Genomic DNA, 52,192 nt, shown 5'->3' with positions numbered 1-52,192 from the left:
CGGCGCGCAAGGCGGAGGAGAGCCTATGCAGCTCCTGCTCACGCATGGTTCCGCGCAGCTGCTCCTCCGCCCTGGCCAGCAGGCTCTGTTCGCAGCCAATGTCCTGCTCACAGGCAAGCAAGGCCTCAAGGCCCACTGCCGCCTGTTCGATCAGATGCTGACGCTGTTCACTGAGACGGCTCTCTTCCTGGGCAGCCAGCTTCAGCCGATCTGCCCCCTGTTCAGCCGACTGCTTATTGGCTTCCATCTCAGCCTTGTTCTGGCGCAATTGCTCCGCCGCAGTATCCAAACGATGCTTCAATTCCAGTGCAGCCTGCAGCTGTCTGCGTTCTTCGGACTTCACTTCATTCGGCTTCAGGCTTTCCTGTAATTCTTCCCGCCGTTTGCGGCCACGCTGCTGTAGTTCTTTTTCCTTCTCCAGCTGTTGTCCGATGACACTCTGTTCAGCCTGTCCTTTGTCCAAAAGCTGCTTAAGACGGGTACTATCCTCTCGTAGCCCATCCCGTTCCCGTTGCAACTCCTTGGCCTGTTCAAGCTGTTCCAAACGAAGCAGCAGCTTGGGTTCTTCCTCAGCCATCTGTACACGGGCCGTTTCGGCCTTCTCGGCTTCCAGTACAGACAGCCGTTCATGTTCTACCGCTTGCTGGTGAGCAATCCCGGCTGCATCCTCACGTAACTTCTGCTGTGCTGCTGCGTCACGCATCGTCTGCAATGAAGGCAGTATCGCGTCTGCCGCCCCGGCCAGTTTCAGCCGTTGTTCCCCAGCTTCGATCTGTGGTGCACGTGCTTTCAGCTTTTCGTGTTCCTCCATACGAGCCTGGCGTTCATGGCTTAACTCACGGACTTTACCGAGTTGCTCGGCTTCCTTCATCGCTTCATCAAGCGTTTTGCGTGACAATTCAGACTGTTTCACAGCAGCTTGAAGAAGAAGCTCCGTTTCTGCCAACGTCTCTTTGCTGGCATTCCCAAGCCCCTGCTGCTCCGCGGCCAATGACTGATGAACCATATCATTGTCCTTCACCCGACGGCTGAGCTTGATGGCAAGCTGATCTCCATACTTCTCCAGATGGAATAAACGTTGCAGCATCTGGCGTCGTTCACTGCCTTTCAGTGACAGAAACTCAGCAAATTTCCCTTGTGGAAGCACAACGGCCCGCGTAAAATCATCCATTTTCAACCCAATGACATCTTCAACGCATCGATTCACGTCTGCCAGTTTATCAGCCAGCACCTGTTCCTCTCCGTTGACGGTCTCAATGAATTTGCTTATTGTGTTGCTTACCGATACCTCATTGTTTCGTTTGAAGCGTCGTTCCACCCGAAATCTTCTTGTGCCTTCCGCCGATACAAGTTCAAATGTAAAAGCTACGGACAACGAATCCTCAGCGTGGTTCATGATTCCCTGGGTACCATTAACAGCACGTTCCACTTTTCCGTACATGGCCAGCGTAATCGCGTCGAGTAAAGAAGATTTCCCACTGCCTGTAGGACCAAAAATACCGAACAGTCCCGTTTCCGTCAATACAGTAAAATCAATCTCCTGAGTCTCCCGATAACTTTGCAGACCTGCGACTTTCAATAAAATCGGCTTCAATTTCCCTCGACCTCCTCACGCACACCCGGCTCGTCCTCATCTACGAGTTCCAGGAACAGTTGAACCAGACTGTCTTCAGGTAATGCCCCACCTGTCTGACGCTGATAAAATTTGCGGAAAAGCTCATGTACCGGAAGCTCGGATCGTTGCTCCAAAAGCCCTGCGGCTGCCATCTCGGGATACACCGGACGGATATGGATGATCCCGTCATGCGACTTACGGAGCTGCTGAATTTCTTTCAGAGACATGGCGTCATCCAGCCATACTTCCATATCAATAAAAGCCTGAGGATCACGCCCTTCATCCAGCCACCGATAAACCTCAGCCAGACCGCCACGCGCCTTCCAGCGTACAAGGGGACGTCCGGAGGTCAACAGCACTTCTTCCACGTTTGCGGCGCCTCCTGGTGCCACATCAACCATGGTGACGGACTTACTCTGCCCCGCTTCGGAGAAACTGTAGGCCAGTGGAGAGCCACTATACCGAATCACACCGTCCCCTTTAACTGCCTGCGCACGATGAAGATGCCCCAGTGCTGTATATTGCGCACCTGTTGACAATGCAGAAGGGTCAACCGTATAGGCCCCCCCTACCTGAATGGGACGTTCCGAATCACTTTCCACTCCGCCCAGAACATAAATATGACTCATCGCCAAATTCACCGTATCCGGACGAAAAGAAGCAGCCAGACGCTGCATTAACATGCCAACCCGGCGACTGTATGCCTGACGAAGCACATTTTCGTCCCCATCCGTTGTCAGCAGTTCATTCAGTCGCGCTTCCGAGGGGTATGGCAATGCAGCAATCTGCGCTGTCTCCCCAGTTCGCTTTGCATGGATAGTGACTGCTTCTGAAGTAGGCATACCTACAAGTGTAATTCCCTGTCTGTTCACAAGTGGGGTTACCGAAGCCACTCGCTCCGGCTGATCATGGTTTCCCGCGATCACCACAAGAGGTCTCCCTTGTTCCGTCAGACGCGCCGCAGCCTCATAAAAAAGCTGTTCCGCCGATGCAGGCGGATTTACAGAATCATACACGTCTCCAGCCATCAATATGGCATCTGCCTGCTGCTCATCCGCGAGTCTAACAAGCTCATCCACAAAATCCTCCTGCTCTCGCAGCCGGCTCCGTCCCTCCAGCGTTTTCCCCAGATGCCAGTCCCCTGTGTGCAAAATACGCATCGTCCGTTCAACCCCTCTCTCAAGCAAAATCCGATGATACAAATTCCATCTGGCCGTTTTAAAATTTCACTTTATAGTTTCACAGCATGTCCGCCATCAAAAAAGTACAGCCACTTCCGGTCGACTTTCCGACCCAGAATATCTTCAATAGCCCGGCCATACAGCTCCAGCTGAAAGCGATAGTTTTCCGTCAGTTTGTCCAGTCCACCGCGATGCTCCAACACCCGGTCTGTCTTGTAATCTAGCAAAACAAGCTCGCCATCCACCTCATACAGGCAGTCAATAATCCCCTGTACTAGCACCGTCTCATTTTCTAGTGATGCCTGCATCTTACCGTCTTCTTCCAAAGTTTGTATCCCTGCATCTGGTGATAGACTATGAAGCCATTCGGCAGGAGAATGATGTGCCGGAAGTCCATAAATAAATGGAATCTCCCGTTTCATCCACTCTGCACGCAACAATTCTGTCCCAGGCTCTGTATTGAAAAATCCAGCCAGTTGATCAGACTCAATAACCTCTGCCTGATGGGGGAGCAAAATCTGGAGCTCAACTAACCGCAAAAGTGTCTGCTCAACGATTTGCGAATCAACGGGTGAACCATCTACAGGAAGATGCTGCATCAACGTATGATACACCGTTCCCCGCTCGGCTCCAGTCAATTGTTTCTCCTCCATGAATTTGGGACGACGTAGATGCAATTTAAAGGACGAGCCTCCATCCTTCACTTCACGGCCCTCATAATCCACAGAAGCCTCAGATTGTTCTTCAACTTCCTCCATCATCTGTAAAGACTGATGGTCTTGCATGGCTAGCAATGTTTTTAGTTCGGTAACCGATGTACTGGCAGCTACTTGCGTTGCTGCTTGATGAGGATACGCCCATGAAAGCCGTTTATCAACTTCACGAAGCAGCTGTACACCCTCTTGCTCACCTATTGTAAATACATCTTCCTCACTGATGTCTCGTAGTGTTGCATCTTGAGTATCCTCGACCATCTCTTCTTCAGTGGAGGAAGGAAACAGCTCCACAGGCTGAACGGCTTTTAGGGCAGCAATTCGATGTTTCCGCACTTCTGTCATGCCCTCTTCTTCACCAAGCGTCTGATCCACAAATATTTCCCGGGATACTTGATCAGCAGAAATGACGGAAATGCCCCAGCGTGATTCATCATCCACAAGACAGGCAGCATATGAATCAGTGCCTCCCGCAAGTTCACGCAGCAAAGCTGCGTCTGGATGTCTCATCAGGGATGGACCGATCCAGTCCAGATAACTCCGTCCGGCTGCAAGCAGATAGTCAGGCAATACCCGTTCCGGACTGTCCTTAATCTGAGACCAGGCCACTGCCTTTTTAACAACATCTTTCACCGTACCGACCAAAATCATTTTCTCTTTTGGACGGGTCAGAGCCACATAGAGCACCCGCATCTCTTCGGCAAGCAGCTCAAACTGGGCACGACGACGAATCGCCAGATTCGCCAAGGTTGGATAGGCAACCCGATTCTCACGGTCTACAAACCTCGGGCCAAACCCCAGCTCCTTATGCATCAGAAACGGCGAGTTCAGATCCTGCTGATTGAACATCTTGGATATACCCCCGACAAAAACAATAGGGAATTCCAAGCCCTTACTCCGGTGAATCGTCATGATGCGTACCGCATTGTCCTGCTCACCAGAACCACTTGCTACGGTGCCAAGATCTCCCCCGTTCTCACGTAGTCTGGATACATAGGTCAGGAAGCGAAACAATCCGCGATTGGCCGTTGCCTCCTCATATTGCCGCGCGCGATCATACAAAGCCTTCAAATTACTTTGACGCTGCATGCCTCCCGGTAGGCCGCCAACCCAGTCCAGATAACCCGTTTCCCGATACATGCGCCAAATGAGTTCACTCAAGCTGCCTTGTCTGGCTTCAAGTCGCCAATGTTCCAACTGACGCATAAAGCGAATTAACTTTTGTTGCAACTCTGTGCTAGTACCGTTGTCCCTATCCGCATCGTCGCTTATACGTCCACCCATACTTGCATCTATACCAGCATCCATAATCTCATCTTTACCTGCATGTACAGAGGTTTCATATATACGTTCGATAACGTCTGCTTCGGCGGATACTGCCGACTCCCGCTGCCCCTGTTCCATTTCTGACCAGACTTCGGGCCATTGCAGCTGGATTGCAGATGAATCCGGATTCGAAGCTTTCTCACCATGCTGCCCGAAAACATTCAACGAACTTGAGAATGCTCCTGTAGCTGATATAACAGCATCATAGAAAGACTGTCGCTTGTCCCCAAGGCGAATCTGAGCCAGTTCCTCTTCATCTAGTCCGACAATCGGCGAACGAAGCACGGAAGCAAGCGGTATATCCTGCCTTGGATTATCCACAATCTGCAGCAAGGACAACATCACTTCCACTTCCGTCGCTTGAAAATACCCTTTGCTTTGCTCCCCTCCGGCAGGAATACCCTGCTGTCTGAATTCCTCAATCATGAGTGGAGCCCACATCAGGGCAGAACGCAGCAAAATAACAATGTCTCCATAACGCGCAGGTCGCATGGATTTGAGGGCTTTATCATAAACGTTGAGGGCTGGTTTATCCGTATCTCCGACCATTTCACGAATACGGCGAGCCATGGCCCGAGCCTCCAGCTGAGCGGTTTCAAGCTCGGCACTCTCCAGCTCAGCAGAAGGTAACGCATCCCCATTCTCATCCGTGCTTTCCGTCAGATCAGGTCCTCCGCCTTGACGATCGATCAATATGAGTTCAGGTGTGTATGCCTCATCTCCAAGCGTTTCTGCCGGGAAAGTAGCCCCATAAGCGAGCTGAGCTCGTTCATCATAGGCAATCTCGGCTACCCCTTCATTCATGAGCTGCTTGAATAACATGTTGACCGAATGGACTACTTCTGCACGACTACGGAAGTTACGTGCAAGATCAATACGTCTTCCTGCATGCAGTGATTCTCTCTCTCCGTCCATTTCCATATCCATATCCGAATTCGCTGCGTATTGACGGTACTTGTTCAGGAACAGACCGGGTTCAGCCAGACGAAAACGGTAAATACTCTGTTTTACATCACCAACCATGAATCGGTTTCCTGGATTTTCTCTGGAAATCAGTCGGACGATATCTTCCTGCACTGTATTGGTATCCTGATATTCATCCAGCAGAACTTCATCGAAACGTGCCCGGTATTCCATTGCTGCATCCGAAGGCATGGACAGCTCAGGGGTTGAATCTTCATGGCGCAAAATATGAAGACAGTAATGCTCCAGGTCACTAAAATCGACCTGACCGCGCTCCTGCTTGGCCTGTCGGTATCGCTCTCCAAATGCACTGACGAGCTTGGATAGCTCCTGCATTAGTGGTGCCGCCTGCTCCAGCTCCTGCCAGAAAGAAAACGCACTTCTTCCAAACAATGACCCTTTCAGGTCCGTCACGGCTTTTTTCGCAGCCTCACGAAGTTCCTTGACCTGTTCTTGTAACCCCGGGTCTGTCTGGTCCTTTTTGCAAGGCTTCAGCTTGCCAAAAGCTGCTGGCTGAAACACTTCAGGCAATCTTTCCCATGGCATGACCTCAACAGCTGACAGAAGCTCTTCGACCATTGCTAAATCTTCTTTTAATGTATCTGCATAAGGTTTCGGACCTTCCGGCTGCATCGATATGCTGATCCCTTGACGCAGCAGACCAGCAGCACCACTTAGGGCAAGAGCTGCATCACGCAAAATACTCTGAACCCATGCAGAATGTCCAAGTGCCTCGACACTTTCCACCTGAAAAGCAGATGCCATCTCTGCAAGCCAATGATCCGGCCAAGAATGACTGCGTGAGAAATCATACAAACGCTGCACAAGTCGATGCATGGCATCATCGTTTCGTTCCCCACTGAACCAATCCACCAATTCGCGGAATGTACTGCCTTCGTCTTCTTCCCCATACTTTTCCTCAAACAACTGCTCCAACAATTCCTGCCGCATAATTTCGGCTTCATTTTCATTCAGAATCCGGAAAGCCGGGTTTAGCGGTATTTGCTGATAATAACGACGAATGACTTCCATACAGAATGAATGCAGTGTCGTAATCGATGCTCGCCCGAGCAATGACAGTTGTTTGCGCAGATGTTCTTCGGCAGGTTGCTCTTCAAGTGCACGTTCCAGTGCTTCCCGAATCCGCTGCTTCATCTCAGCAGCAGCAGCTTTCGTAAATGTCGCAACCAGCAAACGATCTACGCTGAATCCACGGGAAGGGTCTGCAATCTTGCGAATAATCCGTTCAACCAATACAGCCGTCTTCCCGGAACCCGCTGCAGCAGCAACCAGAATGTCTTCTCCACTCTGTGAGATGGCACTCCATTGGTCATCACTCCAGAAGCTTCCCTCCGGTTTTGGCATATTCGTCATGATGTTTCCCCTCCTTTGCCATGAGACAGCATGTCCCAGATTTGCTGTTTGCCCGGTTTGGACAACAGATTATATTCATTACCTTCGATATTTTCATCAAATTGACAGACTGGCTTGTACGGACAGAAGGTGCATGCAACCTCCTGCTGGATACGGTAAGGTTCAATCGCGACATCCCCGTCCGTAATCCGGGTGCCAATCTCACGTATATTGCTGCGAACTGAAGCAAGCAATGTATCCCATTGCTCCGGCGTAGCTACAGCAGCGCTACTATAAAAGCTGCCATCCGCCTTAAGCGCAACTGGAATAATAGCTGAGTAGCCTTTGTCCAGGGTGTTGTCCATTTGAGCGATCGCATCCCGATCCGCGAGCAGCAAGCCTTTCATTTTGAACCGTTTCAGCAGTTCTTGTCCTGCCTGCTCAGAAGTCATGCCGTTCGCGGATTGAAGCAACGGATTATGCACATGGAAATAGAGTGTTCCTCCAGGCATCGCCGATTCTCCAAGCCACTCCTCGGCAGCACTAAGCAGCACCTCCAAGTACGTGAGCATCTGTAATGACAGGCCATAATACACTTCATGGAGTTTGAGGTCGGTCTGGCTCGATTTGTAATCAATAACCCGCAGCAGCAGGCCGTTCTCTCCTTCGGCCACATCCACGCGGTCGATCCGCCCCACAATCTCCATCACACAGCCATTTTCCAATTCAAAACGAAGCGGTGGCAGGGGTTTACCTGGCCCAAAATCAAGCTCCAACCCAATCGGTTCAAAGCTTCCTCGTCTGGACTGTTCACCCAGAATAACCGACGCCCGGCTAACGATATCCTTCAGCTTGCGGAAGATATAACCATACCGTTTCGTGCTAAGCAAAATCTCTCCCTGCAACTGTGGTGCAATCTGCTCCACGGTGTGCTCCGCTTCCTTCCGACATTCATCCGGAGACAGACTGCCCCAACTGCGATTCTGCTCACGCAAACGCATGGCAAGCTGACTCAAGGCAGCATGGAACAATTGTCCTATATCAGGGGCTTGCAAGCGGTACAACTGGCGCTCTTTCAGTCGCAGCCCATGGGATGCAAAATGGGAGAACGCACACGCCACAAAACGCTCCATTCTGGAGACACTGGTCCTTACCTCTGTACCATATAATCTACGGCTGGTAGCCGTACGCAGAGGTAACGCCCGATTGCGATAAAAGACCGATCCAAGCAATTGTTTCAGCTGAGGTCTGCTTGTCTCCCGAGAGACATGCCAGTTATAGATCGCCCACCACATTTCAGAAATATCTTCTCCACGGCGCCATCTGCGCAACTGTCCGATGAGATAAGAGAGGCTCTGACCAGGATGAATAACATAAGACCAGTGCACCTCTTCAGCATTTGTAACCGGCGGCTGGGCAAGTAATGGCTGCTCATGTAGACCGAACATCTTACGTACATGTCGTACAATTTCTGAGGGTAGCAATGTTTTCCCTTCATCATCTGCAACGGGATAACTCAGCCATAACTGATTGCTCGCCGCTGTCAGGGCTGTATATATCAGAAAGCGTTCATCCAACATTTGTCTTGTTGCTCCTGGCCCAAGCCCCAAACCTCTCTCCGTCAACAGCAGCCGTTCCTGCTCAGTTAATACACCATCATCTTGAGGGACAGCAGGCAGTTCACCCTCTACTGCACCCAGAATAAATACGTACTTGATACCCTGAAGACGTGTACGATCCATCGATCCAATCAACACTTGATCAAGCGCTGGAGGAACAAGTCCCAGCTTCAGTTCGGTTAATCCGGTCTCCATTAGCCCGGCAAATAAATCGATATCCAGCCGTTCGGCCCCCATCATATCAACCATCTGATCTAATAGATCAAGGACGGCACCCCACATTTGACGATGCTCTCTCGAACGTTCCGGATCACCCTGAGCCTTGGCTTCTGCAGACATCTGATCCAGCTTCCAAGGAATCTCGGCATCTTCCAGTAATCTGTAAAGCGCCGCACATTGGTCTTTAGCTGTCTTTGCCTTGCTCATTCGTTTCTCAAAAGCACCCAGTGGATCAACAATCACCGTACGGCATTTTTCCATTAAGGACAGCATTTGTTCCCGGCCCCGGCTGCGGACATCCTGATCGTTGTCTTCCAGGGACAGGCTGGGTACATACTTCCATGGCTTTCCATCTGTCCAGCGGTATCCGTGAATTCCGCAAGCTAATATATAATTTTCGAGCTGGTCCATATCTTCACGTGTAATGGAACCGCCCCGTGGAAGCAGCAGATCCGTTTTCACACAGCGAAATACATCCTCATAACGCCAGCGACGGCGAACGATATCGAGTGCTGAACGAATAAATTCCGATAATGGATGATGTAGTTCATTTCTTCTCCGATCCAGAAAGACAGGCACGCCATAATCCCTGAATAGAGGCTCAGCAATGTCGGCATATGTATCCAACTGACGAACGAGCACTGCCATATCTCGATAACGCGCACCTTCATCTTGCGCCAGACGACGCATCTCACGAAGTGCTCCTTCCATCTCAGCCCGGCGGTTCTCAGCGGCGTAAAGTCGGACACCCGCATCACGCCCCTCACTCTTCCAGCGGACTCTACGATCAAAGCCAGCCTCCAAATGCGCCAGTCCAGGACTGCCTTCATATCTTGGCAAAACTTCCGGTTGAAGCACGGTTGTCTCATTAAGAACACCCAGATCCTCAGCCATGCCTTTGAGACGTGCATATGCACTCGCTGTGGGATGGAACAGCTCCAGTTCTCCTGGAAGTGCGCCGTGGTCGTAAGCACGATCCAACGTCAATGCAATTGTGACGGAAGAAGCTTGCAGCATCAGTCTTCCAATGACACTCATTTCCTGCGGGGTAAATCCCTGAAATCCATCGATCCAGATCTGTGCATCTTGCAGCAGCGTGCTCTCCGGCAACCGCTCTGTTAGTTCAGTCAACGTGTCTTCATCATCGATATATAGTTCGGTTAATTCTTTTTCATAATCACGGTATATAAGAAGCAAGTCATGCAGCTTGTCTCCCAGAATCGGTGCAGAAGAGGAAGTATTCCATGCGGAAAGTCCTTCTTCCAGTGAAGTGGGGTCAAGTTCATAACGTTTAAACTCACTGTATAGATCATTCAAGTCTCCGATAAATCCCAGCTGACTGCCTGATGCTCCAAACAGCTTCAATTCATCCTTACGACGCTGGAGCACTTTGTAGAGCAGCATTTTTTTACCTTCAGCTCCAATGGGAATACGTGCAGAACCACCTGCCTCCTGCATTACCCGATGGGCCAATCGGCGAAAACCAAGCACTTCAGCACGCATGGTACCTTTTATAGCACCTGAAGAAACCAGTGACTGTTCGGTTCGAAATGAACTCTGTTCCGGGACCAGCAGAATCAGTGGTTTACCTTGCGGTTCCTTTTGTAGCAGGGATGTGATTTCCCGGGTAATCAGCGTACTCTTGCCGCTGCCTGCCCGGCCAATAACGAAGCGTACGGACATGTTTAATCCTCCAAACCATCACGAACAGATTTTAATTCCCAGTATAACATATCTGACTTGGTTCGGAACATACGTTTGCCACTATCCGGCAATTCCAGAGATCATATGCACGAGCATAGCAAAAAGCCCGCAGCTTATGAAAACTGTGGACTCTTTGCGTAAATGTATGTTCGACTTAAATGGAAATCGCTCGATTAATTCTTTTTGCTGCGCACTTCGAAGATGGCAAATTTCAGGTAATGACCTTCGTCTACGCCCAGAATTTGCGGGTGATCCTTACCGGCTGCTTTCCAGTCGATCAGACGCAGTACTTTGCCTGCATCTTCGGCTGCATCCGCAATGGTTTCCAGGAAGAGATCCGGACGCATGTGATATGAACAGCTTGCCGTTACCAGATACCCGCCCTCATTCACCAGCTTCATTCCTTGCAGATTGATATCCTTATATCCACGGCATGCGCCTTTGACTGCTGATTTCGTTTTGGCAAAGGCTGGCGGATCGAGGATAACCACATCAAATGTTTTACCACTGGCTGCAAGCGCCTTGGACGTATCCACTTTCTGTTCGCCAGCACGTGCACGTACGTTACGCTCATCGAGGCCTTTCACCTGCTCACGCAAGTATTGGAATGCATCCGCAACGACAAATTCAACCCGGTCAGTGAAACCGTTCAGCTCTACGTTGGTACGTGCACTTTCAATCGCATGCTCTGAGATATCAAGACATGTTACTTTTTTGGCTCCATATTTGCAGGCGTTCAATGTGAAGCTGCCTGTGTGGGAGAAACATTCCAGCACAGTAGCCCCATCCCAATAAGGGAACGTCACAACCTTGCCACTTTTATTCACAGGAAGCAACTGCTGCGTACCATCCTGCTCGGTCTGTTGGAGCGTAATGCCACTCTTGTAACCCCAACCCTTCATAAGTGGTTCGATGGCTGCACGATTCTCGCGCTGGTCAAAGAAGTACCCTGTCTTCTGGCCTTCTACGATATCCACCTTAATGAGCAATCCATTCTCCGTTACCGTGACATGACGCGGGCACTCCCCGTACAATGGTCCCTTCGTCTGCTCCAAACCTTCCAGTTCACGAATGGATACATCACTGCGTTCATAGATGCCTTCCGGCTGCATTACTTCAATTAGAGCTTGTACAATTGCTTCGCGGCAACGGTCCATACCCAATGTGAGCAATTGAACTACAAGGATGCTGCCAAAACGGTCAACAATCAGTCCTGGCAGGAAATCAGCTTCCCCATAAACAAGACGGTATGCCTCTCCATCCTGGATAAAACGCTCCCGGTGGCGCAAGCAATCGCGGAAACGCGCTGCAAAAAACGCGGTGTCCATCTGTTCAAACTCCAAAGGTTGATAGGCCACGACTCGAACTGTGATTTGAGATGCAGGATTATAGTATCCCGTCGCAAGATAGCGACCTTGGTGATTCAATACGTTGACCAGATCTCCCGGCTCGGGGTTTCCTTCAACAGAGGCAATTTCATTGTTATATATCCATGGATGTGCATGTTCAAGCCGCTTTTTGCGGCTGCGTTCCAGTGTAACTGATGGCAAGATAGATCCACTTCTTTCATAGTTAGTTGAAAAGATAGGCTTGGTGCAAGAGAGACCGCTGCGGTGATGGATTGGACTTCGATAGCTGTTATCCCCAGATTTTTCTGATTCCCTTTCTTGAAAGGGAAAATCCGGGGATAAAGGCGCACGCTTCGCTTCTTCAGTTCCAATTCCATCCCCTCCGCTGCGTTTGCAGAATCTCCGTATCTTTTGAATAGGGGTGCGGTAATTTTGGTGTCCTCTTCTGGGATGAATCAGACTTTCGATCACTGTTTATCCCCAGATTTTTCTGATTCCCTTCTCGAAAGGGAAAATCCGGGGATAAAGGCGCACGTTTCGCTTCTACAGTTCCAATTCCATCCCCTTCGCTACGTTTGCAGAATCTCCGTATCTTTTGATTGGGGGTGCGGTAAATTTGGGTGACCGTTAAGGAAACTTATAGGTCTTTCAAACGCTGTTGAATCCAGAATTCCGTTAGCCTGTCATGGTTGTCCTTATTTACTCATAGGATGAGAATAAGGATATGCACGGAAGGAATGATGTTAACTCATGTTCAGAGATGTTGTGCTGCCCCTGTTATATGGGCTTCTTATCTTTTTTGGTGGGATGAAGCTGATGGAAACAGCCTTACAGCGGATGGCCGGGCCCATGCTGGCTGGATGGCTGGGCCGAGCTACCTCTTCTCCCTGGAAAGGCATGGCTTTTAGCGCAGGCGCTACTGCCCTGCTGCAAAGCAGTACCGCCGTCACCGTACTCACTATTGGACTGGCGAACGCCAGATTAATTACCTACGGACGCACACTTGGTATTATTCTTGGAACCAACATCGGAACGTGCCTGACCACCGAGCTGGTCGGACTGCAGATCGGACGGGTTTCCCTGCCTCTGCTTGCCTTGTCTCTGACAGGCTGGGCCGTCTTTGTTGTGCTTGGTGAACGAAATCAGTTCGCTCCTGAACGCACGCGTCGGACGATGTCTACCATGCAATACAGCTTTCTCGCGTCCGCTGGATTTGCCCTCGTCATGACAGGCATTCAAGTAATGCAATCCATTGCCGTACCCCTGCGAAGTATGGGCGTATTCCAGTGGTTTCTGGATCGCTCAGCAGACAGCTTGTGGTGGGGCTTTCTGGCAGGTGCCTGCCTGACGGCCCTCATTCATAGCAGCGCAGCTGTCATCAGCATGGCCATTACGCTTGCAGCCACAGGCGTACTGCCTGTAGAGATCGGCATCGCCATTGTGATCGGGTCGAACGTGGGGACCTGCATCACCGCCGTGATTGCTGCCGCTGGCGGAGCATCCGCAGGCAAATTTGTCGCAGCCTCCCATGTCGTATTAAACATTGCGGGGGCGCTGCTATTTATGCCGCTGATCGGCCAGCTGCACGCAGCTTCTGCCTGGCTGTCAGCGGATAACGGGGCACAGATTGCGCATGCCCAGACCCTTTTTAACGTCACCAGTTCACTGCTTGCCTTGCCGTTCTGTTACTTGCCAATTTGGCACAAAAAACCACCGGTCTCCACCCCAGTGGCGAAGTCACCCGTGGCCTGATGCTCAAAACTCTCTCAACAAACAGTAGCGTTACGTCATTCAATAGAAAACAGCTATACGTTAATGCCTAATTTGTTCAGCGCCACTCGTAAAATGTCATCGTTATTATCGTATCCACTATGCTGCTGTCTAGACCAAGCTTCTTCCGGAGTGTACCAATCCACACCTTTGATTTCTTCAATCTGAGGCTGCAGGTCGCCGCTTTCCGCTTCAACGAGATAATAATGGACTTCCTTGTCCACCGGACCAAACTCTGCATGCTGATACGTATAGGAAATGATATCGACGGGTTCTACTATTCGGCCGACCATGCCTGTCTCTTCCAGAATCTCACGCAGTGCGGTCTGTTCCACCGTTTCTCCATCTTCCATTTTGCCCTTGGCGAGAGTCGTTTTGCCGTAGCGATCTACAATCAGTTGAATTTGAAGCTTTCCGTCTTCTCCCGTGCGGTAGACGACTCCGCCTGCCGAAATTTCTTTTCTGTTCATGTTGCTCTCCCCCATTACGGAATTGTCTTCATCTTTTTTTTGGAAAAAGAAGGACCTCATCTCCACGGGTACGCTCCCCAAGGAAATGAAATCCTTGTTTCTGACGCCTCGATTACATCGCTGCGGACTTGAGATTTTCTTCCAACACACGAACCAGCGTAGCCTGGCTTTCATTCACACCCGCTTCGGTCACTTTGACACGGCATACCTTGCCGACCATATCCATCGAACCATCAAAGACCAGCTGAATGTAGTTGTCACTGTAACCGTGCAGTTTACCACTGCCTTCACGGCCCTTGGCTTCACCTTCAGGAATGACATCCAGTACTTGTCCCACAAACTGCTTGGCGTATGCCAGTTGCATTTGCTCGGATAGATCAATCAGTTCATGCACGCGTGCATTTTTGACTTCTTCATCCACCTGATCTTCCATACGTGCTGCCGGTGTTCCGGTACGCTTGGAATATGGGAATACGTGCATTTCGGAAAAACCAATTTTTTTCATCAACTCGTAGCCATTACGGAACATCTCATCCGTCTCACCCGGGAACCCAACAATAACGTCAGTTGTGATCGCTACATCCGGCATCGCTTCCCGAATGCGAAGCATTTTATTGTAAAACTCTTCGGTCGTATATTTACGGCGCATACGTTTCAGTACGGTATCATCGCCCGCTTGCAGCGGAATGTGGAAGTGGCGTACGAGTTTGTCTGAACGTTTGATCACATCCAGCATCCGATCATCAATCTGACTGGCTTCGATCGAACTGATCCGAATACGCTCCAGGCCTTCCACTTTGTCCAAGTCCCATAGGAGATCCGTCAGATCGTAATTCTCCATGTCATCCCCGTATCCACCAGTATGAATGCCTGTCAGGACAATTTCCTTGTACCCGGCATGCACCAGTTGATGAGCCTGTTGGATGATGCTATTTGCTTCCCGGCTACGGGAAAGTCCACGTGACCACGGAATAATGCAGAACGTACAGAAGTTATTGCAGCCATCCTGAATTTTCAGAAATGCACGGGTACGATCGGCAAAATCCGGTACGTCCATCTCTTCAAATACCCGCGTTTTCATGATGTTGCGCACAGCATTGACGGGCTGACGTGATTCCTGAATTTCATTGACATATGGCAAAATTTTGTCCCGATCCTGTGTACCGATAACAAGATCCACACCAGGGATGTCCAAAATCTCTGCCGGAGAAGTTTGCGCATAACAGCCTGTAACGGCTACAATCGCATCCGGGTTGCGCCGAATGGCACGACGGATAATCTGGCGGCTTTTTTTGTCGCCGGTATTGGTTACTGTACAAGTATTAATCAAGTATACATCCGCTGTCTGTTCGTCAAAGTCTACCTGATCGTATCCTTCGTTTTTGAACAATTGCCAAATCGCCTCTGTATCATAAAAATTAACTTTGCAGCCTAAGGTGTAAAACGCCACGGATGGCATAATTACATTCCCCCCATTTCTCCGGATTCATATAAGACGCAAGTTAGCGCCGCCATTCCAGCTGTCTCGGCCCGCAAGATGCGTTTGCCCAGTCCAACGGATACAGCACCCGCCTGATCGGCTTCAATCGTTTCCCTCTCCGAGAATCCACCCTCAGGTCCAACAACGATCAACACTTCAGCACTCGCACCAGGTGCAAGCTGCTCCACAAACGGCTTCAATGCGTCTCTTAATTGCTTGCCGTTTTCCTTTTCATAACAATAACATACCAGACTGTAGCCCTCAAAAGAAGATAGCAGCCCTTTCCAGGAAAGTGGCTGCTCGACGGATGGAATGCGGTTCCGATGGCTTTGTTCGGCGGCTTCCTTGGCGATTTTCCGCCACCGCTCCAACCGTTTGCCTTCTTTCTTGGCATCATATTGCACAATCGTACGCTCAGACAGGAAAGGAACAAATGAAACTGCTCCGATCTCTGTACATCTTTGGATGACCGTCTCCATCTTATCGCCTTTTGGCAAGCTTTGAGCCACGGTTACACGTATCCGTGCTTCATGGTCCATTTCGAGAGGTTCCACAATATTCGCTGTTACTTGCTGGGCTTCGATGCTTTCAATCTCCACCAAAGCTTCTTTGGAGTTTCCGTCACTGACAATCAGTTTATCTCCAGGTTTACCACGCATCACTTTGCCGATATGGCGCGCATCATCACCCGTGATGACTACGGAATGTTCATTAAACTGTTCTGCAGATACAAAATAACGCTGCATTCGTCTATCCACCCATTCTGTCCTGTTATGACTGGAATTCACCCCGCCTGATGGCAGGCGTGAATCCAATCGCCACAGATGATCATACAACTTTTATGTCTATCTGACCAGTATTTCAGCCCTAGAGGTACGTGTTGCTTATCGATATAATTCAATGATTAGTTTTGCCAGATCCACATACATCGTTTGTGCAAACTCATACAACGGTTGAATCGTCACATTTTGCAGCGGAGGTATAACCAGAATCAGCAGGAAGATAAAAATCGACCATTGCTCCACTCCTTGCAGCTTGCGACTGATAGATGGTGGCAATACGTCTTCAAGAATCCGATAACCATCCAGGGGCGGCAACGGTATAAGGTTAAACAGAAACAAGAAAAAGTTCGTCAGGTTAAAAATAGAGAAAAACATGGATATCGCTGTGAGCAATCGCTCATTTTCTATACTCCCCAGCGCTCCCGAACCAACCAATGAAGCGTAAATAATTGTACCAATGATCGCAAGCAGAAGATTGCTTAGTGGCCCTGCTGCAGAGACGATAACACCCATCAATCTTGGTTTGTCAAAGTTCGCCCGATTAACTGGAACGGGTCGTGCCCAACCGAAGCCAGCAATAACGAGCAATAGCACCCCAAACAAGTCAAAGTGTACGACCGGATTGAGGGTAACCCGGCCTAGCAGCTTGGCTGTTGGATCGCCGAATTTGTTGGCAAAATAGGCATGAGAGAATTCATGGACCGTAAAAGCAATCAGGATCGTCAACAGGAAAAACGGCAGTTGATCCAGTGGATAACGAAAAAACGAGTTTAAATCCATCGGTTACCTCTTTCTGGCCACAAACGCGATCCAGTCCTCATCGCGATGAACCGAACTTATTTCGAAGCCGGAAGCAACGAGCGCATCATGGACGAGCTGCTCTTTATTTTTCCAAATGCCTGAAGTAATATAAACACCGCCAGACTCAAGCGCATGATAGACATCATCCACAAATAGCATAATAATTTCGGCCAAAATATTGGCAACAATAACTTTCACCGGAAGCCTCACGCCCAGCGCAGGGTCCTGACTGCCCAGAACAGACAGCAAATCACTCTCTTTCACCGTAATTTGTTGTCCCAGCCCATTCAGTTCCACATTTTCTTTGGCACTTGCTACAGCAACCGGATCGAGGTCAAGCGCAAGCACATGTTTTGCACCGAGATGGACAGCTCCAATGGCCAAAATACCAGAGCCTGTACCTACGTCAATGACTTCCTCGCCACCCTGAATGACCGATTCCAGTGTACGCAGACAAAGTGAAGTGGTTGGATGTGTTCCTGTACCAAACGCCATGCCTGGATCAAGCTCAATAATTTTCTCATTTGGGCTTTCCGGCGTATACTCTTCCCATGTCGGTTTAATGGTTAGACGTTCCGAGACACGTACTGGCTTGAAATATTGTTTCCAGGCGTTCGCCCAGTCATTTTCATCCACTGTTCGAGTCTCAAAACGAACCTCACCCGTTTGGATATCGAATTCGGAAAGCTGCGCAATGCGTGGACTCACTTCAGATTGCAATGCGTCCATGTCCGTACCTTCGGAGAAGTATCCTTTAATGACCGCAAAGCCTTCAGGAATATCATTCAAAGGAGACTCGTACAATTCGCCATACGTCGTATCCCGTTTTTTATTTAAAGTACCGGACTCTTCAATCGAGACCCCTCCAGCACCCGCTTCATGTAAAAAATTCGAAATCATCTCCACAGCTTCTTCTGTGGTATGTATTGTTAGTTCATGCCATAACATACTTCGTTTTTCCTCCTCATTTTTCAAACATCCCAACTATTGTACTACACAAGCGAGCAGGAGTACAAAACCGCGGCAGTAAAGAAACAACAAAAACAGGATACCCGCAGCCTGACTGCTCGAATACCCTGTTTTAATTATGACTAAACTCGATTAACTTGTTAGCAAAAGCGTCCACCGTTCTGCGTAATCATCTCTGCAGCTTGCGGGAGAGAGTCACTGGATACGGATACGGTCAGCAAGATTTCTTGCTTGGACCTGCCTTCAGAGCCAGCATCCGGATCGTCATACACTTGTCCACCCGACAACACCTCGGTCTCATCGCTAATGAGGGAAAGTACATTCAGCTCACCACTGAATCCCCCAATCACAGCCATAGTCGAATTATCTGTGCTCTCAGGCGCTTCCAGATCCACTGAAAACGATGAGTCATTCAGACTCTCGATACTCAACTGGTTTGGGTGCAGCAATTCCAGAGCTCTGCGTGCAGATTCAGCCTCGGACCAGCTCGTAAACACCGCTTCGATAATCACTGCAGAGCGATCTTCAGTCATGAATCTCCCGACCCTGACGACGATCGGCCGCTTCACTGCGGCGCAAAGCCTCTATATCTTCATGATCCGCAGCTTCGGCACTGAATTCCACATCCTCATTTTTGGCGGACTGCATTCGCTTCATCTTTTCCGTTTTCGTTAAAATCTTGCCTGGACGTTCATGTTCTGCCATCGTTATGCTCCTCCTTCAAAATAGGTATCTATATAAAATGAACTAATACTTGTTACACTGTACCACTCCGACTGTAGTACCATCCTCCGATCGCTGTTATCCCCAGATTTCTTCATCTCCCTTCTTAAAGGGAGAAATCCGGTGATAGCGTATGCTTCCGAAGTAGCTTTCTTACGAAAGCTTTCAGGCGAACGCTTCGCTTCTTCAGATTGGTTCTACAATCTCCGTTAAAGTGTAATGCTCTGTCCATCTTATATAGATTTGGTGAAACTAAATCATACCGCCGGCTTGTTCGATAATGGATAGGGCACGATGATGTACTGCCTCGTCAACAACAACGGTCAGTAATACATCTCTGCCTGTCGGTCCCTCTTGTCCGCCATCGCTCATACCGCTTGCAGAAGGATCTGCTGCAGCCATGATTCCCGCGCTGGCATTTGTGCCTAGAGCACCTGGTACCCAGGAAGAAAAACTGCCGGAAACACCCGGCGTATAGGATGCTCCACTTGGCCCGACACCCGCGTAACGACTGAATCGATTGATAGACAGGTCTTCCACTCGTAATGCCTCCAGTTTTTTGGCTGCCCCTTCCGCTTGCTCCGGGCTATGGAAATAAGCCAAAATATTTTTTTCGGTCATCCGGTTCACCTGCTTCCCTAGTTTCGGCACATCAGTAAACCACTGAATGCTCATGTCTGGTATCTTTCCGCAAGCGTGCCCATATTATGCAAAAAAGGACACCCTGCGGAAAAACCGCTGTGGTGTCCTTTTTTAAATTAATGATTAAGACTCAGTCTCCACGGAAGGCCCGTTTCACCCGGTCAAAGAAGGATTGCTCATGCTCATGAGTTTGTTCTCCATCCAGCGCAGCAATTTGGCGAAGCAGATCTTTCTGCTCGTCATTCAGCTTGCTAGGCGTAACTACAACGACTTTCACATGCTGATCCCCTTGCCCCATACCGCGCAGGCGTGGTACGCCTTTGCCTTTGAGACGGAAATACGTTCCTGTCTGTGTACCGGCAGGTACTTTCAGCTTCACTTTCTCGGACAGCGTTGGAATTTCAATCTCATCTCCCAATGCTGCCTGAGCGAAGGTAAGCGGAATTTCGCAATAGATATCATCGCCTTCACGCTCGAAGAAATCATGTGATTTCACACGGATGACAATATACAGATCTCCTGCTGGTCCTCCGCGCAGACCACCTTCACCTTCACCAGTCATACGCAATTGAGCGCCATCATCTACACCCGCTGGAATGCGAACATGAATTTTGCGTTGTTTACGTACTTTACCGCTGCCGCTGCACGTAGTACATTTTTCCTTGATAATTTGTCCCGAACCATTACAGTTCGAACAAGCACGACGGTTGACCATACGGCCAAACGGTGTATTTTGAACCACTTCCTGTTGACCACTACCTTGGCAGACGGAACAGGTTTCTGGTTTGGTTCCCGGTTTCGCACCTGAGCCATGACAAGTATCACAGCCTTCGGTACGAGGAATGGTAATGTCAGTTTCCTTACCAAATACCGCTTCCTTGAACTCAATCGTCATGGTGTATTGCAGATCGTTTCCCCGTTGCGGAGCATTTGGATCACGTCGTCCACCGCCACCGCCAAAGAACATATCGAAGATGTCGCCAAAGCCGCCGCCGCCAAAATCGCCACCGCCGCCGAATCCGCCCTGATTTGGATCAATATGACCGTATTGATCATACTGCGCCCGCTTCTGGCCGTCACTGACCACATCATAAGCTTCTTTAACTTCCTTAAACTTGGCTTCCGCGTCAGCAGCCTTGTTTACGTCAGGGTGATACTGACGGGCAAGCTTGCGGTATGCCTTTTTGATTTCCTCGTCGCTGGCATTTTTGCCGACGCCGAGTACCTCATAATAATCACGTTTTTCAGCCACTCTTCCACCCCCATATCATTCACCATATCGCACATCGTGACAAAAGGAAAGCCAAAGCACGGGAGCCCCGGCTATGACTTTCCCTTCGATCCGAACGTCACCGATGATTAATTCACTAAAAATCGTGAATTAGTTTTGTTTTTTATCTTCATCCACAACTTCGTAATCAGCGTCTACGACGTTGTCACGTTTTGCAGAACCTTGTTGCTCTTCAGCACCTTGAGCTGCTTGCTCTTGAGCTTGTGCTTGCTCATACAGTTTTACGGACAGTTGTTGAACGATCTCTGTCAATTCTTCTGTAGCGGCTTTGATGTCTTCCAGATTGTCGGAAGCCAGAACGCCTTGCAGTTTTTCTTTTGCAGCATTCGCTTTTTCAACTTCACCAGCGTCCGCTTTTTCGCCAAGATCTTTGATCGTTTTGTCAACAGAGTAGATCAGTTGATCTGCGCTGTTTTTCGCTTCAACGAGTTCTTTGCGTTTTTTGTCTTCTTCAGCATGCAACTCAGCATCTTTCATCATTTGTTCAACTTCAGCATCGCTCAGACCGCTAGAAGAAGTGATGGTGATTTTTTGAGTTTTGTTAGTACCTTTGTCTGTTGCAGATACGTTAACAATACCGTTGGCATCAATATCGAAGCTAACTTCGATTTGTGGAACGCCACGTGGAGCTGGAGGAATATCTCCCAGCATGAAGCGACCGAGGGATTTGTTACCCGCTGCCATCTCACGCTCCCCTTGCAGAACATGAATCTCAACGCTTGGTTGGTTGTCTGCATAAGTGGAGAACACTTGGGATTTGCTTGTAGGGATCGTTGTGTTGCGCTCGATCATTTTAGTGAATACGCCACCCGCAGTTTCAATACCCAGGGACAATGGAGTTACGTCAAGCAATACAACGTCTTTCACGTCACCTGTCAGTACGCCCGCTTGTACAGCAGCACCCAAAGCTACAACTTCATCCGGGTTAACACCTTTGTGAGGGTCTTTACCTGTAAGTTTTTTGATTGCTTCCTGTACTGCAGGAATACGTGTGGAACCACCAACCAAGACGATTTTGTCGATATCGTTAGCTGTCATTCCAGCATCGCTCAGTGCACGACGAGTTGGTTCAAGCGTACGCTCAACCAGACCAGCAGAGATTTCTTCGAATTTAGCGCGGCTAAGGTTCAACTCCAAATGTTGAGGAACGCCATCAGCCACAGTAATGAACGGCAGGGAAATAGTTGTAGTCAATACGCCGGAAAGTTCTTTTTTCGCTTTTTCCGCTGCATCTTTCAAACGTTGAACCGCTGCTTTATCTTTACTCAAGTCAATGCCTTGATCTTTTTTGAACTCACTTACGAGATAATCAATGATCACTTGGTCAAAGTCATCGCCACCCAGTTGGTTATCACCACTAGTTGCTTTAACTTCGAAGAAGCCGTCACCCAGTTCAAGGATGGATACGTCGAATGTACCGCCACCCAAGTCATATACGAGAATCGTTTGGTCTTCGGATTTCTCCATACCGTATGCCAAAGCTGCTGCTGTTGGCTCGTTGACGATACGCAGAACTTCCAGACCTGCGATTTTCCCTGCATCCTTTGTTGCTTGACGCTGGCTGTCATTGAAGTAAGCTGGTACTGTGATAACCGCTTGAGTTACCGTTTGACCCAGATAAGCTTCAGCATCGGATTTCAGTTTTTGCAGGATGATTGCAGAAATCTCTTGTGGTGAGTAGTCTTTGCTATCGATTGTTTCTTTGTGGGATGTACCCATATGACGTTTGATCGAGATGATCGTACGATCCGGATTCGTGATCGCTTGACGTTTAGCCGTTTCACCGACAACGCGTTCTCCATCTTTTTTGAAACCCACTACGGATGGGGTTGTACGTGCGCCTTCCGGATTTGGAATAACGACAGCCTCGCCGCCTTCCATAACCGCTACACATGAGTTTGTTGTTCCTAAGTCAATACCGATTACTTTGCTCATCGGAAAATTTCCTCCCTCGACAATTTAAAATGGATCAGATTGATCCTTATTTGTATTTGTTGTTCCTAATCGTGCTCTATGTGTGTACTAACCTTTATATTAAACTTCGGTGGCATCGTACAATCAAGAGTGAACTCATTTCATTCTTTAATAGAAATTATGAGCTAACTTTAACCATAGCCGGACGAAGTACTTTATCCTTCAGCATATAGCCTTTTTGGACTTCCTCGACAACGGTACCTTCTTCATACTCGTCGCTCTCCACGGACATAATCGCCTGGTGGAATTCGGGATTAAACGGTTGTCCTACCGTATCCATTGACGTCAGACCTTCATTGTTCAGCACAGTTTCCAGCTGACGGAAGATCATTTGGATACCTTTGGAGAAGGACTCGACTTCAGCACCTTCCGGTACAGTAGCCATGGCACGCTCGAAGTTATCAATGACCGGCACCAGTTCGGTGACCAGCTTCATCGAAGCGTATTTCGCCAGTTCTTCTTTTTCTTTTTGTGTACGACGACGGAAGTTATCAAAATCAGCTTGCGCACGGACAAAACGCTGTTGATGTTCCTCAGCTTCCGCCTTCAAACGTGCGATCTCATCTTGCTCCTGATCTGTCATCTCTTCCGCCTGCGCTTCTGCAGCTCCGGCTTCGTTGACAGGCTCCTGCTCCGCTGCTGTAGTTGCTTGCTGTTCCTGTTCTTCTGCTGCGAATGATTGCTCCTCTTTCAAGATGTTCACCTCCTTATAAGAATGAAATGGTTCATTCCCTTATTTGAAGCGATGCGTTAGCATGGCCGTCAAATCACGGGATAATGTATTTAAAATATGAATGACACGTGCGTAATCCATTCGCGTAGGTCCCAAAATTCCGATGGAGCCCAAAGCCTCTCCATCCAATGAATAGGATGCCGTTATCAGGCTGCAATTGGCGAAGGCTTCATGATCATTCTCGGTGCCTATTCGCACCTGAATACCAGATCCACCCTGCACGGGCATCATCAATTTCATGAGTGTTGGTGTCTCATCCAGCAGGTCAAGAATATCTTTTACCTTTTCAATATCTTTAAACTCTGGCTGGGTCAACATATTGGTGGCACCACTAAGGAACAGACGATTATCATGCTCGTTGTCAAAGGCACTGTTCAGCACCTGCATGACTTCCTCATAACGTGTAATATGCCGTTCCATCTCTTGCCCAAGCTCGGTGTAGAGACGAGACTTTAATTTGTAAATCGGCACGCCGACCAGCTTGCTGTTTAATAAACGAACTACATTCTCCATCTCCGCTACCGAAATTTCAGGTGGAATCTGAACTGTCTTGTTCTCTACCTGACCCGTGTTCGTTACGATGATGGCTACAGCCTCGCTTTCATTAAGCGGAAGCAGTTGAAAATGACGAAGTGACGTGTGGAAAACTTCCGGTCCAAGCAGGATCGAAGTATAATTCGTCATATGTGACAAAATGACTGAGGCATGCTGAATAACTTGTTCCATCACGTTCAGCTTTTCTGCGAAAAATGATTTCAGGTCGTCCAGCTCTTGCGGCTCCACCTGATTCCAGGGAACCAAATGATCGACATAATATCGATAGCCTTTGTGCGAAGGTATGCGACCAGCCGATGTATGCGGCTGTTCCAGAAAGCCCATATCTTCAAGGTCCGCCATTTCATTACGGATCGTCGCCGGACTGTATCCAACATCTCCCCTTTTGGAAATGCTCCGGGACCCTACGGGCTCAGCTGAACGGATATAGTCATCCACTATAGCGTTCAGAATCATTCGTTGACGCTCTGTTAACATGGTGAGTATTCCCTCCTTCTGACTGTACTGTCCCATGTCGTTAGCACTCCGGTTAGATGAGTGCTAAGCGGTAATACAAAAATACCAAAATGACGTGAGCATTGTCAAGTCAGTTTGATGAGTACGCTCATCTATTTATAGTATAGACCAATGTCTCCAAGACATAACAACTTTACTGTACATCTCATGAATTAAAAAGAACCGCAGGTGAGATAGAGTATACTCGGCTCAATCCATACGGTTCATTCATTTATCAGGCTGAAATATTCAACTCTTTCAATACAGCAATCTCATCACAGCAATCCTGCTTGCTGCAATGAACACAGTCGGTCCATACTTTTTCCGGGAAAATTTCCTTGTTCACAACGGCAAAACCGTTTTTGAGAAAAAAGGACACCTCATATGTCAACGCCATGACCTTGGGAATTTGCTGTTTCTCCGCTTCCTCTACCAGCCGGTCCAGCAGCAGTGAGCCAATGCCCATGCCTTTGTGACCTTCGGAGATGCCGAGCGATCTGACTTCCACCAGATCATTTCCCAAACGGCAGAGAGATCCACAGCCTACAACCTGACCATTCACTTCTGCTACAACAAAGTGCTCCAGCTGCCGTTGCAGTACTTCCCGTGAACGCGGAAGCATGATCCCACGCTCTGCATAGCCCTTAATCATTTCAAATAATGGTTCAACATCTTCCGGTACGGCTTTTCTGCATATGGCCGACATCCAGCTCTCCTCCTATAAGAAGCTTTCCAGAGGAAAGCTGACTTCGTAGTTGTATAAATTACACGCTCTGTAAAATCAATATGAATAAATATACAACAGAGCGTATAGAATTTCAAGCTACGAATTCAGCGATATAGACCCGATAAACTCGGCAAAAACGTCATTTCCGAACAGGATGCCCTGTTCACTAAGCCGGAAGCCGTCTGGCGTCTTCTCCAGCAGTCCTGCATTCAGCATTTTGCCCAAAGGCTTCGCAAACACTTCCTCCATAGGCTCCCCGAACTGATCGCTAAACCGTGAGGATGAAGCACCTTCCAGCATTCTCAATCCAACCATCAGATAATCTTCCATTGCCTCGGCGCGGCTGATCTCAAAATGATCGAGACGCGGCAGACCTCCTTTGGAAGCTTCAACATACGGGTTTATACCTTTTATATTCATATGGCGTTCGCGGCCTACATATCCATGTGCACCTGCACCCAGACCGTAATAGTCCTCATTACGCCAGTACGTGATATTGTGACGGCTCTCGAAGCCGGGTTTGGCAAAGTTACTGATCTCGTATTGTCCGTAACCTGCTTCTTTCATACGCTTCATTAATAGAAGATACATTTGCAACTCGTCGTCTTCATGAGGAAGCGGTAGCTGGTTCTTCTGATACAACGTATGGAAAAGAGTATTCTCTTCCACCTTCAGGCTGTATATGGAGTAATGCGGCAAATCCAGTTCCAGCGCTTTATCAATACTCTCGTTCAGCATCTCGACAGTTTGGTTTGGCAAACCAAACATGAGGTCAATGGACAAGTTATGCAATCCAGCTGCTCGGGCATTTTCCAAACTGCGGTATACATCATCTGTATTATGAATCCGGCCAATACCTGTCAGCAGATCATTTTGAAAAGCCTGTACCCCAAAGCTGACGCGGTTCACTCCGCCTTCTTTCATAACGGCGAGTTTCTCCGCATCGGTCGTGCCCGGATTAGCTTCCATCGAAAACTCAATATCATCTGCCCAATTGGGGAAATAGGTCTTAACGGACTTCAGGAATACGGCCATTTCATCCGGTTTCAGTGCAGTAGGCGTACCGCCGCCCACAAATATGGTTTTGATTTCTCCCGGCGGATTCGCTTTAACCGTATGTTCCATCTCCCGTTCCAGCGCTTCAAGGTACTGCATAACAGGCTGGTCCTTCAATACATAAGAGTTAAAATCGCAGTAGAAACATTTATTTGTGCAAAAGGGAATGTGAAGATACACCGCTTGGGGTGCACCTGTTTTCCGGCTGTGTGCTGCCAATGTCATGGCAAGTCCCCCTCTATTTGAAAAAAGGAAAGCCATCCGGCTTCCCTTTCAGCTTGGTTTATTGGTTATTCTGTGTTGTACCTACGTTTGCAAGCAAACGTCTTGCAATTCAATTTTGATACACACACTCAGTGTTGTACCCAAAAATGAATTATTAATCTAATTTAAATACACACATTTGTGCTGTACCTCAAAAATCCGTTCATCCTTTCATACACAAATTATTGATGTACCGAAAGGGTTCACGTGACGTTTGCAAGCAAACGTCTTTTTAAACGCATTCTCCGATACACAAAATTTGATGTACTCAGAGATTGCGTTCTTAATCATCAATTTTCAGCACCGCCATGAATGCTTCTTGCGGCACCTCTACGTTACCAACCTGCTTCATCCGCTTCTTACCTTCCTTCTGCTTCTCAAGCAGTTTCCGTTTCCGCGAGATGTCACCGCCATAACACTTCGCAAGTACGTTTTTACGCATTGCTTTTACCGTTTCACGAGCTACAACTTTGGTACCTACAGATGCCTGAATTGGCACCTCGAACATTTGCCTTGGAATCAGCTCGCGCAGTTTCTCACAGACAATGCGTCCACGGTTATAGGCACGGTCACGGTGAACGATGAAGGACAGAGCATCCACCTGTTCGCCATTGAGTACAATATCCATTTTCGCCAGATTGGACTGACGGTAACCGGACAGCTCATAATCAAGGGATGCATATCCTTTGGTACCGGATTTCAGCTGGTCGAAGAAGTCATATACAATCTCGGACAACGGAATCTCATAGGTAATGGTAACCCGTGTTGTGTCCAGATATTCCATATTCACATATTCACCACGTTTATTCTGACACAGCTCCATAATGGTACCTACATAATCATTCGGTACGATAATGTCTGCCTTGACATATGGTTCCTCGACGTAATCAATCCGTCCCACCTCAGGATAGTTGGATGGGTTGTCGATTTTCATCACTTCACCATTCGTTAAGGTGACGTGATAGATTACGCTTGGTGCCGTTGTGATCAACGGAATATTAAACTCCCGCTCGATCCGCTCCTGGATAACGTCCATGTGAAGCAGTCCAAGGAATCCGCAACGGAATCCAAAACCGAGTGCACTGGATGTTTCCGGTTCAAAGCTCAGAGACGCATCGTTCAACTGCAATTTCTCCAACGCTTCACGCAGATCAACATAGTCCGATGTTTCAATCGGATAGAGACCACAATATACCATTGGGTTAATTTTACGATAACCCGGCAAAGGTTCCGGTGTTGGATTTTTGGCATCCGTTACCGTATCCCCGACTTGTGTATCGCCTACATGCCGAATACCGGCAACAATAAATCCAACATCCCCGACGTTCAGCTCGTCCACGATGGTCATACGAGGTTTGAACGCTCCAACTTCAATGACTTCAAATGATTTACCTGTTGCCATCATTTTGATTTTGGAACCGGATTTGATTTTGCCGTCAACAACACGCACATATACGATTACACCTTTGTACGGGTCGTAGTGCGAGTCAAAAATCAGCGCTTTCAAAGGCTGTTCAGGATCACCAGTTGGTGCCGGAACACTTTTCACCACTTGCTCCAAAATTTCTTTGATTCCGATTCCTGATTTGGCCGAAGCCAAAACCGCATTACTTGTGTCCAAACCAATAACATCTTCCACTTCCTGCTTCACCCGTTCAGGATCAGCGCTCGGAAGGTCAATTTTGTTGATAACCGGTAAAATTTCAAGATTGTTATCCAACGCCAGATACACGTTGGCAAGTGTTTGGGCTTCAATTCCCTGAGCCGCATCCACAACCAGCAGAGCACCTTCACATGCAGCAAGACTGCGTGATACTTCATACGTGAAGTCTACGTGTCCTGGTGTATCAATCAGATTCAATAAATACTCTTCACCGTCATCCGCTTTGTAAGTCAAGGCTACTGCTTGTAGCTTGATCGTTATTCCACGTTCGCGTTCAAGGTCCATTTTATCGAGAACCTGTTCCTGCATTTCACGTGACGTGAGCGCACCTGTGTGCTCCAAGATCCGGTCCGCAAGTGTTGATTTGCCGTGATCTATATGTGCAATAATTGAAAAGTTACGAATTTTACGTTGTCTTGCCCGAATGTCAGTCATTCCTTACCCCCAGAAACAGCCTAGTGTCAATCACATCATTATAACAGTTGATGCAGGGTGCATCAATCCCGCGTTGCCCCAACTTTATAATTATCGTCACAATTGCGAACTCCCAAGGGTATATTTTGCCTATATTTCATAACCTTTTATTCAGCGACTCCGCTAAATAAGGATACTACCCACTTCATTCCGTTATGGGACAGATTTTGAAGAAGACCTGCCGTTTTGTCAGCCAGCACGTCGACCGGTGCTTTGCTCTGCTCTGCGCCAAGCACTTGACTCGGTGACAGAACAGGTACGGCTGGGGGTTCTTTGACCTCCTGTTGTACCGCCGCGATCGGAACAGACTCGGCAGCCGGTGCCGCCGGCTCAGTTTTCACCACTGCAGGGTTGCCAGTCGAATCATCGCCTCTATTAAAGTTGCTGCCTGCCAGCTGCATTCCAAACAGCACACCCAGCAACATTAATAAACAGATGGAAAACAATCTTTTGCCGAATCTGGACACATTCCTCGCCTCCTGTTATATCTTCAATTCTTCTATTCTTCCATATCAGGAATACTAGCCACCTTGTGATGTCTTTTCCGCACTCGCTTTGTCCACCTTCTGATCATTCCAGTACACCTCTGCAATCATGTCGGCGAGTACTTTGGATGTTCGCTCCAGTTCAGCAGCTGTATTGTCGATGCCGCCAATCTCAATCAATATGCTGTTGGGAGAAAGCGTCTGGTTGTATTCACCATTGTTGGCCCCGCCGCCGTCCTTGCCCCATACGCCCCGAGATACCCCTGGATATTTCGCTTCCAGCTTCTTATGAATTTTGGCCGCAAAGGCCTCATTCTGCTGCCAGTTTGGATTCTCATGTCCTATAATAAAATATACTTTGGCATAACCCAGATTATTAATAGTCGTCGTTGTTTTGTTATGACGTTGTGAGTCACGGTGGATATCGATGAGATACGTAAGATCGTCATTTTGAGCGAGTGCAGTTTTCACCGTCTGACGAGAGTATTTATAGGAATAATTCCAGTTATAATCCTTGACCTTGGTCGGATAATCTTCCTGTGCATGTTCCACCCCAATCCCCAGTTTCTCCAAACTATCGGATAAGTAGGTTCCCACTTGAAAAACATTGCCCGTCGATTTACCAGAAGAAGGATTGTCACTCTTTGTGCCCAAGAGAGGATTGTATCCTTCACGTGGATGGGAATGGTAGACAAGAATCGCTTTTTTTCCTGTCGTTGGTTTGCTCGGTTCATCTTTACCGCCACTCTTCGGTGGGGGATCACCCTTTACTTCACCATCACCCGGATCCTGCGGATCAGATGGATCGGGGTTATCCTGACCTGGTGGGATATGCTGCTCGCCACCTGATTTCCCTCCGCCTGCCGATGCCGTATCAATGAGTCCAGGACCCGGCTGATAATCTTCTGGAGCTTCAGCTTTTTCATTTCCCGAGCCCGGTCGCAGCAGTACGGGTTGATTGGAACCCATGCCAGGCATTTCTCTAGCGATCAGGCTTTTGGGGTCTTGCGGATTCACATTCGTCAGCAGTTGGAACACAAACGAAGTCAGATTCTCACCAGAAAATGCAGAGGCTTGTTCCTTCTGAGTTAGATGCGGCATTTCCATGCCGAGCATGTCCACAAAAAAGCTGCTTGATACGGCTCCCGCAAACCCTTTCATAGAAGAAACGGGTGAGCTATTCAAACGCTTCTCTGCCATGCCCCCTAGACCGAGTACAACAAAAAACAAAGCAGATATGATCATAAGCAACAACAACGTACGGCCCATGGCCAGCACGTGCAAACATCTCTTTTTCCATTTACCAATATTCCAGGCCAATATTTTGTTCATTGCTTCTGTCTCCTTCCCTGCTGGACAACGCTTATACTTCAACTCTATGAGCCTGCCAGATTTGATAGAACAGGAAAAAGAAGATTGCACAAAAAAAGAAAGTCCGATAGATTCGGACCTTCTTCACAGGAGTCTCAAGCATTTAAATTTCAAATGTTAATTAATGGGTGTAGGCAGCTACATTCTCAGCATTTACCGCATCATGGAGCGCTGCATTTAGACCTGTTGCAATAATATTGGCAATATCTTCGACAAATTCGTCGATTTCTTTGGGGGTAACGATCAGATCATGGCCTAGTGGCTCCAGTACCTCTTTTACCAAACTGAGACGGTCATTTTCGCCAATATCGTCCAGCATGCCCATAATCTGTTTCGTTTGGTCGGTCTCCTGCCGAAAATGAGTACGCATCATTTCGATGACGTTATTCACGATGGTCGACGCATAACATACGGTAGGTACACCGATGGCAATGCAGGGAACACCCAATATTTCACGTGTCAGTCCACGTCGCTTGTTCCCAATTCCTGAGCCAGGATGAATGCCGATGTCTGCCACTTGAATCGTTGTATTAACACGTTCGAGGGAGCGTGAAGCCAGCGCATCAATCGCAATGATTGCATCTGGTTTCGTTCGATCCACGATCGCTTGTACGATGTCACTGGATTCTATACCCGTTGTCCCCAGCACACCTGGCGCAATAGCACTGACTTCTCGATAACCGGGTGCAACCTGATCCGGAACCAGCTCAAAATACTGACGGGTAACCATCAGATTCTCCACTACCAGCGGACCAAGTGAATCAGGCGTGACGTTCAGGTTGCCCAAACCCACAATCAGCACCTTGGAAGTCTTGTTAATTCCCGCTTTGGCCAAAAAATCTTCCATCTCTCGCGTGAATTCTGCCGCCACCCGCTCCTGAAGATCGGTATCCCCGTTACGAAGCGATGGAACCTCCAAAGTGACATAGTGCCCCTTTACACGCCCAATTGCTGTAGCTGCTGCATCATCAAGCACATCAATACGTGTGATTTTGATACCGTCTTTCTCATCCACATCCTCCCGTAGCCCGGGAATCGTCTGTTTCTGCCCCCCCTGAGCCATCTCCTTGGAGTCAATTGCCAAGTCGGTACGAACTGCATAATTTTGCAAATCCAGTGTCATCTGTCCCTGCCTCCCTTACCGCATTTGAGCATATTGTGTGGGAAAATGGTGTGCTTTATGCAGCACCATCGAACATCATAGGAAAATCTGTTGCAATTTGCATGCCAGCGTGCTAGAATATTTTAAGTTGTGAAACGTTTGTATTCATGCAAATGCCTTACAGGAGGTGAATGTAATGCCAAACATCAAATCCGCTGTTAAACGCGTAAAAACGAGCGACAAGCGCCGCGCACTCAACGCTTCCCAGAAATCTGCACTCCGTACAGCTGTTAAAGCTGCTGATGCTGCTCTGGTAAGTAACGAAGTTGATACTGCAAAAGCTGCGATTCAAGCTGCTTCCAAAAAGCTGGACAAGGCTGTAACTAAAGGTCTGGTTCATAAAAATGCTGCAGCCCGCAAAAAGTCTCGCTTGGCGAAAAAACTGAACGCTCTTTCCGCACAAGCGTAAGAAGCGTTACTTATACGATCTAATGGAAAAATCCTGAACAGCACGAGCTTTCAGGATTTTTTAGTATCTGATTCTATAAGCACTCATTCAAACGGGGCGGCCTCTATTCCGATGATCTCACCATCAACGGAATAGAGGCCGCTTTGTGTTACAGTTATATCTAAGTTTAAGCACCGAGCCTTAACAAGAAAAGCTCTAGTCCGAGCACTTTATCCACTGCCCCGGTCTTCATCTGATAATCCAGTTCACTGAGATGACTCAGAATTAGCCTCAAACGTTCTGCCTGAAACTTGCGAGCCTGTTCACCAGCAATTTTGACAGCATACGGATGCAGACCAAGCTGACTGGCAATCTGCTGTTGGGAGTAACTCTGCTGCCCTAACTCCTTTACCTGAATCATAATTCGAAATTGACGGGCAATCAAGGCAGCAATTTTGATTGGTTCTTCACGCTGCTTCAGCAACTCATAAAAAAGACCCAACGCTTTCTCCAGCCTCAAGTTAGCAAGCTCCTCCACCAACGCGAACACATTCTGCTCGGTACTTCGCGCCACCAAAGATTCGATATCTGCGCGTTTAATCGTGCCTCCGTTACCAGCGAACAAACACAACTTGTCCACTTCCGCAGATAACGTCTGCAAGCCTGTTCCTGCATAACTAACAAGCGTGTCAGCTGCTCCAGTCTCAAAAGATACATCCCGTTGCTTCGCCAGCTTTACAATCCAACCCAGCAGCTCTTCACCACTTAGTGGAGCGAACGCAAGGACAACGGCTTGTTTCTTGGCTGCCTTAACTAGTTTTTTACGCTCATCCAGCTTATCCCCTTGGGCCAGAAACACAATAATACTATAATCTGCCGGATTGTCCATATATGTAAGCAGCCGATCAATCTGGTGATCAATTTTGGAATCCTTGCCTGCTGTAAACAAATTAGCATCGCGAACGATAATGAGTTTACGTGGAACAAGAAAAGGAACCGTCTCCGCTTCTTCAATGACCACCTCCACAGGTGTCTCAGAGAGATCATATGGAATGATCGCAAATTCTCGGTGCTCTTCTTCAATTACCTGTTGTTTTAACATATCCGTAAATTGCTGTATCTGGTACTTCTCCGTTCCGTACAGCACATATACCGGAGCCGTTTCTCCATTACGTATTGCCTTTGTCGCACTCTTTACATCCATCACGGTGCCCCCTTATCCCTCTTATCCTACCAGAAATCGTGACAGACAACAAAGGGGCCTTACATCCGGTTACGGATGAAGGCCCCCTGTCCTACATCTATATAAACGCTGACACCAACAATTCTAGAAAAAGCTGGTGCGCGGTCATACGACGTCAGTTATGCCAACTGAGATAGGACGTTGTTGTTACTTTCAATATATTCTTGATACAACAGAAATGTTCGGCAAGTCTTAAGGCCAAACGTATAATTTACAGCCTATTTACCAGAGGTCCCGCTTGAACCAGTGGACACATTAAACGATTTCTTCACTGTTGTCCCATCTTGGTCTGTCTCGTAATTGAATACGGTGCTATCCTTGGACCAGCTCGCAGATTTTAGTGTACCCTCCACACTACGTTGCTCGACCAGATTAAGCACATCCGGGTCAGCGGCAGGTTTAGAGTAAATGCTGATCTGATCGCCGAGTAGCATGACCAGATAGGAGCCATCGGGTGACTTCCATTCTTTTGGAGTCGTCGTAGCAAGTGCACCTGAATCCGTGGCAGCCAATCCCTTATTTCCTCCCGCTGCATCCATGCCTGTCTCGGAATCAGGACTCGTCACGCCCTCCGTCGGCTCTTCTACCTTAACATCAGGCATATCCTGAGAAGTAGTGAATGATTGTGCATCCCCATTTTCAGGCTCCGTTGCTCCACTCTCAGTAGAACCTGCCGAAGGTCCGGTAGCAGCTCCTGAATCCTGACTTTTTTGCTGATCTGCACTCTTGGTACTATCAGCAGGATTGGAACTGGAAGGGGCGTTTTTCGTTGCATCACTCTTGTTCAATTCTGACCCAGTATCTGGCTGTTTAGAAGGTTGCTCTTCCTTCAATTCTGGTTCCTGCACCTTCTCTGAACCGTTTTCTTCAGGACCAACCTCTTGAGCTTGTTTATCTTCAGCGGATGGCTGACTTTCCGAACTATCGATCCACACACTGTTATCGCTCTGTAGTGAGGAGGAAGAATCTTCATTGTTGATCTCTCTGCTCAGTGGATTTTGATCCTCATTCCCGCCTTCTTGGGTACTGCCCGTGCTCATTATCATTTCTGCATTTTCAATCTTCTCTGGCTGATATCCAAAAATGGCAACGCCCAGTACAACAGCGGCTGCTGCTGCGCCCATGGACATCCGGCCCGCCATAGAATTCAACCATTTTTGCTTCGGTTTCCGCTCACTTGAACGCTGTAAATTCTCAAATGCAGCAGGGACAGGACTCATTTCCTGTATTGTACTGCTTTGTTCCCTTTTCGCTTCGTCGATTGCATCCAGTTGCGGCATAATGGCATCAACCAGACTGAATCTCGGGGTTACCTGCGGCAAATCTTCCAGTTCTCTGGAGAGAGCTCTGAGCAAACTAAAATTTTCGGCGCACTCCGCGCATTGGGCCACATGCTGTAGCATCTGCGCAGTTTCCGCCTCGCCCAGATCATGATCCAGATACCGGTGCATCCATTCCACCACCTCTTCGCATTTCATCCTGTCACACCACCTTTCTGATACTCCTGTAGTAGATTCTGTAATTGCTGTCTGGCTCTAAATAAATAAGATTTAACCGTATTCAACGGAAGATCGAGGCAATCCGCAATTTCGTTATAGGATAAGTCCTGCAAATATCTTAGAACAATAACGGTACGATGATGCTCAGGCAGCTTGTTAATGGCATCCTGAATATCCTTTGCCACATATGTGGACATCACTTCGAATTCCACATCCTGATTGTCCTGAAAAACCATATCATGCTCGTCAATGGAGACGGAGGGCTTGGTTCTTCTGAATTTGTCAATACAGATATTCGTGACGATGCGCTGAACCCATGTCTTAAACTGGGCCTTTTCCTCATATGAATTAATCTTGGTGTAAATTCGGATCAACGCTTCCTGAGCAGCATCCAAAGCGTCTTGTTCATTATTTAGAATGTAATATGCGGTCCGATAAACATGCTGTTCAATGTCCCGCAATAGGGTAATTAGAGCGTCGCGATCGCCCGATTGAGCGGCTCTGATGAGTTCCGGCTCTACCACAAAGGATCCCCCTCTCCCTGCAACCTTACAGACGTGACCATCAATAAAATTGTTGCAAAGTTAAGTATTTTTTTTATTGCCATAACAAAATAACGGCTTATGTATTGGGGCCGCTGAAATCTTCTCTTAGAATAACAGAAATTGCATAACGAGTCATCAAGCCAGCTCAAAAGTCATTCCAGTACTTACACGACTCAATTTTATTACAATGGCATACATTATAGCTAACAACACTTATAGCATTGAAAATAAAAAAGTTCAAATTTTCTACAAATTTAAGCTCGTTTTAATGTAATTTTCATGAAAACAGTGTATTGTAAATTTACATTCATAACACGAGGTGATGAGCATGCCAGCTCTTGCAAAAATTCAAGCGTTAAAAGAACAAATGCCCAAAGAATATCAAAGCATATCCCATTTTGTGGAACATGCTTTGCAGTCTATTGATACTCTGGTTGAGGAACATCGGAAATACACCGCTGCACAGGCATTATACGGCGATAAAATCGTCGGATCGGAAGAACGCTTGTACAGAGAAACCGTGCTTGATGTACGAGCACAGCTCTTGCTGACGCTTGAGAAAACCGTAGAAGATCTGTTGCACAAAGGCGACAAACATTGGAGTAAACACTTCAAAGATGGCGTTGAATAATTCGTTGTTATAAGTCATTCCAAGATTAGCCCGCTTTCCGGCATTCTCCCCGAGGAGTATACCGGAAAGCGGGCTTTTGGTTTCATTCTTCGAGCAAATGATGTACTTCATACAAAAAATTAATAAATGACAATCAGTTGTAGATTGGGACTGTATAGATTTTATCTTTATTGAGCGAACATGATGAACACAGAAGTATTACGTATCTTTCACGAAATTTTACATTAATTTCACATAAACAGCATAATCAATCCCATTTTATAACTTAAAATAGAAAATATAGGTGCGTAGAGGAGCAAAATCAGACAACTAACGGAAAACCGGACACTAATTAATAGTAATTCAAGTCGCACAGACGAACTAGAACTCACAACGGCGCAACAAAATTTCTAAGCAGATATGAGGCAGATTAAATGAATTTGAAAATCTTTTTAAAGTACTTCCTGGGATTTTTTCTACTCTGTAGTCTATTATTTATTGTATATAATATGATGATACGCCATAAAACTTGGGATCAAATCGATCACACGATTAACTTATTCAGTGCGACTATAATTAGCTTAATAGTTGGTATTTCAAAAGCAAGAGAGTAATCCATTTTAGCCAACTCCCACAGAAATTCATGAATCATCCATCGTCAACTTGTAGCGCACATCAATCTTCCCATCTTTGATCTTCATCTGAATTTCCCCCATTTGATCTGTTCGATAGATCTCTGTACCCGAATCTACAAGACGTTCAAGCACCCCAGGATTGGGATGTCCATATGTATTGTTGGCCCCAGCAGATATCACGGATGCAGATGCATTCCAGTACTGTAACCAAGCTTCCGTTGACGATGTTTTGCTACCGTGGTGTGCAACTTTTAATACGTCTATGGTGACAGGAACCTCATGATTCTCCCCCAAATGACGTGTAAACATCTCCTGAATAGTAACATCTACTAACGTAGCATCCGCATCGTACTGTCCAAACGAGGCTGAGAGCGATCCATCTTGAATCATATAGAGCAGATCCTGCTCGGCTGCAGCATCCATGTCTCCTGTGAACAATAATGAGGCGCCTGCCATTTCCAGCATAAAGACAACCGAATCATGATTCTGATGTTCCGAGAAGGGCAATCTTTCTTCTGTATCCATCGCTTTCTCCAGATCCGGATATATAAAATGTAGTCTGGTCTCCCCATCCGGAGCGTAGGACATCCCTTGGCGAATGGCATATAACGGAATCTGTTTGTCTATAACGGTATCCAGCAATTTCTCGAAATTGGCTGTACCGCTGGTTGTCCCATTGAACATGAATCGTTCCACTGGAATCTGTTCGAGCACGGCCTGTAATCCACCAGCATGATCCTGATCGGCATGGGTTACGATTACGGCGTCCAGCCGATGAATGCCCCGCTTTTTCAATAAAGGAACGACCACCTTGGCCCCTACTTCGTATGGATCACGCCGTGTCTTCCAGGATTGTTCAGACTTCCCGAACTGGACCGTACCTCCACCATCGACCAAAATATGTTTACCTTCAGGTGTTGTAATAAGTGTACTGTCCCCTTGTCCGATATCCAAAAACTGCACCACTCCTGTCCCCGCAGGCTGCGGTGTCTGGTATGCCCACCATAATCCCACCACAAAGCTGAGAGCCAGCAGCGCACACATCCATTTGTGGAAGACGTTCATCCGTTCACCAGAGTAAAAACCCGCCCCACGCGCAGCAAATGCACTGGTATATTCCGGCCAGGCAATACTTGCACTTAATGTTGTCATCGAACCCGGGCTAGCTTCACGCCCACCTTTGTTTAATCCTTGTGATGATACATTAGACAACCCAGACAGCCCCAGAGCAGCTTTAGGCGTTCCACCAACAAATCGGCGATCCAGCGGAGCCGTATCCTCTTCTGTGCCCTGAACTACAGGCTGGTCACCTCGACCACGGTGAAGGACCCGCAGAAGCGCATAGAGAACGGCATAATATGCTGTTATCCACAGTAGCGATGGGGTAGCCCAGATCAGCACAAATCCAGGCAAACTGTTCATCCACTCCACACTTACAAAGGTCAATTTGTTCAACATAATAGCAATCCACGCCAATGGTTTAGCCAGAGGTATCCAAATGAACGATAAAATCAGGGCAACCGTTCCAAGAGGAAGTACAATGGCACTGATCAAAGATACAAGCAGGAAGTTTGCGACAAATGAAAGCAGTGAAAACTGGTTGAAATACAGAATCGTGACCGGAAAAGAAATGAGCTGTGCTGTTACCGTCACAGAAGCTGTTGCTGCAAGGCCCTTGGGCCAACTGCTAAATATCCGATTAATCAGTGGCATGTAAATCATCAGTCCAGCCGTTACAAGAAAAGATAGCTGAAAGCTCACGCTCAGTAAAAAATACGGGTTCCACCACATCATCAACAACGCTGCTGCACTGATCATCTGCAATCCATCCCTCGCAAGCCCGCGCCGCGCCATATACAAACCAATCATCGACATGATACCCGCACGAATGACTGATGGCGAACCGCCAGACAACAGTACATATGCAGGTATTAGCAGCAACACAATGGTGAGCGAGGTTTCTCGGGTTAACCTAAGCCATGATAAAAGGAGAAGCAGCGATGCCACATACACCGCGACATGTGTTCCGGAGATCGCCAATATATGAGTTAAACCAAGCTGTGAAAATTGTCCATATGTATCCGGATCGATATCATTAGCCATCCCGATAATCAGGCCTTTCATATACCCCGCATGAGGTTCGGGAAATATCTGTTCTACCGCTGCGCCAAGTTTATGCCTGACGATGTCATTCCACCGGAGGATATTGAGTTCCCCCAGCCCTTCCGGCGGAACGGTGGTTACCGAGCTGGCACCCTTCACTTTAAACAACCAATGGATATGAAGAGTCCTTAAGTAATTTCGATAGTCAAACCCACCAAAATTTCTGGCTTCGCTGGGAAGCGAAAGCGCACCCGTCAACGTGATCGTATCTCCTCGCTTCCACCCTGCTGCTACTTGCTGTTCTTCTTCCTCAGCCAGGCGAACTTGGACCATTAGACGTTCTCTCACGTTAGGCGCAGTTCGCGCTTCCGACGCTGGCGCCGAGGATGCATCGGATAGTGGAAGCATCGACGTGACCTGCATTTCAAAATCGGCCCGATCCCCATCTATGCGTACATCCGACATAAGGGTTCCTTCGAGTGTAGCTGCATAACCGTCCAAATCCTCGGCTGTCGTATGTGTGATATCGGGCAGACTACTCCGATTCCGCGCATCATTCCATTCCCAGTGCACAGCACCGCCAACGAGTGCTCCAATCAGTAACAAGATGGACCAACCGCGTATATCAATCCATCGTAGTAAAAGTGGCAGACAAACGAACGCCCCGATCATTCCCACGATCAAGGACCAACCCGATAATACACATGCCATCCCACTACCGCATAACCAGCAGACGGTAAATACGAGTAAAGGTCTACCTTTCATTTTCTTCCCCTCCTTTGTGTCACCCGTATGAACGCAGAAAAACCCCCGGCAGCTGATACAGCAACCGGAGGTTCTTCCCCGCAAATTTGAATATTATATTGGTTCTAGTCACTTACTGTCATCATCGTCTCCCGCGGAGGCTGGTAATTTTCCAGCTTACGAAACGTAATACCTTTTTGCTTCATCATATTTGTTACCTTGCCTGTGTCCTTGGGATACGGGCGATGAAACACGATTTCTGTAATACCGCTATTCGCGAGCATATTAGAGCAAGTCCAGCAAGGTTCATCCGTGACATATACAGAAGAGCCTTCACGGTCAATTCGATCGGTGAACAAAAGCAAATTCTGCTCCGCATGAATAGTACGAATACAGCGTTGCTTTTTAACCATTTCCTCCTGACCGTCGGTTACCACCAGCTCATATTCTTCCGAGATCATGCATCCTGCTTCAGAGCAGTCCGGAACCCCCATGGGCGCACCGTTATAGGCTGTTCCAAGCAGTTTCTTCCCCTGAACAAGTACGGCGCCAACATGGCGGCGTGAACAGCGGGAACGGGTAGATACCATATATGCGATGTCCATGAAATACGTATCCCAGTCTTTGCGTACGTCTGCTGTGCTCATAACCGTTTCCCTCCCACATGATGAAAGTTGAACCCATACATCGTTCTTATGTCATTTCCAATTCAACTTATATCCTAATATTTAATATTGCGTGATTACCTGATCTGTACATAAGGAGCCATTTTCTCCAGCATCTTCATTCCGATTCCTTTCACTTTGGTCAGATCGCTGACTTTGGTAAAAGGACCATGGGAATTACGATAATCAATAATGGCTTGCGCCTTTTTCTCCCCAATTCCAGGAAGGTCCATAAGCTTCGCTGCCGGAGCTGTATTGACATCAATTTTGCCATTGTCGACAGCTTCATTGCTTACCAAAGCTTGGTTATTGTCTGGTGAAACAACCGCTGCCTCGGATTTCATTTGTGTCCCATCAGTAGGATTATCCGTTTGCTTAACTGCAACTGTCTGATCAGACACTTTCCCTGCTGCGGCATCAACCAGATTAGTCTCTACTGGGGCCTCTGTTGTTGACGATCTCTGTTCTGCATCGGAAGCCTTCGTTTGTTCCTGAACCAAAGTAGCCGACTGTACAGCAGGGGTTTCCTGCTCTATCGTCGGCTTCTCGGTGGCGAGCTGCATAGGTTCCCAGCCCGAAGGCGGCTGTTCACTTTTGCCCGACCATAATATCAGAATACATCCGACCACCGCCGCAGCAATGGTCATCCCCTTGTTCCATCTCATTTTCTTCCACACCTCTCCCTGGATTCAAAATAAATCTATTCTGAACACGGGCGGTGCTTCCGAACCGTTGGATTTGCCTGGTAAACCAAGCTGTACTATTTTCATGTCATGTGAAGCAGGTCCTGACGCATACACTAGAGGGAAAGAACTGCGCCATTACCGTAAAGCATGAAAGGAGGCCTGAACAATGAAGGTTGGATTTATCGGAACCGGCAGCATGGGCAGCCTGCTGATCTATGCCTTGATTCAATCCGGTGCACTTGAGCCACGGCAGATCGCCGCCAGCAATAGAACCCCTTCCAAAGTACGGCAGCTATCCCTCCGTTACCCCGGTCTGCATGAATCACAGAGCAACCGGGAAACCGTCATCCGCAGCAATATCATCTTTTTGTGCGTGAAGCCACTTGAATTCAAACATGTCATTGACGACATCCTGCCTGTCGTGAATCCCAATCATATAATCGTCTCGATCACCAGTCCCGTGCAGCTGCGCCATCTGGAATCTTCACTTCCTTGCAAAGTCTCCAAAGTTATCCCCAGCGTTACGCACCAGGTCGGCAGCGGAGCGTCCCTGTGTATTCACGGTGAGCGAATGACTACCGAAGACCGCGCTGTGCTGGAAGGGCTGCTCAGTCATATCGGCAGACCCTATCAAGTGGATGAAGCCTGCACCCGGATCACATCCGACTTCTCCAGCTGCGGACCTGCATTCATATCGTTCTTTCTGGAGCAATGGATTGAGAGTGCCGTCAAGCTTACAGGCATCAAACGAGCCGACGCCTGCGCTCTTGCCGGCGAGATGCTCCTGGGAACAGGCAAGCTGCTCACCGAAGGAGGATACACCCCGCAAGAACTTCAGGCTCGCGTGGCTGTCCCTGGCGGCATCACCGCACAGGCACTTGCCTTGCTAAAGGTCAGTCTGAATGGGGTTTTTGACAGTCTGATCCAGACGACTCACGACAAATATGATGAAGATTTGTTGAAGCTGGATGAACTATTCAAAGCCGGTGAGATTAACCGGCAACAATATTAACGAGTTTGCCTGGAACGGCAATGACCTTGCGAATGGTCTTGCCTTCCAGTGCCTGTTTCACAGGTGCCAGTTCCATTGTAAAGTCCTGCATACCCTGTGCGTCCAGATCCTTCGCGATCGTAGCACGGGTTACAATTTTGCCATTCACTTGAACAACAATCTCCACTTCGGCGTCCACCGTCATGGACTCATCATACTCAGGCCAAGCTACGTAAGAGATTCCACCTTCATGACCGAGACGGCTCCACAGCTCCTCTGCCATATGCGGTGCCAGCGGTGACAACAGCTGTACAAAGTTCTCCATTGCTTCACGCGGCAGCGTATCTGCTTTGTACGCATCGTTGATGAAGATCATCAACTGGCTGATCGCTGTGTTGAAACGCAGATGTTCCATATCCTCTGTAACCTTTTTGATTGTCTTGTGTGCAGTCCGCTTGAACTCATCGGTTCCACCATCTGCTGTGATCTTGTCATTAATTGCACCTGTATCTTCATTAATGAACAGACGCCATACACGTGACAGGAAGCGGTGCATGCCCTCAACCCCGTTAGCGTTCCACGGTTTTGTCGCCTCCAGAGGCCCCATGAACATTTCGTACAGACGCAATGTATCTGCACCGAATTCATTGACGATCTCATCCGGGTTAATAACATTACCACGGGATTTACTCATCTTCTCATTGTTGGTTCCCAGGATCATACCTTGGTTGACCAGTTTGTGGAACGGCTCTTTGGTATGCACCACACCCAGATCATACAGCACTTTATGCCAGAAACGAGCGTACAGCAAGTGAAGCACCGCGTGCTCTGCTCCCCCGATATACAGATCAACTGGCAGCCATTGCTGCTGTTTCTCCTGAGAGATCAGTTCCTTGTCATTGTGTGGATCAATAAAGCGCAGGTAATACCAGCAGCTACCGGCCCATTGTGGCATTGTGTTCGTCTCGCGACGTGCTTTCATTCCCGTTTCCGGATCTACGGTGTTAACCCATTCCGTAACATTCGCCAGTGGTGACTCTCCAGTGCCCGAGGGTTTAATCTGGTCAATATCCGGCAGCAGCAAAGGCAGTTGATCTTCCGGCACCGTCTTCATCGTTCCGTCTTCCAGATGCAGAATCGGGATTGGTTCACCCCAGTAACGCTGACGGCTGAACAGCCAATCGCGCAGACGATAGGTTACCTTGCCTTGCCCCTTACCATTCTCTTCCAACCAGGCAATCATCTTCGCAATCGCTTCTTCGTTGTTCAATCCGTTCAGGAAATCGGAGTTCACATGCGGTCCGTCTCCGGAATACGCTTCTTGTGTCACGTCGCCACCCTGTACAACCTCGATGATGTCCAGACCAAACTGTTTCGCAAACTCCCAGTCACGAGCGTCATGTCCCGGAACGGCCATGATCGCCCCTGTGCCGTATCCAGCCAGAACATAATCGGCGATCCAGATTGGCACCTTCGCTCCGTTTACCGGATTGATTGCATAAGTTCCTGTGAACACACCCGTTTTGTCTTTAGCCAAATCAGTACGTTCCAGATCACTCTTGCGAGCAGCCTGTTCCTGATATGCCTTGATTGCTTCACGCTGTTCAGCCGTTGTAATGACTTCAACCAGCTCATGCTCAGGTGCCAATACAGCATAACTTGCACCAAACAAAGTATCTGCACGTGTCGTAAACACTTTAATAACTTCTTCATGACCCTCAATGGCAAAAGTAACTTCCGCCCCGGTCGATTTGCCGATCCAGTTGCGCTGCATATCCTTGATACTTTCCGACCAGTCCAGCTCTTCCAAGTCTTCCAGCAAACGCTCTGCATATTCCGTAATTCTCAATACCCATTGGCGCATCGGTTTACGAACGACCGGATGTCCACCACGCTCACTCTTACCGTCGATAACTTCTTCGTTCGCCAGTACCGTTCCCAAAGCTTCGCACCAGTTCACAGGCACTTCATCTACATAAGCCAGGCCTTTATTGTACAACTGGATGAAGATCCATTGCGTCCATTTGTAATAGTCAGGGTCTGTTGTGCTGATCTCCCGATCCCAGTCATATGAGAAACCCAGTGATTTGATCTGGCGACGGAAATTGTCAATATTGCGGAATGTAATATCCCGTGGATGCTCACCAGTATCCAATGCATGCTGCTCAGCAGGCAGGCCGAAAGCGTCCCAACCCATTGGATGCAATACATTGAAACCGCGCATACGTTTGAAACGGGATACGATATCCGTTGCCGTATATCCTTCTGGGTGACCTACGTGCAAGCCTGAGCCGGATGGATACGGAAACATATCTAAGGCATAAAACTTCGGTTTAGCGGGGTCTTCACCCGTTTTAAACGTTTTATTGTCATCCCAGTATTGCTGCCAACTTTTCTCCATGTCTTGTGGCTTATAGCCGTGTTTCGGCTGTTGATTCTCACTCATCTATTGTTCCTCCTCTTGGTTATTCGCTTTTATTGCAACAAAAAAACCTCAGCATCCCGTAGCGTTTGCAGCGCTAGGGACGAGAGGTTGAATTCCCGTGGTACCACCCTAGTTAGCGGACGAACGTGCTTCGTCATCCACTCCCTTTGGACCTGTAACGGCGGTTAACCGATGCGGATTTCCATTCCTGAGCCCGAATGTAACTTCGGTCGTTTGCAAGATGGTGTAATCACCGCATTTCTCCAAGGCGAGTTCGTGAAATACTGTCAACCGACTTGCACCAAGCGCCGGCTCTCTGTCATGTACAGGACTCACTACTGATCCTTATCATCGAAATATGTATACGATATGATCGGAAACATTATATAAAAAAGAAGCATTAAAGTCAATATTACACTGTCTGTTGAGTATAAGCAATGCTATGCATCAGTATACACATTAAGACGACTGAAATCGCTTGATTCCTTCTTCTAGATTATCAATCGACCACTGAATGTGTTCCTTGTTCTCGTATTGACGATACGGACACTCGATTCTCAGCGCCAGATCAAAATACAGATCATATAAACTTCTTCTTTTTCGTTCACTGTCTGTTGTAGTTGCTCTTCCATATCCTTTGAGGAATCCCGATGTATTATTAAAATGACTGAAATAGTGCTCCATTAAAGGATCTGCCCAAAGGGAACGTTCGAAATCGATAATGGCGGTGATTTTCCCCGCCTTCACAAATACATTCCCATCCCACAAATCCCAATGTACAAGCACAGGCTCTTTGACATCATCCAGCACATCCGATTTTTCTTGAATCAAACGCTCCAGTTCCTCATAACGAATCGAAAATTCCAAACCCGCTGCCTTGCTATCTGCAAGCATATCATCCATTAGGCACAGGAAAGCTTCTTTCCACGTCGTATAATGCGATTTCTTTGAGGAAAAGTAACCAAACTTCTCTCCTTTAATTTCATTGATCCGACGATTGTACGCACCCAGCTGCTGCTCTATGAATTCCTGCTCTTCTGCACTGTACTGATCTTTGACTTTGTTATACGGCGTTCCTGGCATGTACTCCATAATAAAATACTCTGCCGGAACCAGGGTGAGCGATGGATCATAGGCCAATACCCGAGGAACGGGTACATCCTGAAGTTCTGCCGCGAGTCGTAGTGCTTCAACCTCAGCAACCATGACATGCTGTTCGCAGCGCATCAGCTTAATGCCATTAGAAGGAGCTATTTTGAGTACAACCTTCTGTCCGTCGTTCTTGGTGATAAAGTAAGCGTGGTTTGCCCAGCCGTCGATCATTTCTTTGTATTCTTGGATACCTGTGTTAAAATGCTGCTGCACAATTCCGTCTAACTGTTCAGAAGTAAGCCTTGTTTTGTATGTACTTTCCATTCTGCATCCCACCCAGAATTTAATTTTTCAGGATTCTACTAATTAGAAAACGTTTTCCATCCAACTATTATGGCTTCCTTTAACCCCACTGGCAATAACTTTTATTACATATAAAAAACATTCTTATAAACAAAGAACTGCCCTTATACAAACATCATAAGGACAGTTCTTTATCTTAATCCTATTTCACGGCTACATAGAATAGACGCTGTGCGCCTTCTCCCGCCTCTTTCCACTCAAAATCAGCATATACACGTACATCTCTGAAGCCAGCCTTCGTGAGCTCCAGCTTCATCCAGTCCGGATCATACGCACGCTGAACATGAACCTCTTCAAACCGTTGGTACATATCCTTGCCGCTCTCAGCCACACGCGAAAAGATACTTAGATGATGCTCAATCTCACACCGTTCATGATCCATATCACAGGTCCAAATATACGATACGGAGCGTTCGTCCAACACAAATGGTTGCTCCTCTTCGTATCGAATAAGGGTATTCGGATGATGTACATCGAACAGGAATGTGCCCTCCGGCTTTAGCATCTCGTAAGTACGCTGAAAGGTACGAACGATATCCTCTTTTTCAAGCAGATAATTCACGCAATCACAGAACGATATCACCGAGTCCACAGGCTCCGGTACTCTCCAGTCCCGCATATCCTGCTGCACCCAGCGGACACTGCCTTCCCGATATAAGCGGTGGCCTTGAGGCGTGGCCTCCATTTTACTGCGTGCAACAGACAGCATGTCCGCTGACAGGTCAATACCTGTAACTTCAAAGCCGGAGTTCACCAGTGGGATCGTAATTGAGCCGGTTCCACAGCCCAGTTCAGCCACACTTTTCGGCATGCCATGCCGTTCCCAAGCCGTTCTCGCAAACCTTATCCAGTCCGGATAAGGCATATCCTCCATTAATTCATCGTACACATAGGCAAATTTCCGGTAAGACATGTCAGGCACCGCACTTTCAATTTCATTTTCGAATCTCTTTTGAACAAAAGAAAAAGCAGGGGCGTCCGGAGTTCACCCAGCCTTGCCCTGCCTTTACTTGTGGATTCAAGCGTATGCTTGATCCATTCTACCCGTTTGTCTACTTGTCCTCGTTCTGATCCTGAGGTACAGACTCTGTCAGATAGGTCCAGTTTTCCTTTTGAGTTACCAGACCATCCTTCATCAGTTTGCCCAAGGCCCGCTTGAAAGCGGATTTACTGATACCAAAACGCTGCTTGATGATGTCCGGCGGGGTTGCATCCGAATACGGCATGCCGCCCGTAGGGCGCTCTTTCATGAAAGCAAGCAGTTTGTCTGCATCTTCGTTGCGACCAACCTCTTTGAGAGGAGACATTGCCAGATTGACACGTCCATCTTCACGGACCATAGTTACCCGGCAGTTTACCTTTTCACCCAGACGCAGCATCCGGTTACGCTCCGAGGAATGGATCATGCCAATGGCTCCAAATCCCAGCACTCCACCTTCAACAAGTACAAACGTACCCATCTGAAGTGTCTTGTACACCGTAGCTTCAACCCATTGATTAACCCATGAGGTTGGCGCATGGAAAGACAATGGTGCAAGCTCACGTTCTCCGGCCAATTTCGCACGCAAACGTCCCTGCTTGTCATGTTCCATAATAACAAAGACTTCATCGCCCACCTGGGGACGCAGCTCTTCCAATTCAGACAGCTCACGAATCGGGAGCAACAATTGCCGCCCAAGCCCCATCTCGAGGAAACAGCCAAGGCGTGGATGAATGTCAGCCACAACCAGACGTGCCATTTCGCCTAGAGTGAGATATGGTTTTTTCATGGTTGCCGCCAAGCGATCTTCCGTATCAAAGAACAGAAAGACCTCCAGCGTTTCTCCAATCTTAACGTCCCGTGTAAGCTCCGTATAGTGAAGCAGTACATCTTCCGATCCTGTCGTCAAAAAGTAGCCAAACGGAGACACTTCACGTGAAACCGGCAAGTTGACGACTGTTCCTGCGATCAAACTCATACCGTTTCCACCACTTTGGCATCAGACCACAGTCGTTCAATGTTGTAATACTCACGCTCGTCGCGGTGGAAGATATGAACAACCACATCACCCATATCCATCAATACCCAACGTGCGGAATCCATACCTTCGATGCCTTTGATGTTCACTCCGGCTGCATGCGCCTGTTTGCGAATTTCTGTTGCAATCGCCTGTACCTGAGTATCGGAGTTCCCGTGACAAATAACAAAATAGTCGGCTACCAGCGAGATGTTAATCAGATCCAGTGCTACAATGTTAGATGCCTTTTTATCGTCAGCGGCAGCAACCGCCATATTCATAAGTTCTTTCGATGATACTGTCATGAACCAACCTCCATAATCTAATCTATAAATGTGCAATCAAGTCATTCCGCGACAACATGGTCAAAGGGTAAATGACACGGCGTTGTGATATCAACAAGCTGATCGTTGAGTCAAAACCGGCAATTAAACCTTCTTCCAGACTATGCTCAGCCTGTTCGCGAATATGATTTACTCCCGGGAAGTCTCTTCCCGGTTCAATATAATCCGCAAGACATACCACTTTATCCAGCAGGCTCATGCCCAATCGACCCGAGGTATGCCAACGAATAGCATTAATAATTTCGGCATCATCGATGCCGTAGTCACGTTCAGCAACAAAAGCACCCACTTCGGAATGCCAGAGCTGCTTGTCATGCTGCAAAAGTTCTTCGTTCAAACCATTATCACGGATGACCGCTTCCATCTCAGATACGGGCCAATACTTGGCCACATCATGCAAGATTGCTGCCAAATCCGCTTTTACAGGATCAGCACCATATTTTTCAGCCAATAACACTGCCGACTCCATGACACCCAGCGTATGCTTCCAACGCTTCTCCGGCATTTGACCGGAAACTGCGCGGATCAGTTCGTCACGGCTTAGTCCCATATAAACCGCTCCTTACAATGTATTGGTGCACCTCATCAGGAATCATGAAACGTACCGAATGACCTTTGGCAAGACGTCTGCGTACGGCTGTGGATGATATATCCACTAGGGGCATCTCAGCCAACAATACCCGATCCTGCAACGCGTCCGGCAGATCATCCAGATGTAACTGGAATCCCGGTCTTCCCACACCGATGAAGGTTAAACGTTCGGCGAGCTCTTCGATCTGCTCCCATTTGGGAAGATAGTTCACCATATCCGCTCCAACAATAAAGTAAAATTCATGCTGCGGATAGCGGCGCCAAAGCTCCTTCATGGTATCAATGGTATAGGACACACCGCCAAGTTCCATCTCGATACCCAGCACCTCATATTGCTGCACACCTTTCACAGCCGCTTCCGTCATTTCGAGACGTTGCTGTCCCGAAGCTCCGGCGCCGCGTTTGTGAGGTGGAACATGGGAAGGCATGAACCAGATCTCATCCAGTGCATGCGAATCCCTTGCCGCTTCAGCTGCCAGGAGGTGTCCCATGTGGATCGGATCAAACGTACCACCCATGATACCGATCTTCACCCGCGTCACACTCCCTTATCTAGGTAGTTCGATTTGTTTGTTATCGCGCGATTCTTTGTACAGGATGATTGTATTACCGATGACTTGTACAAGCTCACTACCCGTTTCACGGGCAACTTCTTCGGCCATCTCTTTTCTGTCCTCGTCATTGTTGTTGAGCACTTGCACTTTCATCAATTCGCGCTTCTCAATCGCATCTTCGATGTGACGGAACAGGTGCTCATTCGTTCCCCCTTTGCCGATTTGAAATACAGGGGTCAGATGATGTGCCTGTGAACGCAAAAAGCGCTTTTGTTTACCGTTTAACATGAATACTCCATACTCCTTATGGTGAGCAAGCCTCAGCAACAGCACAATGTCTGCCCTAGGCCTGACCGTTCAATTATATTTTTACATTCATAAAACGAACTAACAAAGTTTACACAGTGTGACTACGATTGCAGTACCATCTTACGATCGCTGTTATCCCCAGATTTCTTCATTTCATTTATAAAGGGGGAAATCCGGTGAAAGCTTATGCTTCCGAAGCAGCTTTCCTACAGAAAGCTTTGAGGCGAGCACTTCGTTTCTTCAGATTGGTTCTGCACTCTTCGTCATCGTGTAATCTTGTTTTCATTTTACAATATCAAAAACTCTCTAACACAGCTCGCCGCATCGTCTCCACGGGAGCCGGGATGCCGAGCCAGTGCTCGAATGCTACCGCACCCTGGTATATAAACATACCAAGACCACCATGCACAGTACATCCACGCTGCCTTGACTCGCGAAGCAGGCGTGTTTCCAGCGGATTGTAAATAAGGTCGCTTACTGCTGCACCTGCTCGAATGAGTGCAGGGTCAACAGGTACGTCATCTACATGCGGATGCATGCCTGCTGCTGTCGTGTTAATCACGATATCAGCCGAAGCCAGTACCGCAGCAGCCTCTTCCATTCCACTACCTGTGATGTCACCCAGTCCATGAGCGCGCAGATTGGAAGCAAGGGCAACGGCTCTGTCGGCTGTACGGTTAAGAATACTAATCCGTTCAGGCTTCTCCAAAGCAAGAGCGTATATCACACCTCTTGCTGCTCCGCCAGCCCCCAGAACAGCGATACGTTTACCTGTGAGTTCCGGAACAGCTTCTTCCTTCAAGGAACGCACATAACCGATGCCATCCGTATTATACCCTGTCAGCTTGCCTTCTTCATTGACAATGGTGTTCACCGCGCCAATCATGCGTGCACTTTCATCAATGACATCAAGATACTGCATGACCTGTTCTTTGTGCGGAATGGTTACATTCACACCACGATACCCCAGCGCCACAATGCCTCGAATGGCTGATTCCAGCTGCTCGGGACGAACATGCAGTGGCATATACATTCCATTCACTCCTGCAGCCTGCAGAGCCGCATTATGCATAGCAGGCGATTTGGAATGTGCAATGGGATCACCCATAACGCCAAGCAGGACAGGGAGTGAAGGATTTGTTTTTTTCTGTTCCGACATACTTCCGCCTCCGATCTGGTGAAAATGCTGCTGTAATTACATTAGATCAAGGATGGGCGGATCAGTACACGAATACCTTTTGGAGCATGAACAGCTACAAGCGCCCCATTCTCACCGTTAACCTTAATCCAGCCCAGTCCGGAAATGAATACATCCGACTGACTACCACGTTTGATTCGGAACTCATGTCTGGTCCATTCAGGCATATCTGCTGCATCTTCACGTGTTGGTGGAGACAGCAACTCACCCAGATGGTCACGATACAAGTCGTCTGCACGTTCCAACTTCGTCCGGTGAATATCAAGCGCAGTGCTGATAAAACAAGTGAAGGACTGACGATCTCCCTCTACAAAGTCAAAACGAGCCATGCCGCCAAAGAACAGCGTCTGACCAGAATTCAACTGATAAACGGCCGGTTTAAGCGGTTTTTCTGGCATAATGGCAGCTAGATCTTTACGGGATACAATCTCACTGAAACGCCAAGGGTATACAATTCCCGGTGTATCAATAATAGCTTTTCCATCGTCGAGTGGAATATTAACCATATCCAGCGTCGTCCCCGGATAACGGGATGTTGTGAGTTCCTGCTCGAGATCACTGTAATCACGAATCAGACGGTTAATCAGTGTGGACTTGCCCACATTGGTACCACCAACTACATATACGTCACGATCTCCGCGATACGTCCCTACAAGCTCAAGCAGTCGGTCGAAGCCCTGATTTTGCTTCGCACTGCACAGAACGACATCTACCGTACGCAAACCTTGTTCTTTGGCCTGTTTTTGCACCCAGTTGCGAACCTTGTTCCAGTTGGTTACTTTTGGAAGCAAGTCCGTTTTGTTCACGGCAAGCAATACCGGATTGTTGCCTACAAAACGCTGCAAACCAGAGATGATACTGCCATCAAAGTCAAACAGATCAACGATATGGATGACAAGTGCATCCTTATCCCCGATTTTGCTCAGTAGGGCCAAGAACTCGTCCTGATCCACTGTAACGGATGATGACTCATTGTAATTTTTAATACGGAAACAACGCTGGCAAATGACGGGTTCACGATCCAACGCTTTTTCGGGGATGAATCCTGGTAATTCCGGGTTTTCCGTTTGCAGATGCACTCCGCATCCGCTGCACCTTACGGCAATATTGCCGTTATGCGGTTCTGTCATTTCTTCTTTTCCTCCTCAAGCCATAAGCCTTTCTTGCGCAAACTCGTTAGAGCAATCCGTTCCACGCGCCGATTGAAGCGGGTCATGAAGCCTTCATCCCCAATGGAGATCGGCAATACCAGAACCGTATAAAGTCCCAGTCGATTCCCTC

Annotated in this window: 43 protein-coding genes, 1 pseudogene and 1 other annotated feature; of the genes and pseudogenes, 4 read left to right on the top strand and 40 right to left on the bottom strand. The window is 48.0% G+C overall.

From position 1 onward, the window contains the following. From A6049_RS25300 to A6049_RS25280, 5 genes are all read right to left on the bottom strand, one after another. On the bottom strand, positions 1 to 1,594 hold a 1,594-nt coding region (locus A6049_RS25300; protein ID WP_145921953.1), incomplete at its 3' end, for an AAA family ATPase. Then, positions 1,591 to 2,775: an exonuclease SbcCD subunit D gene (locus A6049_RS25295; RefSeq protein ID WP_063567299.1), complete on the bottom strand. Its 1,185-nt coding sequence runs from the start codon at positions 2,773 to 2,775 to the stop codon at positions 1,591 to 1,593. The genes A6049_RS25300 and A6049_RS25295, both read right to left, overlap by 4 nt. Before the next feature lie 71 nt (positions 2,776 to 2,846). After that, entirely contained in the window at positions 2,847 to 7,172 is a 4,326-nt protein-coding gene (gene addA / locus A6049_RS25290) for a helicase-exonuclease AddAB subunit AddA (RefSeq protein ID WP_063567298.1), read from the bottom strand. Next, on the bottom strand, positions 7,169 to 10,672 hold the full coding sequence (gene addB, locus A6049_RS25285; RefSeq protein ID WP_063567297.1) for a helicase-exonuclease AddAB subunit AddB: 3,504 nt from the start codon (positions 10,670 to 10,672) through the stop codon (positions 7,169 to 7,171). The genes addA and addB overlap by 4 nt, the downstream gene beginning before the upstream one ends. Before the next feature lie 194 nt (positions 10,673 to 10,866). Continuing rightward, positions 10,867 to 12,243: a class I SAM-dependent rRNA methyltransferase gene (locus A6049_RS25280; protein WP_063567303.1), complete on the bottom strand. Its 1,377-nt coding sequence runs from the start codon at positions 12,241 to 12,243 to the stop codon at positions 10,867 to 10,869. Positions 12,244 to 12,792: 549 nt separating this feature from the next. Here A6049_RS25280 and A6049_RS25275 point away from each other — a divergent pair. Further along, complete coding sequence (locus A6049_RS25275; RefSeq protein ID WP_063567296.1) at positions 12,793 to 13,794, top strand: Na/Pi cotransporter family protein; 1,002 nt, start codon at positions 12,793 to 12,795, stop codon at positions 13,792 to 13,794. A 53-nt stretch (positions 13,795 to 13,847) separates the two neighbouring features. Here the strand turns inward: A6049_RS25275 and A6049_RS25270 are convergent, their stop codons facing one another. From A6049_RS25270 to gpr, 18 genes are all read right to left on the bottom strand, one after another. Then, positions 13,848 to 14,282 carry an NUDIX hydrolase gene (locus tag A6049_RS25270; protein ID WP_063567302.1) on the bottom strand — a complete coding sequence of 145 codons (435 nt, stop codon included), beginning with the start codon at positions 14,280 to 14,282 and terminating at the stop codon, positions 13,848 to 13,850. 112 nt (positions 14,283 to 14,394) lie between these two features. Beyond that, positions 14,395 to 15,741: a tRNA (N(6)-L-threonylcarbamoyladenosine(37)-C(2))-methylthiotransferase MtaB gene (gene mtaB, locus A6049_RS25265; RefSeq protein WP_063567295.1), complete on the bottom strand. Its 1,347-nt coding sequence runs from the start codon at positions 15,739 to 15,741 to the stop codon at positions 14,395 to 14,397. 2 nt (positions 15,742 to 15,743) lie between these two features. Further along, entirely contained in the window at positions 15,744 to 16,508 is a 765-nt protein-coding gene (locus tag A6049_RS25260) for a 16S rRNA (uracil(1498)-N(3))-methyltransferase (RefSeq protein ID WP_063567294.1), read from the bottom strand. 138 nt (positions 16,509 to 16,646) lie between these two features. Further along, on the bottom strand, positions 16,647 to 17,324 hold the full coding sequence (locus A6049_RS25255; RefSeq protein ID WP_063567293.1) for a site-2 protease family protein: 678 nt from the start codon (positions 17,322 to 17,324) through the stop codon (positions 16,647 to 16,649). Between the two features lie 3 nt (positions 17,325 to 17,327). Next, the gene (prmA, locus tag A6049_RS25250; protein WP_063567292.1) at positions 17,328 to 18,293 is read right to left on the bottom strand and encodes a 50S ribosomal protein L11 methyltransferase; all 966 of its coding nucleotides are present in this window, start codon (positions 18,291 to 18,293) and stop codon (positions 17,328 to 17,330) included. A gap of 161 nt (positions 18,294 to 18,454) precedes the next feature. Then, positions 18,455 to 18,847 carry a hypothetical protein gene (locus A6049_RS25245; RefSeq protein WP_063567291.1) on the bottom strand — a complete coding sequence of 131 codons (393 nt, stop codon included), beginning with the start codon at positions 18,845 to 18,847 and terminating at the stop codon, positions 18,455 to 18,457. Then, entirely contained in the window at positions 18,840 to 19,019 is a 180-nt protein-coding gene (locus A6049_RS25240; protein ID WP_024628492.1) for a YfhD family protein, read from the bottom strand. Before A6049_RS25240 ends, A6049_RS25245 begins: the two co-directional genes overlap by 8 nt. A 270-nt stretch (positions 19,020 to 19,289) precedes the next feature. Continuing rightward, on the bottom strand, positions 19,290 to 19,658 hold the full coding sequence (locus A6049_RS25235) for a hypothetical protein (RefSeq protein WP_063567301.1): 369 nt from the start codon (positions 19,656 to 19,658) through the stop codon (positions 19,290 to 19,292). A 151-nt stretch (positions 19,659 to 19,809) separates the two neighbouring features. Beyond that, entirely contained in the window at positions 19,810 to 20,931 is a 1,122-nt protein-coding gene (dnaJ, locus tag A6049_RS25230; RefSeq protein ID WP_063567290.1) for a molecular chaperone DnaJ, read from the bottom strand. Positions 20,932 to 21,060: 129 nt separating this feature from the next. Further along, positions 21,061 to 22,905, bottom strand: a complete 1,845-nt coding sequence (gene dnaK / locus A6049_RS25225; RefSeq protein ID WP_063567289.1) for a molecular chaperone DnaK — start codon at positions 22,903 to 22,905, stop codon at positions 21,061 to 21,063. Positions 22,906 to 23,062: 157 nt separating this feature from the next. Continuing rightward, positions 23,063 to 23,638: a nucleotide exchange factor GrpE gene (grpE, locus tag A6049_RS25220; protein WP_063567288.1), complete on the bottom strand. Its 576-nt coding sequence runs from the start codon at positions 23,636 to 23,638 to the stop codon at positions 23,063 to 23,065. Between the two features lie 39 nt (positions 23,639 to 23,677). Beyond that, positions 23,678 to 24,709, bottom strand: coding sequence for a heat-inducible transcriptional repressor HrcA (hrcA, locus tag A6049_RS25215; protein ID WP_062328691.1), 1,032 nt, complete (start codon positions 24,707 to 24,709; stop codon positions 23,678 to 23,680). 253 nt (positions 24,710 to 24,962) lie between these two features. Continuing rightward, positions 24,963 to 25,433 (bottom strand): N-acetyltransferase, encoded by a 471-nt coding sequence (locus tag A6049_RS25210; protein ID WP_063567287.1) that lies wholly within the window; start codon positions 25,431 to 25,433, stop codon positions 24,963 to 24,965. Between the two features lie 117 nt (positions 25,434 to 25,550). Continuing rightward, positions 25,551 to 26,735: a radical SAM family heme chaperone HemW gene (gene hemW / locus A6049_RS25205; RefSeq protein ID WP_024628499.1), complete on the bottom strand. Its 1,185-nt coding sequence runs from the start codon at positions 26,733 to 26,735 to the stop codon at positions 25,551 to 25,553. 322 nt (positions 26,736 to 27,057) lie between these two features. After that, positions 27,058 to 28,872, bottom strand: a complete 1,815-nt coding sequence (gene lepA / locus A6049_RS25200) for a translation elongation factor 4 (protein WP_063567286.1) — start codon at positions 28,870 to 28,872, stop codon at positions 27,058 to 27,060. Between the two features lie 146 nt (positions 28,873 to 29,018). Further along, positions 29,019 to 29,378 carry a hypothetical protein gene (locus A6049_RS25195; RefSeq protein ID WP_063567285.1) on the bottom strand — a complete coding sequence of 120 codons (360 nt, stop codon included), beginning with the start codon at positions 29,376 to 29,378 and terminating at the stop codon, positions 29,019 to 29,021. A gap of 54 nt (positions 29,379 to 29,432) precedes the next feature. Continuing rightward, positions 29,433 to 30,728, bottom strand: a complete 1,296-nt coding sequence (locus A6049_RS25190) for a stage II sporulation protein P (protein WP_063567284.1) — start codon at positions 30,726 to 30,728, stop codon at positions 29,433 to 29,435. Between the two features lie 160 nt (positions 30,729 to 30,888). Next, on the bottom strand, positions 30,889 to 31,890 hold the full coding sequence (gpr, locus tag A6049_RS25185; RefSeq protein WP_063567283.1) for a GPR endopeptidase: 1,002 nt from the start codon (positions 31,888 to 31,890) through the stop codon (positions 30,889 to 30,891). Between the two features lie 175 nt (positions 31,891 to 32,065). On the opposite strand from gpr, the gene rpsT reads away from it, so the two are divergent. Further along, on the top strand, positions 32,066 to 32,338 hold the full coding sequence (rpsT, locus tag A6049_RS25180) for a 30S ribosomal protein S20 (protein ID WP_024628504.1): 273 nt from the start codon (positions 32,066 to 32,068) through the stop codon (positions 32,336 to 32,338). Between the two features lie 166 nt (positions 32,339 to 32,504). Here rpsT and holA read toward each other — a convergent pair whose 3' ends face one another. The 3 genes from holA to A6049_RS25165 all read right to left on the bottom strand — a co-directional run bounded on the left by holA (position 32,505) and on the right by A6049_RS25165 (position 35,583). Then, the gene (gene holA, locus A6049_RS25175; protein ID WP_063567282.1) at positions 32,505 to 33,521 is read right to left on the bottom strand and encodes a DNA polymerase III subunit delta; all 1,017 of its coding nucleotides are present in this window, start codon (positions 33,519 to 33,521) and stop codon (positions 32,505 to 32,507) included. Between the two features lie 257 nt (positions 33,522 to 33,778). Then, on the bottom strand, positions 33,779 to 35,038 hold the full coding sequence (locus tag A6049_RS25170) for an anti-sigma factor family protein (protein WP_063567281.1): 1,260 nt from the start codon (positions 35,036 to 35,038) through the stop codon (positions 33,779 to 33,781). Further along, positions 35,035 to 35,583: an RNA polymerase sigma factor gene (locus A6049_RS25165; protein WP_024628507.1), complete on the bottom strand. Its 549-nt coding sequence runs from the start codon at positions 35,581 to 35,583 to the stop codon at positions 35,035 to 35,037. Before A6049_RS25165 ends, A6049_RS25170 begins: the two co-directional genes overlap by 4 nt. A 349-nt stretch (positions 35,584 to 35,932) precedes the next feature. Between A6049_RS25165 and A6049_RS25160 the strand changes: the two genes are divergently transcribed. Beyond that, positions 35,933 to 36,235: a hypothetical protein gene (locus A6049_RS25160; RefSeq protein WP_053781298.1), complete on the top strand. Its 303-nt coding sequence runs from the start codon at positions 35,933 to 35,935 to the stop codon at positions 36,233 to 36,235. A 620-nt stretch (positions 36,236 to 36,855) separates the two neighbouring features. On the opposite strand, the gene A6049_RS25150 is transcribed toward A6049_RS25160, so the two are convergent. The 3 genes from A6049_RS25150 to A6049_RS25140 all read right to left on the bottom strand — a co-directional run bounded on the left by A6049_RS25150 (position 36,856) and on the right by A6049_RS25140 (position 41,026). Beyond that, the gene (locus A6049_RS25150; protein WP_063567279.1) at positions 36,856 to 39,717 is read right to left on the bottom strand and encodes a ComEC/Rec2 family competence protein; all 2,862 of its coding nucleotides are present in this window, start codon (positions 39,715 to 39,717) and stop codon (positions 36,856 to 36,858) included. Positions 39,718 to 39,821: 104 nt separating this feature from the next. After that, entirely contained in the window at positions 39,822 to 40,343 is a 522-nt protein-coding gene (locus tag A6049_RS25145; RefSeq protein WP_063567278.1) for a deoxycytidylate deaminase, read from the bottom strand. Between the two features lie 95 nt (positions 40,344 to 40,438). Further along, complete coding sequence (locus A6049_RS25140) at positions 40,439 to 41,026, bottom strand: ComEA family DNA-binding protein (protein WP_063567277.1); 588 nt, start codon at positions 41,024 to 41,026, stop codon at positions 40,439 to 40,441. Between the two features lie 187 nt (positions 41,027 to 41,213). Here A6049_RS25140 and comER point away from each other — a divergent pair, with 187 nt between their 5' ends. Next, a complete protein-coding gene (comER, locus tag A6049_RS25135) occupies positions 41,214 to 42,059 on the top strand; it encodes a late competence protein ComER (RefSeq protein WP_063567276.1) in 846 nt (281 codons plus the stop codon). On the opposite strand, the gene leuS is transcribed toward comER, so the two are convergent. The 11 genes and pseudogenes from leuS to A6049_RS34215 all read right to left on the bottom strand — a co-directional run. Further along, entirely contained in the window at positions 42,040 to 44,484 is a 2,445-nt protein-coding gene (leuS, locus tag A6049_RS25130) for a leucine--tRNA ligase (protein WP_063567275.1), read from the bottom strand. The two genes, comER and leuS, sit on opposite strands and share 20 nt — an antisense overlap. Before the next feature lie 72 nt (positions 44,485 to 44,556). Continuing rightward, positions 44,557 to 44,824 (bottom strand) — a binding site (T-box leader). A gap of 98 nt (positions 44,825 to 44,922) precedes the next feature. Further along, complete coding sequence (locus tag A6049_RS25125) at positions 44,923 to 45,879, bottom strand: phosphotransferase family protein (RefSeq protein WP_063567274.1); 957 nt, start codon at positions 45,877 to 45,879, stop codon at positions 44,923 to 44,925. A 181-nt stretch (positions 45,880 to 46,060) separates the two neighbouring features. Continuing rightward, positions 46,061 to 46,831, bottom strand: coding sequence for a class I SAM-dependent DNA methyltransferase (locus A6049_RS25120; RefSeq protein ID WP_063567273.1), 771 nt, complete (start codon positions 46,829 to 46,831; stop codon positions 46,061 to 46,063). 139 nt (positions 46,832 to 46,970) lie between these two features. Beyond that, complete coding sequence (locus tag A6049_RS25115) at positions 46,971 to 47,876, bottom strand: CvfB family protein (RefSeq protein ID WP_063567272.1); 906 nt, start codon at positions 47,874 to 47,876, stop codon at positions 46,971 to 46,973. Next, complete coding sequence (gene rsfS, locus A6049_RS25110) at positions 47,873 to 48,220, bottom strand: ribosome silencing factor (protein WP_024628517.1); 348 nt, start codon at positions 48,218 to 48,220, stop codon at positions 47,873 to 47,875. The genes A6049_RS25115 and rsfS overlap by 4 nt, the downstream gene beginning before the upstream one ends. A 22-nt stretch (positions 48,221 to 48,242) precedes the next feature. Beyond that, positions 48,243 to 48,809: a bis(5'-nucleosyl)-tetraphosphatase (symmetrical) YqeK gene (gene yqeK, locus A6049_RS25105; protein ID WP_063567271.1), complete on the bottom strand. Its 567-nt coding sequence runs from the start codon at positions 48,807 to 48,809 to the stop codon at positions 48,243 to 48,245. After that, entirely contained in the window at positions 48,793 to 49,383 is a 591-nt protein-coding gene (locus A6049_RS25100) for a nicotinate-nucleotide adenylyltransferase (protein WP_063567270.1), read from the bottom strand. Before A6049_RS25100 ends, yqeK begins: the two co-directional genes overlap by 17 nt. Before the next feature lie 15 nt (positions 49,384 to 49,398). Next, positions 49,399 to 49,692: a ribosome assembly RNA-binding protein YhbY gene (yhbY, locus tag A6049_RS25095; RefSeq protein WP_063567269.1), complete on the bottom strand. Its 294-nt coding sequence runs from the start codon at positions 49,690 to 49,692 to the stop codon at positions 49,399 to 49,401. Positions 49,693 to 50,008: 316 nt separating this feature from the next. After that, positions 50,009 to 50,872, bottom strand: a complete 864-nt coding sequence (gene aroE / locus A6049_RS25090) for a shikimate dehydrogenase (protein ID WP_063567268.1) — start codon at positions 50,870 to 50,872, stop codon at positions 50,009 to 50,011. Between the two features lie 41 nt (positions 50,873 to 50,913). Then, the gene (gene yqeH / locus A6049_RS25085; RefSeq protein WP_024628522.1) at positions 50,914 to 52,041 is read right to left on the bottom strand and encodes a ribosome biogenesis GTPase YqeH; all 1,128 of its coding nucleotides are present in this window, start codon (positions 52,039 to 52,041) and stop codon (positions 50,914 to 50,916) included. Then, positions 52,038 to 52,192 (bottom strand): annotated as a pseudogene (locus tag A6049_RS34215) (YqeG family HAD IIIA-type phosphatase); the annotation flags it as partial. The gene yqeH and the pseudogene A6049_RS34215, both read right to left, overlap by 4 nt.

The organism is Paenibacillus sp. O199, from assembly GCF_001636635.1.
GTDB lineage: Bacteria > Bacillota > Bacilli > Paenibacillales > Paenibacillaceae > Paenibacillus > Paenibacillus marchantiae.
Note: the sequence above shows the minus strand (reverse complement) of the source record. Positions and strands in the feature narration are given on the sequence as shown.

Bases quoted from the DNA above. Each gene is read 5' to 3' on its own strand.
- A6049_RS25295 (WP_063567299.1), bottom strand. From the start codon at position 2,775: ATGCGTATTTTGCACACAGGGGACTGGCATCTGGGGAAAACGCTGGAG.
- addA (WP_063567298.1), bottom strand. From the start codon at position 7,172: ATGACGAATATGCCAAAACCGGAGGGAAGCTTCTGGAGTGATGACCAA.
- addB (WP_063567297.1), bottom strand. From the start codon at position 10,672: ATGTCCGTACGCTTCGTTATTGGCCGGGCAGGCAGCGGCAAGAGTACG.
- A6049_RS25275 (WP_063567296.1), top strand. From the start codon at position 12,793: ATGTTCAGAGATGTTGTGCTGCCCCTGTTATATGGGCTTCTTATCTTT.
- A6049_RS25270 (WP_063567302.1), bottom strand. From the start codon at position 14,282: ATGAACAGAAAAGAAATTTCGGCAGGCGGAGTCGTCTACCGCACGGGA.
- mtaB (WP_063567295.1), bottom strand. From the start codon at position 15,741: ATGCCATCCGTGGCGTTTTACACCTTAGGCTGCAAAGTTAATTTTTAT.
- A6049_RS25260 (WP_063567294.1), bottom strand. From the start codon at position 16,508: ATGCAGCGTTATTTTGTATCTGCAGAACAGTTTAATGAACATTCCGTA.
- A6049_RS25255 (WP_063567293.1), bottom strand. From the start codon at position 17,324: ATGGATTTAAACTCGTTTTTTCGTTATCCACTGGATCAACTGCCGTTT.
- prmA (WP_063567292.1), bottom strand. From the start codon at position 18,293: ATGTTATGGCATGAACTAACAATACATACCACAGAAGAAGCTGTGGAG.
- A6049_RS25245 (WP_063567291.1), bottom strand. From the start codon at position 18,847: ATGACTGAAGATCGCTCTGCAGTGATTATCGAAGCGGTGTTTACGAGC.
- A6049_RS25240 (WP_024628492.1), bottom strand. From the start codon at position 19,019: ATGGCAGAACATGAACGTCCAGGCAAGATTTTAACGAAAACGGAAAAG.
- A6049_RS25235 (WP_063567301.1), bottom strand. From the start codon at position 19,658: ATGACCGAAAAAAATATTTTGGCTTATTTCCATAGCCCGGAGCAAGCG.
- dnaK (WP_063567289.1), bottom strand. From the start codon at position 22,905: ATGAGCAAAGTAATCGGTATTGACTTAGGAACAACAAACTCATGTGTA.
- hrcA (WP_062328691.1), bottom strand. From the start codon at position 24,709: ATGTTAACAGAGCGTCAACGAATGATTCTGAACGCTATAGTGGATGAC.
- A6049_RS25210 (WP_063567287.1), bottom strand. From the start codon at position 25,433: ATGTCGGCCATATGCAGAAAAGCCGTACCGGAAGATGTTGAACCATTA.
- hemW (WP_024628499.1), bottom strand. From the start codon at position 26,735: ATGACATTGGCAGCACACAGCCGGAAAACAGGTGCACCCCAAGCGGTG.
- lepA (WP_063567286.1), bottom strand. From the start codon at position 28,872: ATGACTGACATTCGGGCAAGACAACGTAAAATTCGTAACTTTTCAATT.
- A6049_RS25190 (WP_063567284.1), bottom strand. From the start codon at position 30,728: ATGAACAAAATATTGGCCTGGAATATTGGTAAATGGAAAAAGAGATGT.
- gpr (WP_063567283.1), bottom strand. From the start codon at position 31,890: ATGACACTGGATTTGCAAAATTATGCAGTTCGTACCGACTTGGCAATT.
- rpsT (WP_024628504.1), top strand. From the start codon at position 32,066: ATGCCAAACATCAAATCCGCTGTTAAACGCGTAAAAACGAGCGACAAG.
- holA (WP_063567282.1), bottom strand. From the start codon at position 33,521: ATGGATGTAAAGAGTGCGACAAAGGCAATACGTAATGGAGAAACGGCT.
- A6049_RS25170 (WP_063567281.1), bottom strand. From the start codon at position 35,038: ATGAAATGCGAAGAGGTGGTGGAATGGATGCACCGGTATCTGGATCAT.
- A6049_RS25160 (WP_053781298.1), top strand. From the start codon at position 35,933: ATGCCAGCTCTTGCAAAAATTCAAGCGTTAAAAGAACAAATGCCCAAA.
- A6049_RS25150 (WP_063567279.1), bottom strand. From the start codon at position 39,717: ATGAAAGGTAGACCTTTACTCGTATTTACCGTCTGCTGGTTATGCGGT.
- A6049_RS25145 (WP_063567278.1), bottom strand. From the start codon at position 40,343: ATGAGCACAGCAGACGTACGCAAAGACTGGGATACGTATTTCATGGAC.
- A6049_RS25140 (WP_063567277.1), bottom strand. From the start codon at position 41,026: ATGAGATGGAACAAGGGGATGACCATTGCTGCGGCGGTGGTCGGATGT.
- comER (WP_063567276.1), top strand. From the start codon at position 41,214: ATGAAGGTTGGATTTATCGGAACCGGCAGCATGGGCAGCCTGCTGATC.
- leuS (WP_063567275.1), bottom strand. From the start codon at position 44,484: ATGAGTGAGAATCAACAGCCGAAACACGGCTATAAGCCACAAGACATG.
- A6049_RS25125 (WP_063567274.1), bottom strand. From the start codon at position 45,879: ATGGAAAGTACATACAAAACAAGGCTTACTTCTGAACAGTTAGACGGA.
- A6049_RS25120 (WP_063567273.1), bottom strand. From the start codon at position 46,831: ATGTCTTACCGGAAATTTGCCTATGTGTACGATGAATTAATGGAGGAT.
- A6049_RS25115 (WP_063567272.1), bottom strand. From the start codon at position 47,876: ATGAGTTTGATCGCAGGAACAGTCGTCAACTTGCCGGTTTCACGTGAA.
- rsfS (WP_024628517.1), bottom strand. From the start codon at position 48,220: ATGACAGTATCATCGAAAGAACTTATGAATATGGCGGTTGCTGCCGCT.
- yqeK (WP_063567271.1), bottom strand. From the start codon at position 48,809: ATGGGACTAAGCCGTGACGAACTGATCCGCGCAGTTTCCGGTCAAATG.
- yhbY (WP_063567269.1), bottom strand. From the start codon at position 49,692: ATGTTAAACGGTAAACAAAAGCGCTTTTTGCGTTCACAGGCACATCAT.
- aroE (WP_063567268.1), bottom strand. From the start codon at position 50,872: ATGTCGGAACAGAAAAAAACAAATCCTTCACTCCCTGTCCTGCTTGGC.
- yqeH (WP_024628522.1), bottom strand. From the start codon at position 52,041: ATGACAGAACCGCATAACGGCAATATTGCCGTAAGGTGCAGCGGATGC.